53 protein-coding genes and 2 tRNA genes (2 of these 55 running past the window's edge) are annotated in these 57,671 nt (G+C 42.3%); 26 read left to right on the top strand and 29 right to left on the bottom strand.

The genetic code is table 11. From position 1 onward, the window contains the following. The 3 genes from L4C38_RS09885 to L4C38_RS09875 all read right to left on the bottom strand — a co-directional run. Positions 1–379, bottom strand: partial view of an OmpA family protein gene (locus L4C38_RS09885; RefSeq protein ID WP_428797537.1) — the 5' portion only. It extends 488 nt beyond the left edge of the window; only the first 379 of its 867 coding nucleotides appear in the window; the start codon lies at positions 377–379; its stop codon lies off the left edge, out of view. Between the two features lie 63 nt (positions 380–442). Then, on the bottom strand, positions 443–763 hold the full coding sequence (locus L4C38_RS09880; RefSeq protein WP_428797384.1) for an STAS domain-containing protein: 321 nt from the start codon (positions 761–763) through the stop codon (positions 443–445). Between the two features lie 387 nt (positions 764–1,150). Beyond that, a complete protein-coding gene (locus L4C38_RS09875; RefSeq protein ID WP_428797383.1) occupies positions 1,151–2,152 on the bottom strand; it encodes a substrate-binding domain-containing protein in 1,002 nt (333 codons plus the stop codon). A gap of 220 nt (positions 2,153–2,372) precedes the next feature. Between L4C38_RS09875 and L4C38_RS09870 the strand changes: the two genes are divergently transcribed. The 9 genes from L4C38_RS09870 to fucO all read left to right on the top strand — a co-directional run bounded on the left by L4C38_RS09870 (position 2,373) and on the right by fucO (position 13,452). Beyond that, positions 2,373–3,962 carry an FGGY-family carbohydrate kinase gene (locus L4C38_RS09870; protein ID WP_428797382.1) on the top strand — a complete coding sequence of 530 codons (1,590 nt, stop codon included), beginning with the start codon at positions 2,373–2,375 and terminating at the stop codon, positions 3,960–3,962. A 10-nt stretch (positions 3,963–3,972) separates the two neighbouring features. After that, a complete protein-coding gene (locus tag L4C38_RS09865) occupies positions 3,973–5,472 on the top strand; it encodes a sugar ABC transporter ATP-binding protein (protein WP_428797381.1) in 1,500 nt (499 codons plus the stop codon). A gap of 4 nt (positions 5,473–5,476) precedes the next feature. Then, positions 5,477–6,472, top strand: a complete 996-nt coding sequence (locus tag L4C38_RS09860; RefSeq protein WP_428797380.1) for an ABC transporter permease — start codon at positions 5,477–5,479, stop codon at positions 6,470–6,472. 87 nt (positions 6,473–6,559) lie between these two features. Beyond that, positions 6,560–7,510 carry an ABC transporter substrate-binding protein gene (locus tag L4C38_RS09855; protein WP_428797379.1) on the top strand — a complete coding sequence of 317 codons (951 nt, stop codon included), beginning with the start codon at positions 6,560–6,562 and terminating at the stop codon, positions 7,508–7,510. 462 nt (positions 7,511–7,972) lie between these two features. Beyond that, a complete protein-coding gene (fucI, locus tag L4C38_RS09850; RefSeq protein WP_428797378.1) occupies positions 7,973–9,721 on the top strand; it encodes an L-fucose isomerase in 1,749 nt (582 codons plus the stop codon). A gap of 40 nt (positions 9,722–9,761) precedes the next feature. Beyond that, the gene (fucK, locus tag L4C38_RS09845; RefSeq protein WP_428797377.1) at positions 9,762–11,207 is read left to right on the top strand and encodes an L-fuculokinase; all 1,446 of its coding nucleotides are present in this window, start codon (positions 9,762–9,764) and stop codon (positions 11,205–11,207) included. Beyond that, the gene (gene fucU / locus L4C38_RS09840; protein ID WP_428797376.1) at positions 11,200–11,631 is read left to right on the top strand and encodes an L-fucose mutarotase; all 432 of its coding nucleotides are present in this window, start codon (positions 11,200–11,202) and stop codon (positions 11,629–11,631) included. Before fucK ends, fucU begins: the two co-directional genes overlap by 8 nt. A gap of 11 nt (positions 11,632–11,642) precedes the next feature. Further along, positions 11,643–12,290, top strand: coding sequence for an L-fuculose-phosphate aldolase (gene fucA / locus L4C38_RS09835; RefSeq protein WP_428797375.1), 648 nt, complete (start codon positions 11,643–11,645; stop codon positions 12,288–12,290). Between the two features lie 13 nt (positions 12,291–12,303). Beyond that, positions 12,304–13,452, top strand: coding sequence for a lactaldehyde reductase (gene fucO, locus L4C38_RS09830; RefSeq protein ID WP_428797374.1), 1,149 nt, complete (start codon positions 12,304–12,306; stop codon positions 13,450–13,452). 131 nt (positions 13,453–13,583) lie between these two features. On the opposite strand, the gene L4C38_RS09825 is transcribed toward fucO, so the two are convergent. From L4C38_RS09825 to L4C38_RS09790, 8 genes are all read right to left on the bottom strand, one after another. After that, positions 13,584–13,709 carry a hypothetical protein gene (locus L4C38_RS09825; protein ID WP_428797373.1) on the bottom strand — a complete coding sequence of 42 codons (126 nt, stop codon included), beginning with the start codon at positions 13,707–13,709 and terminating at the stop codon, positions 13,584–13,586. A 115-nt stretch (positions 13,710–13,824) separates the two neighbouring features. Then, positions 13,825–14,481, bottom strand: a complete 657-nt coding sequence (locus L4C38_RS09820) for a response regulator transcription factor (RefSeq protein WP_428797372.1) — start codon at positions 14,479–14,481, stop codon at positions 13,825–13,827. A 133-nt stretch (positions 14,482–14,614) separates the two neighbouring features. Next, positions 14,615–15,319, bottom strand: coding sequence for a hypothetical protein (locus L4C38_RS09815; RefSeq protein ID WP_428797371.1), 705 nt, complete (start codon positions 15,317–15,319; stop codon positions 14,615–14,617). Between the two features lie 619 nt (positions 15,320–15,938). After that, positions 15,939–16,015 (bottom strand) — tRNA-Val (locus L4C38_RS09810). Between the two features lie 46 nt (positions 16,016–16,061). Next, positions 16,062–16,138 (bottom strand) — tRNA-Val (locus L4C38_RS09805). A 164-nt stretch (positions 16,139–16,302) separates the two neighbouring features. Next, a complete protein-coding gene (locus tag L4C38_RS09800) occupies positions 16,303–17,412 on the bottom strand; it encodes a glycosyltransferase family protein (protein ID WP_428797370.1) in 1,110 nt (369 codons plus the stop codon). Positions 17,413–17,807: 395 nt separating this feature from the next. Beyond that, complete coding sequence (locus L4C38_RS09795; protein WP_428797369.1) at positions 17,808–19,262, bottom strand: sigma-54-dependent transcriptional regulator; 1,455 nt, start codon at positions 19,260–19,262, stop codon at positions 17,808–17,810. 47 nt (positions 19,263–19,309) lie between these two features. Then, positions 19,310–19,660, bottom strand: coding sequence for an Hpt domain-containing protein (locus L4C38_RS09790; protein WP_428797368.1), 351 nt, complete (start codon positions 19,658–19,660; stop codon positions 19,310–19,312). A 305-nt stretch (positions 19,661–19,965) separates the two neighbouring features. Here L4C38_RS09790 and L4C38_RS09785 point away from each other — a divergent pair, with 305 nt between their 5' ends. Next, positions 19,966–20,631: a DNA-methyltransferase gene (locus L4C38_RS09785; RefSeq protein WP_428797367.1), complete on the top strand. Its 666-nt coding sequence runs from the start codon at positions 19,966–19,968 to the stop codon at positions 20,629–20,631. Positions 20,632–20,866: 235 nt separating this feature from the next. Continuing rightward, on the top strand, positions 20,867–21,718 hold the full coding sequence (locus L4C38_RS09780) for a DNA ligase (protein ID WP_428797366.1): 852 nt from the start codon (positions 20,867–20,869) through the stop codon (positions 21,716–21,718). A 99-nt stretch (positions 21,719–21,817) separates the two neighbouring features. Here the strand turns inward: L4C38_RS09780 and L4C38_RS09775 are convergent, their stop codons facing one another. The 4 genes from L4C38_RS09775 to L4C38_RS09760 form a co-directional block, all read right to left on the bottom strand. Next, positions 21,818–23,188, bottom strand: a complete 1,371-nt coding sequence (locus L4C38_RS09775) for an MATE family efflux transporter (protein WP_428797365.1) — start codon at positions 23,186–23,188, stop codon at positions 21,818–21,820. 306 nt (positions 23,189–23,494) lie between these two features. After that, positions 23,495–24,217, bottom strand: coding sequence for a riboflavin synthase subunit alpha (locus tag L4C38_RS09770; RefSeq protein ID WP_428797364.1), 723 nt, complete (start codon positions 24,215–24,217; stop codon positions 23,495–23,497). A gap of 249 nt (positions 24,218–24,466) precedes the next feature. Continuing rightward, entirely contained in the window at positions 24,467–24,670 is a 204-nt protein-coding gene (locus tag L4C38_RS09765; protein ID WP_428797363.1) for a CPXCG motif-containing cysteine-rich protein, read from the bottom strand. A 241-nt stretch (positions 24,671–24,911) separates the two neighbouring features. Next, on the bottom strand, positions 24,912–25,778 hold the full coding sequence (locus tag L4C38_RS09760; protein WP_428797362.1) for a fructosamine kinase family protein: 867 nt from the start codon (positions 25,776–25,778) through the stop codon (positions 24,912–24,914). A gap of 434 nt (positions 25,779–26,212) precedes the next feature. Between L4C38_RS09760 and L4C38_RS09755 the strand changes: the two genes are divergently transcribed. Next, a complete protein-coding gene (locus tag L4C38_RS09755) occupies positions 26,213–26,557 on the top strand; it encodes a DUF3802 family protein (protein ID WP_428797361.1) in 345 nt (114 codons plus the stop codon). A 28-nt stretch (positions 26,558–26,585) separates the two neighbouring features. Here L4C38_RS09755 and L4C38_RS09750 read toward each other — a convergent pair whose 3' ends face one another. Beyond that, on the bottom strand, positions 26,586–27,089 hold the full coding sequence (locus L4C38_RS09750) for a C40 family peptidase (RefSeq protein ID WP_428797360.1): 504 nt from the start codon (positions 27,087–27,089) through the stop codon (positions 26,586–26,588). A 92-nt stretch (positions 27,090–27,181) separates the two neighbouring features. On the opposite strand from L4C38_RS09750, the gene L4C38_RS09745 reads away from it, so the two are divergent. Continuing rightward, entirely contained in the window at positions 27,182–29,215 is a 2,034-nt protein-coding gene (locus L4C38_RS09745) for a methyl-accepting chemotaxis protein (protein WP_428797359.1), read from the top strand. 90 nt (positions 29,216–29,305) lie between these two features. Here L4C38_RS09745 and L4C38_RS09740 read toward each other — a convergent pair whose 3' ends face one another. The 3 genes from L4C38_RS09740 to L4C38_RS09730 are packed head-to-tail and all read right to left on the bottom strand — an operon-like array spanning position 29,306 to position 32,353. Then, on the bottom strand, positions 29,306–30,691 hold the full coding sequence (locus L4C38_RS09740; protein ID WP_428797358.1) for a TRAP transporter large permease: 1,386 nt from the start codon (positions 30,689–30,691) through the stop codon (positions 29,306–29,308). Next, a complete protein-coding gene (locus L4C38_RS09735; RefSeq protein ID WP_428797357.1) occupies positions 30,678–31,220 on the bottom strand; it encodes a TRAP transporter small permease subunit in 543 nt (180 codons plus the stop codon). The genes L4C38_RS09740 and L4C38_RS09735 overlap by 14 nt, the downstream gene beginning before the upstream one ends. 59 nt (positions 31,221–31,279) lie before the next feature. After that, complete coding sequence (locus L4C38_RS09730; RefSeq protein WP_428797356.1) at positions 31,280–32,353, bottom strand: TRAP transporter substrate-binding protein; 1,074 nt, start codon at positions 32,351–32,353, stop codon at positions 31,280–31,282. A gap of 213 nt (positions 32,354–32,566) precedes the next feature. Between L4C38_RS09730 and L4C38_RS09725 the strand changes: the two genes are divergently transcribed. From L4C38_RS09725 to L4C38_RS09700, 6 genes are all read left to right on the top strand, one after another. Further along, the gene (locus L4C38_RS09725; RefSeq protein WP_428797355.1) at positions 32,567–33,952 is read left to right on the top strand and encodes a cache domain-containing protein; all 1,386 of its coding nucleotides are present in this window, start codon (positions 32,567–32,569) and stop codon (positions 33,950–33,952) included. Continuing rightward, positions 33,949–34,578 carry a response regulator gene (locus L4C38_RS09720; RefSeq protein ID WP_428797354.1) on the top strand — a complete coding sequence of 210 codons (630 nt, stop codon included), beginning with the start codon at positions 33,949–33,951 and terminating at the stop codon, positions 34,576–34,578. The genes L4C38_RS09725 and L4C38_RS09720 overlap by 4 nt, the downstream gene beginning before the upstream one ends. Continuing rightward, positions 34,578–35,510, top strand: a complete 933-nt coding sequence (locus tag L4C38_RS09715) for a LysR family transcriptional regulator (protein WP_428797353.1) — start codon at positions 34,578–34,580, stop codon at positions 35,508–35,510. Before L4C38_RS09720 ends, L4C38_RS09715 begins: the two co-directional genes overlap by 1 nt. A 145-nt stretch (positions 35,511–35,655) precedes the next feature. Then, a complete protein-coding gene (locus L4C38_RS09710) occupies positions 35,656–37,224 on the top strand; it encodes an acyl CoA:acetate/3-ketoacid CoA transferase (protein ID WP_428797352.1) in 1,569 nt (522 codons plus the stop codon). Positions 37,225–37,282: 58 nt separating this feature from the next. Next, complete coding sequence (gene fabG / locus L4C38_RS09705; protein WP_428797351.1) at positions 37,283–38,017, top strand: 3-oxoacyl-ACP reductase FabG; 735 nt, start codon at positions 37,283–37,285, stop codon at positions 38,015–38,017. Between the two features lies 1 nt (position 38,018). Further along, complete coding sequence (locus tag L4C38_RS09700; protein ID WP_428797350.1) at positions 38,019–39,230, top strand: acetyl-CoA C-acetyltransferase; 1,212 nt, start codon at positions 38,019–38,021, stop codon at positions 39,228–39,230. A gap of 39 nt (positions 39,231–39,269) precedes the next feature. Here L4C38_RS09700 and L4C38_RS09695 read toward each other — a convergent pair whose 3' ends face one another. After that, positions 39,270–40,058 carry a sterol desaturase family protein gene (locus L4C38_RS09695; RefSeq protein WP_428797349.1) on the bottom strand — a complete coding sequence of 263 codons (789 nt, stop codon included), beginning with the start codon at positions 40,056–40,058 and terminating at the stop codon, positions 39,270–39,272. An 84-nt stretch (positions 40,059–40,142) separates the two neighbouring features. On the opposite strand from L4C38_RS09695, the gene L4C38_RS09690 reads away from it, so the two are divergent. After that, entirely contained in the window at positions 40,143–40,880 is a 738-nt protein-coding gene (locus tag L4C38_RS09690; RefSeq protein WP_428797348.1) for a tRNA-uridine aminocarboxypropyltransferase, read from the top strand. 128 nt (positions 40,881–41,008) lie between these two features. Then, the gene (nagK, locus tag L4C38_RS09685) at positions 41,009–41,917 is read left to right on the top strand and encodes an N-acetylglucosamine kinase (RefSeq protein WP_428797347.1); all 909 of its coding nucleotides are present in this window, start codon (positions 41,009–41,011) and stop codon (positions 41,915–41,917) included. 69 nt (positions 41,918–41,986) lie between these two features. On the opposite strand, the gene L4C38_RS09680 is transcribed toward nagK, so the two are convergent. The 6 genes from L4C38_RS09680 to L4C38_RS09655 all read right to left on the bottom strand — a co-directional run bounded on the left by L4C38_RS09680 (position 41,987) and on the right by L4C38_RS09655 (position 46,919). After that, complete coding sequence (locus L4C38_RS09680; RefSeq protein WP_428797346.1) at positions 41,987–42,247, bottom strand: DUF2960 family protein; 261 nt, start codon at positions 42,245–42,247, stop codon at positions 41,987–41,989. 64 nt (positions 42,248–42,311) lie between these two features. Beyond that, positions 42,312–44,090 carry a bifunctional molybdopterin-guanine dinucleotide biosynthesis adaptor protein MobB/molybdopterin molybdotransferase MoeA gene (locus tag L4C38_RS09675; protein ID WP_428797345.1) on the bottom strand — a complete coding sequence of 593 codons (1,779 nt, stop codon included), beginning with the start codon at positions 44,088–44,090 and terminating at the stop codon, positions 42,312–42,314. After that, the gene (mobA, locus tag L4C38_RS09670) at positions 44,087–44,674 is read right to left on the bottom strand and encodes a molybdenum cofactor guanylyltransferase MobA (RefSeq protein ID WP_428797344.1); all 588 of its coding nucleotides are present in this window, start codon (positions 44,672–44,674) and stop codon (positions 44,087–44,089) included. Before mobA ends, L4C38_RS09675 begins: the two co-directional genes overlap by 4 nt. Beyond that, positions 44,652–45,368, bottom strand: coding sequence for an energy-coupling factor ABC transporter ATP-binding protein (locus tag L4C38_RS09665; RefSeq protein ID WP_428797343.1), 717 nt, complete (start codon positions 45,366–45,368; stop codon positions 44,652–44,654). The genes mobA and L4C38_RS09665 overlap by 23 nt, the downstream gene beginning before the upstream one ends. A 9-nt stretch (positions 45,369–45,377) precedes the next feature. After that, complete coding sequence (locus tag L4C38_RS09660; RefSeq protein WP_428797342.1) at positions 45,378–46,076, bottom strand: ABC transporter permease; 699 nt, start codon at positions 46,074–46,076, stop codon at positions 45,378–45,380. Positions 46,077–46,082: 6 nt separating this feature from the next. Beyond that, entirely contained in the window at positions 46,083–46,919 is an 837-nt protein-coding gene (locus L4C38_RS09655; protein ID WP_428797341.1) for an ABC transporter substrate-binding protein, read from the bottom strand. 253 nt (positions 46,920–47,172) lie between these two features. Here L4C38_RS09655 and L4C38_RS09650 point away from each other — a divergent pair, with 253 nt between their 5' ends. Then, positions 47,173–48,624 (top strand): sigma-54-dependent transcriptional regulator, encoded by a 1,452-nt coding sequence (locus tag L4C38_RS09650; protein WP_428797340.1) that lies wholly within the window; start codon positions 47,173–47,175, stop codon positions 48,622–48,624. Next, positions 48,614–50,659 (top strand): sensor histidine kinase, encoded by a 2,046-nt coding sequence (locus L4C38_RS09645; protein ID WP_428797339.1) that lies wholly within the window; start codon positions 48,614–48,616, stop codon positions 50,657–50,659. The genes L4C38_RS09650 and L4C38_RS09645 overlap by 11 nt, the downstream gene beginning before the upstream one ends. Before the next feature lie 155 nt (positions 50,660–50,814). On the opposite strand, the gene L4C38_RS09640 is transcribed toward L4C38_RS09645, so the two are convergent. Beyond that, complete coding sequence (locus tag L4C38_RS09640) at positions 50,815–51,747, bottom strand: NADP-dependent oxidoreductase (RefSeq protein WP_428797338.1); 933 nt, start codon at positions 51,745–51,747, stop codon at positions 50,815–50,817. Between the two features lie 110 nt (positions 51,748–51,857). Here L4C38_RS09640 and L4C38_RS09635 point away from each other — a divergent pair, with 110 nt between their 5' ends. Both L4C38_RS09635 and L4C38_RS09630 read left to right on the top strand, forming a co-directional pair. Beyond that, positions 51,858–52,745: a LysR family transcriptional regulator gene (locus L4C38_RS09635; RefSeq protein ID WP_428797337.1), complete on the top strand. Its 888-nt coding sequence runs from the start codon at positions 51,858–51,860 to the stop codon at positions 52,743–52,745. A gap of 95 nt (positions 52,746–52,840) precedes the next feature. Continuing rightward, on the top strand, positions 52,841–54,433 hold the full coding sequence (locus L4C38_RS09630) for an ABC-F family ATPase (protein ID WP_428797336.1): 1,593 nt from the start codon (positions 52,841–52,843) through the stop codon (positions 54,431–54,433). A gap of 77 nt (positions 54,434–54,510) precedes the next feature. On the opposite strand, the gene L4C38_RS09625 is transcribed toward L4C38_RS09630, so the two are convergent. Further along, positions 54,511–56,400: a methyl-accepting chemotaxis protein gene (locus L4C38_RS09625; protein ID WP_428797335.1), complete on the bottom strand. Its 1,890-nt coding sequence runs from the start codon at positions 56,398–56,400 to the stop codon at positions 54,511–54,513. Between the two features lie 179 nt (positions 56,401–56,579). Beyond that, a complete protein-coding gene (gene fdhD, locus L4C38_RS09620; protein ID WP_428797334.1) occupies positions 56,580–57,410 on the bottom strand; it encodes a formate dehydrogenase accessory sulfurtransferase FdhD in 831 nt (276 codons plus the stop codon). A gap of 172 nt (positions 57,411–57,582) precedes the next feature. Between fdhD and L4C38_RS09615 the strand changes: the two genes are divergently transcribed. Beyond that, positions 57,583–57,671: the 5' end (the start) of a DUF3305 domain-containing protein gene (locus tag L4C38_RS09615; protein ID WP_428797333.1), read on the top strand. Its footprint extends 361 nt past the window's final position; only the first 89 of its 450 coding nucleotides appear in the window; it begins with the start codon at positions 57,583–57,585; its stop codon lies off the right edge, out of view.

Here is a 57,671-nt window from a genome sequence, read left to right as displayed (position 1 = left end):
ATTCGCCTAACCGTTTACGTTGAATCACTAAATCATTAGCGGCATCAAGTAGCAATCCGCCTTCAAGCTCTCGAGCAATCCGATTCTGTTTCTCAAGTGCTTGAACAACGGCGGCGGGAAAACACCACCGCGCGCCTTCACGGATCAGCGAGTCGAGGTGCAGTTTGGTTAATTGCCAATCGAAACGTAGTCCATGCTCTGGTCCAAGTGGTTCTTCTGGCATAACTGGTGTAAAACTATTTTCTATATGTTGTTCAGCAAGCCCGCCACTACTTTCGGGTGGGTAACTGGTACAGCCGAACAGAGTTGATGCAAACACAAACAGATATGTTAAATGTACAATGGTAAATCGAACTGCGATGCCTCGATTTTTCCGCATTTTTTGTATGCTTATCAAAGCCTGTTCTGTGCGTTCTCCAACCATGCCAACTGCCCTTTATAATTAGTATTCATTTGAGTTCACTGGAATCGCTTTGTCGATGCGCAGAAGGCTGATGATTTCAAGAGGTTGCCCTGTGACACGTTCGATTCTCATTGTGCGTTGCTTTTCAACTAGTCTCTTATATAAATACACTAGTGCACCAACACCAGAAGGATCAAGAAATTGTACGTTTCTAAAGTCGACTTCGACCTCGCTATGGCTTTGATTTGCAATTATATCGTCGATCTGAGGTTGAGCACTTCGACTACCATCAGCATCTAAATTGCCGTTAATAACCAGCTTTAACGTCGTACCAGTGATTTCAATTCTATGTAGTTCCATGTTCGTTCTCCTCAGTGTTTAGGATAACTAGGGCATAGACCGTGCCAAAAAATTAAATTTAGTAATTACAATAAGATAAAACTTGTCCATTTACTTTTGTCACTTTTGAAGAAGTAAATTCTCAATTTGAGAATCAAAAAAAAAAGGCAAATGGAGTTTGGCTGTCAAACAACGCAATAGCTATTGAGGGAGGATGGGATCGGGAAGGACAGAAACAACAAAGCCCAATTTTGTTCATGGTCATAAAGGGCGTATTTGGCGGGTCTAGGCGAACACGCACCCGACCCAGCCATATCAAGGATATTACTAAATTACATCAATCTATCGATTAATATAAAAGTTGTATCTCTTCCAATTTTTACGCCCCCTAGCACTGTTAATAGCTGGCTAGTTCCTAATAATCAGCGTTGTTGGGATGACCAATTTTGTATTGATATTCTCTTTGTTGTCGATTTGTTCTCCAATCAAAGAGCAAGCATTTTTGGCTATGCTAACAGCATCCTGTTTCGCAGAAATGACAGAGTTAGGTAAGAACTCTAACATTGTGTGGTCATCAAACGTACCGATGATCACTGATGTAGGAATGGTGCCTTTATGTGATTTAATGAAATGTAACGCCCCTTCTAATATGGGTAAGGAAGAAAAAACGATGGACTCCGGGAAGCGATTGAGTTCTTCAAATAGAGATTGCATACCGTTATAACCGTCTTCAAAGGTACTGTTGGTGACAGCGTGTAACCAGTTTGATACCGGAGAAAGGTTGTGGTTTTTATAACTATCGATGAAACCTTGTAAACGGGAACGAATACTAGGGAGGTTGCAATCACCACTAATGACATAGATTTCAGATACTTGTTTTGCCAAGATTTGATCGGTGATTTCAAGGAATCCTTGGTAGTTGTCACTAACAATAGTCGATTGGTTTTCTATCTGATAATCCCGATCTAAAAATATAATTGGCTTATTATTGTATTTTTTAATGGTATCTTTCTGTTGTTGCTTTGAGTTTGGTACAATAAATAAACCGTCGACACCACGTTCGATTAAATTTCGTGTTACCTCAGTTTCTTTATCATCTCGATCATAAGAAGATGCAGTAATTAGTTGAAATCCTGATTTATTGCACTCTTTTTCTAAACACTCGATTAACGATGAGAAAAATATATTTGTTATCCTTGGGACCACTAAGCCTAGCGTGTTTGTTTTTTTTAGTTTTAGGTTTCTTGCTGTTTGATTTACCGTAATTCCATGCTCTTCTATAAAATTCAACACTCTAGATTGAGTTTTCGTTGAAATACGATATTTATCTGCTTTGCCATTATAAACTAGCTTAACTGTCGTAATAGAAACGCCTAAGTTATTGGCGATTTGTTCAATTGTCATAGCCATTTTTTATATTCGCTTCTTATATTCTACCTAATGTTCTCACTTTCAAATGAAAAACATATTGTGCATTAACGCATGTTTTATCAGACGTGCATTGCGCTTATCAAGCGTTATATCACATTTCACCGATCTGTACATTGTGTGTTCAACTTTCCGTTGCTATAAATTTGCTAACACGAGTTAGCAGGCTATATTTTGAGCGTATTCCAAAGGGAGTTGATAAATGAGTAACTATCTGGTCGGTGTGGATGTTGGTTCTGGAAGCGCGAGAGCGGGCGTATTTGACCAAACGGGACGCAAATTAGGCATGGCTGTTTGCCCAATAATACAATTCAGACCTAAGAAAGATCATGTGGAACAATCCTCTTCTGATATATGGAATCAAGTTTGTAAAGTAGTTAAAGATGCCATAAATGAGAGTGGTGTTGACCCTGAAGATATATCTGGCATTGGTTTTGATGCAACATGCTCACTTGTCGCTTTAGATGCTGAAAATAAACAAACTACTATTTCTATAACGAACGATAACAACCAGAATGTAATAATGTGGATGGATCATCGTGCTATTAATGAAGCGAATGAAATAAATTCTACTGCTGATGATGCATTGAAGTTTGTCGGCGGTGAAGTTAGCCCTGAAATGGAGCTTCCTAAGATTTTATGGTTAAAAAAACACGCGTATGATCAATATCAAAATATTGATAAGTTGTTTGATTTAGCAGACTTTCTTGTATTTAAAGCGACAGGGAATCCTGTTCGAAGCGTCTGTACAAAAAGCTGTAAATGGAATTACCTAGCACATCAAAGTGATTGGGCTCACTCTCTTTTAGAAAAAATCAATTTAACCGATATTATTACTGACAACAAAGTTGTTGGTCCTATTGCGGACCTTGGCGTTAGTGCTGGTCATCTTAGCAAATTTGCTGCGTTTGAATTAGGTCTCACGACAAAAACAGTCGTATCGACAGGTATTATCGATGCACATGCTGGCGGTTTAGCCATTATTGGTGATGAACCAGAATCCACATTGGCCATTATCGGGGGGACTTCTTCTTGCCACATGGCTGTTACTAAAACAGAAACTTACGTTCCAGGTGTTTGGGGTCCTTACTGGGGAGCGATGCTTCCAGAGTATTGGTTACTAGAGGGAGGTCAAAGTGCTGCTGGTGCTTTGGTTGATCACGTGATTCGAAGCTCTTCCGAATACGAACCGCTGAGACAACGAGCGGAAGTTGAAAAGCGTACTGTCTATGAAGTTTTAAATCAAAAAGTTCTTGAGCTAGAGAATGAAACCCCAAGCCTCATGGCTGAATTTCATATGCTGGGTTATCACCATGGAAATCGTTCACCGCGCGCAAACCCAACACTAAAAGGCATGGTGACGGGTCTTAGTCTCGAAGAAAGCTTGGATGCTCTGGCGATTGAATATTTAGCTGCGATCCAATCAGTCTCTTATGGTACTCGCCATATTATCGATGTCATGCGTAAAAATGGACATGAAATAACAAAGATAACCATGTGTGGCGGCGGTACCAAAAATCCTATATGGCTTAGAGAACACGCCAATATTACGGGGTGCCATGTAGTTCTTTCTGAAGAGCCTGAAGCGGTTATATTAGGTGCGGCAATGCTGGGTGCCACCGCTAGTGGGGTATATCCAAGCTTGATGGAAGCAGTAAAAAATATGGGGCGAGAGGGCAAACGTATAAACCCCGATGTGACTCATAAGGATTTTCATGATGCCAAATATAAAGTGTTCTTAGAAATGCACGAAGACCAAATGAAATACAAAAACATGATGGCTGAAATCTAGGAGGCGGTATATGGATTCAATAATTATACAAATGACAGGGATTACCAAGCGCTTCCCAGGTGTATTAGCTCTTGATAATGTAAGTTTCAATCTTAAAAAAGGTGAGGTTCATGCGTTACTTGGAGAAAATGGTGCGGGCAAATCTACCTTAATGAAAATACTTTCAGGGGTTCATATCCCCGATGACGGTCATATTGTTTACGAAGGTAAAAATGTGACTTTTAACAGCCCTATTTCGGCGTTAGAGAAAGGTATTGCAATCATTCACCAAGAATTCAACTTGTTTCCAGAACTGACTGTAGCTGAAAACATATTCATTGGTAGAGAATTCACAGGAAGCAATAAGTGGGTTCTTGATGACCAATCTCAGAATAAGGCAACCAAAGTACTGTTGGATAAACTGAATCTCGATATTCAACCCGACACATTAGTAGAACAACTAACGGTTGCCCAACAGCAAATGGTAGAAATTGCTAAAGCGTTATCCGTAAATGCGAAAGTGTTGATCATGGATGAACCAACAGCGGCGTTGACTGAGTCTGAAATTGAAAGCTTATTTCAAGTCACCAATATGCTGAAATCTCAGGGAGTCGGCATCGTTTACATTTCACACCGCCTTGAGGAACTCGCCTTGATTGCTGACCGAGCGACGGTTATGCGTGATGGGACTTTCATTAGTACAGTGGATTATCACACCGTCAAAGTCGATGACCTCATTGCAATGATGGTCGGTCGTGACCTTGGAGATATTTATCCTAAACGAGCAAATGAACCCACAGAGGAAATTGTTCTCGAAGTTAATAAACTAACGAGAAAAGGCGTCATCAATGACATCAGTTTCAAACTAAAACGGGGTGAAATTTTAGGTTTCTCTGGTCTTATGGGCGCAGGAAGATCGGAAGTGGCACGTGCAATTTTTGGTGCTGATCCCATTGATAGCGGTGAGATAAAATTATTTGGTAAGCCGGTTAAGATTAAAAATGTTCATGAAGCCATTTCGCTTGGAATTGCCTATCTAACAGAAGATAGGAAGAAAGATGGTTTGGCTTTAGGGATGTCAGTGAAAGACAACATAATGTTGAGTAGTTTTAATGATTATTCCAATATTGCTGGAATTATCGATGAGTTATCGTCTACGAATATTTCGCAAGAACTTAAAGACAAATTAAGGATAAAAACACCAGATTTGGAACAGTTGGCAGGTAATCTTAGTGGCGGTAACCAACAGAAAATCATTATTGCGAAGTGGATATGTAAAAATACTGAAATATTAATATTTGATGAACCAACTCGAGGAATTGATGTTGGCGCTAAGTTGGAAATTTACGAATTAATTAACCAACTAACTAAGCAAGGCAAATCAGTAATAGTGATTTCGTCTGAACTTCCTGAAGTGCTAGGGATGTGCGACCGAATTCTGGTTATGCGTAATGGTAATATCACAGGAGAGCTCCAAGCGGAAGAAGCAAGTCAACAAAATATCATGAAATATGCAACTTTAGAGGGATAATAAAATGAGTAGTGATACTAGTGCTGTTAAGAAAGATATTGCTCCAGCGCAAAAGAAGAATCTTATTGATAAAGAGTTAATAATGAAGCTCGCGCCATTAATTAGTCTTGTCATATTAATGATATTTTTTAGTCTTGGTACACCCTATTTTTTAAACTTTGACAACCTATTAACGGTAGCGTTGCAAACCGCGGTGATCGGTATTATCGCAATCGGTGCAACTTATGTCATCATTACATCTGGTATCGACCTTTCGGTTGGTTCTGTGATGGCATTTTCAGGTGTCGCAGTGGGATTAGCCGCTTCAGTAGGTTTACCATTACCAGTGTGTGTGTTAATCGGCGCGTTAGCCGGTGCTGCATGTGGTGCTGTTAATGGAGCATTGATCACTCGATTGGCTATTCCACCCTTTATCGCGACATTAGGTCTGATGATGTCTATTCGTGGCATTAACTTAGTTCTAACTGATGGGCGAGCTCTCTATTTTACTGAATACCCAACTTTTAAATTAATTGCGCAAGGTAAACTATTTGATGTAATCCCTTACCCAGTTATCTATTTCGGTATATTAGCTTTAATTGCTGCATATATTCTAAAAAAAACCATCATTGGTCGTTATATTTACGCTGTTGGTAGCAGTGAAGATGCAGCGCACTTATCAGGAATAAAAGTTGACCGCGTTAAAATGTTTGTTTATGCATTCTGTGGATTAATGACAGGTATCGCCGGCGTAATTATTACATCTCGATTGAATTCTGGTCAACCAACAGCAGGTGTTGGGTACGAACTTGAAGCGATTGCTGCAGTAATCATTGGTGGCACGAGCCTAATGGGTGGTATCGGTACGATTGGAGGTACAATTATTGGAGCGTTCATCATGAGCATTTTAAAAAATGGCTTAAACCTGATGGGTGTTTCACAATTTTGGCAAATGGTTGCAATGGGTGCAGTTGTTATTGCAGCGGTTTACTTAGATACACTAAGAAAGAAAATAAAGTAGTTAGATATACCTAAATAATGTTCTATTTAATAACTGATTCTATTAATTAAGAGATAAGCCCTACAATATAATATTGGAGAATTTAGAATGAAATCAATAAAACTCACTTTACTCGCCACAATAGCAATGGTTGGAATGGGTACAGCACAAGCAAAAGATGACATTTATATTCCGGTCGTTAGTAAAGGTTATCAACACGAGTTTTGGCAAACGGTTAAATTAGGTTCAGATACAGCAGCGAAAGAACTGGGTGTTAAAACGAGTTTTGTCGGCCCCGCTGCAGAAACTCAAGTTTCAGAGCAAATTCAGTTGATGGAAGATATGATGGCTCGTCGACCTGATGCTATTTTGCTTGCTGCTCTTGACTCTAACGCGCTTGTTATTCCGGTTGAAGAGGCGAAATCAAGAGGCATTGAGATCGCAACGTTTGACTCTGGTATTAACTCCGACATTCCAAAAAGCTTTATTGCCACAAATAACATTAAAGCAGGTGCAGATGCTGCGACAACCCTAGCGAATATGATTGATGGAAAGGGCAAAGTAGGCATTATTGCCCACGTTGCTGGTACTCAAAGTGCCGTCGAACGTTCGCAGGGTTTTATTGATGCAATAGCAGAAAAATATCCAAATATTGAGGTGTTAGAAGTTCAATACAGTGACGGTGACCCTCAAAAAGCCATGGATAAAACCATTGACATGGTTCGAGCTAATCCAGACCTAGCGGCTGTTTATGCGACGAATGAAGGGGCGACTTTAGGTGTTGCGAATGCAATAGACAGCCTTGGCTTAGCAGGCGAACTTAAAGTAATGGGTTTTGATAATACCGAAGGTATTATTGCGTTTCTTAAAGCTGGAACAATTCAAGGTTTCGTTGTCCAAGATGCTTATCAAATCGGTTATCAAGGTTTAACGACGCTTTACAATGTATTGGAAGGTAAAAAAGTATCTAATATCATCGATATTCCTGTAAAAGTGGTAACGATGGATAATATCGATAACCCAGATATGCACACTTTACTTTATCCATTTGGTAAGTAACCGTCTGATAGACTGCATTAGCTAAATAGGAAAGGGAGCGATATCAAATATACTCTCTTTCCTAATCAAGGTTTCTTGTATTAAATTTGTATCCTAGTTAAGGCGTTGATAACGTGCGATTGTTATATTGTCTGACTTATTTTCTATGGAATAAGTAAGTGTTAATTAATTATCAAAAATGTGGCAATTGCTATAAGTGATAGAATTTTGATGTGTATTTTAAGTGGTGAGTATTGCGCAGGATATACTTTAATTAAATGACGATTCTTAAAAACTTTAGTTAGGAAGCCAACAACAAAGTCATGATTATTACGTATTTGAATGCGTGTTTTTAAATTCTTGTTGAAAGTGATAATTAATTGTAAATCTTAGTAATAAATGTACTGGTTTTTTTCTTCGAATTAATACGTAGGAAATTTAATTAGTGTCGTTAAAATTAACGTGAAATAAGAGAATATTAAAATGAGCAACTTAGTTAAAATCGGTATTCGCCCAACTATTGATGGTCGTCGTCTTGGTGTTCGTGAGTCTCTTGAAGAGCAAACAATGAACATGGCTAAGAACCTGGCCAAATTTATTAATGACAATGTTAAGCACGCTAACGGCGTAAATGTAGAATGTGTCATTGCAGATTCGACAATTGGCGGCGTTGCCGAGTCCGCAGCCTGTGCTGACCAATTTAAACGTGAAAATGTTGGGTTATCCATCACTGTAACACCTTGCTGGTGTTATGGAACCTCAACCATTGATATGGACCCACATATGCCAAAGGCAATTTGGGGTTTTAATGGTACCGAGCGTCCAGGGGCGGTGTATTTGGCCGCTGCAATGGCAGGGCACTCACAAGTTGGCTTGCCTGCTTTTTCTATTTACGGGGAAGAAGTGCAAGACAAGGACGACACGTCAATTCCTCATGACGTGCAACTGAAAATTTTGCGTTTCTGTCGAGCTGGTCTTACGGTTGCGAGTATTCGCGGTAAGTCGTACTTATCAATGGGTTCTGTTTCAATGGGTATTGCAGGTTCGATTGTTGACCAAGCATTCTTCCAGCATTACCTAGGCATGCGAAATGAGTACGTCGATATGACGGAAATTAAACGCCGCCTTGACCGTGAGATCTTTGATAAAGAAGAGTTTGAATTAGCGCTTGGATGGACGAAAGAACATTGCCAGGAAGGTAAGGATTACAACAAGATCTCAATGACGGCGGAACGCAAAGAACAAGATTGGGAAACTGTAGTGAAGATGACCATGATTATGCGTGACATGATGCAAGGTAATCCGAAACTAGCGGAAATAGGATTTGGTGAGGAGGCGATGGGCTATAACGCCGTCGCTGGTGGTTTCCAAGGTCAACGTCATTGGACAGATCATCTACCTAATGGTGATTTCAGCGAAGCTATCCTCAATTCATCATTTGATTGGAATGGCGTTCGTGAACCGTTTGTTATTGCAACTGAAAATGACTGTTTGAACGGCGTGAATATGTTGTTTGGTAAAATGCTGACTGGTCAAGCACAAATATTCTGTGATGTACGTACCTACTGGTCTCAAGACTCTGTTGAACGCGTAAGCGGTTACCGTCCTGAAGCAGGTTTCATCCATTTAGTTAACTCAGGTTCTGCAGCATTAGATGGATGCGGTGAATCACGCGACGAGAAGGGTGATTCGGTAATAAAACCACATTGGGATATGACTGCACAAGACGCAGAAGCGTGCTTGAGCGCGACGAAATGGCCACCTGCAGATGTTGAATATTTCCGCGGCGGCGGCTTCTCGTCAAATTTCCTAACTCATGGCGGTATGCCATTTACGATGCACCGAATCAATATCATTAAAGGTGTTGGACCTGTGCTTCAAATTGCCGAGGGGCATTCAGTAGCGCTGCCACAAGAAGTCTATGAAACTTTAAATGAACGAACCAACCCTACGTGGCCAACAACTTGGTTTGTGCCACGTCTAAATGGTGAGGGTGCATTTAAAGACGTGTATTCCGTGATGGCAAATTGGGGCGCGAATCATTGCGTCATCTCATCAGGCCACGTAGGCGCAGATCTGATTACACTGGCATCTATGCTGCGTATTCCAGTTGCGATGCATAACGTGGATGGGGGAGATGTATTCCGTCCTCATACATGGAGTGCATTTGGACAGGATAAAGAAGGGCAAGACTACCGTGCTTGCGCAAACTTCGGTCCTCTGTACAAGTAACCGTAATGGGCGGGATATTCCCGCCCAACTAGGAGTTCCTATGTCAGTAGTGATTGTTTTAGATTGTGGTGCGACCAACCTCCGTGCCATCGCAATTGACCCTAAGGGAAACATTGTTGCTTCTCACTTCATTAAAAATGCGACTAAGCATGATAAGAAAAACCACGATTTGCATGTGTGGGATTTTGAAGAGATTTGGCAAAAGCTGGTCAAATGTGCGCAACACGTAATTAGTGAAGTTGGAGGCGAGAATGTTGTGGCTTTTACTGTGACAACATTTGGGGTTGATGGTGCGCCGTTCGATAGTTGTGGTCAGCAGATTTATCCCATCATCTCTTGGAAGTGTCCTCGAACCATTCCTATGATGAAGCTGGTCGAAAAAGAACTGGATCGCCTTGATCTCTATCGTAATAACGGAATTGGTGATTATAGCTTTAATACCTTATACAAATTACGTTGGCTTAAAGAGTATGAACCAGAAACGTACTCGAATATGGATAAGTTTGTCTTCATTTCCTCAATGATCACACACAAGCTGACCGAGGTCTTGAGTACAGACTTTACCATGGCAGGAACGTCCATGATGACCAGCCTCGACAATGGAGGTTGGAATCATCAAGTACTGAATTATTTGGATCTGACAGACAGCAGTTTCCCTCAATTTGTGATGGCGGGTGAATCAGTTGGTGTCGTTAGCCCAAGTATTGGTGAGTTGTTCGGCGTGCGTTCTGATACGCCAGTCATTTCAGCAGGACACGATACTCAGTTTGCGTTGGTTGGCTCTGGTGCCGAAGAAAATCAAGCATTCTTAAGTTCAGGTACATGGGAAATATTAATGGCGCGTAGCCAGCGCCCAGCGTTAAACCAACAAGCTCTTGAAAATGGCGTTACTGTAGAACTGGACTCAGTCAGGGGGTTATATAACCCAGCAACGCAGTGGTTATCAAGTGCTGTTGTTGAGTGGGTAGCAAGCCAATTTTTTGCCATCGAACAAAGCAATGGCAACTTGTACGCAACCATGATTAAAGAAGCACAAGAAGCGGGTGCTGGTGGAGTAGTCTTTACGCCTAGTTTTAACACCGATTCAGATGGGGTCGGGCAAGGCGCTATTGAAGGGTTGTCGATTCATACCACTAGAGGGCAAATTATCCGAGCGGTCTTTGAGGGATTGAGTGGACAGCTTAAGCAACGTTTTGATTATTTGAATCAGCTCTGCCATCTCAATGACGGTCCGGTGGTGGCGGTGGGTGGTGGTACCAAAAATACGTTATGGAATCAACTACGAGCCGATGCTCTGCAGCGACCTTTGCACATTGTTGAGCAGACTGAAGCGACGGTTATTGGTGCAGCGATGTTCGCATTTTACGGCGCAGGGCATTATCCGAGCATACAAATAGCGCAACAGAATATGAAGCCGTCGTTACGAGTAGTTAACCCACAGTTGATCGCGCAAACCAACACAGTAAAGGAGAGTAGTTATGCTTAAAGGTATTCATCCGGCTATTTCGCCATCCTTGTTAGCGACCTTATCTGAAATGGGGCACGGTGATGAGATTTTGTTTGCCGATGCACATTTTCCCGCACATACCTTTAGCCAAAATGTCATTCGTTGTGACGGAGTAGGAGTGGATACCTTGTTGGCAGGTGTAACGCCACTGTTCGAATTAGATCAATACGTACCGCAACCTCTTATCATGATGCAAGCAGTAGCGGGCGATGAGCTTGATGCATCAGTAGAAGAGAAGTATCTCCACTCTATGTCAGAAGCTAACGTGACAGTAGAGCACATAGAAAGAGTTGAACGTTTTGCTTTCTACGAGCGAGTGAAACAGTGCTACGCCGTCGTGCTGACGGGTGAAACGGCAAAATATGGAAACATTATCCTCAAAAAAGGCGTGACTAGTATTTAAGGAATATGAAAATGAATCGAGTAGAACTTTCACAACAAATTATCGACACTTGCCTAGAAATGACACGTTTAGGCTTGAACCAAGGAACAGCCGGTAACATTAGCGTACGTTTTGACAACGGAATGTTGATTACTCCAACAGGAATTCCATACGAAAAACTCACGCCAGATCATATCGTTTATGTTGCTCAAGACGGTAGCTTTGAAGAGGGTAAATTGCCATCGTCTGAGTGGTTGTTCCATCTGATCTGCTACAAGCAACGTGGTGATATTAATGCAGTTGTACATAACCATGCAATTAACTGCGCAGCAGTGTCAATTTTGAATAAATCCATTCCAGCTATTCACTATATGGTTGCCGTTTCTGGAACAACTGAAATTCCTTGTGTTCCTTACGCAACATTTGGTAGTACGAAACTCGCGGAATATGTCGAAGCGGGCATCACGAAAAGTAAAGCGATATTGCTGCAACATCACGGTTTGATTGCAGGTGAAGTGAACTTAGAGAAAGCACTTTGGTTGGCACATGAAGTAGAGGTCTTAGCCGACCTATATTTAAAAGTACTCGCGATTACACCTGAAGCACCGGTATTAGATGATGAATCAATGCAAGTGGTACTTGAAAAATTCAAGTCTTACGGCTTGCGCGTAGAAAAGTAAGGGAGTTATTAAAATGGCATTTGCACTAAATTTACCTAAGTTAAGTTATTCAGGTGTTGGCGCAGTTGATGACGCAATTACTTCATTAACTCAGCAACCAGTAACGCGTGTCTTGGTTGTTACCGACAAGAACCTTGTTGAGTTGGGGATTTTAGACCATTTATTTGAGTTACTTGACCAAACAGCAATTGATTATGTGTTATTTGATAGAGTGACGCCAAATCCAACGGCAACACTCGTTCGAGAAGGGTTGGCGATTTATACAGAGTCCGGATGTGACTGTCTTATCGCAGTGGGTGGTGGTAGCCCTGTGGATTGTGCAAAAGCAATTCGTATTGTTGCTTCAAACCCGGGTGATATCGTCGATTATGATGGTGTCGGTAAAGTGAAGAACGCTGGTAATTTTTTTATTGCTATCAACACTACCGCTGGTACAGCTGCAGAAATGACCTCCAATTCTGTAATTACGGATGAGCTACGCCAAGTGAAAATGGTGATCATTGATGCAAAGCAAATACCTGATATTGCGGTTAATGATCCAACACTAATGGTTAACTTACCACCACACGTCACGGCTGCAACAGGGATGGATGCACTTACACATGCGGTTGAAGCCTATGTGACACCTGGTGCGCACGCACTGACTAAGCCGACTGCGTTGGAAGCAATCAAACTGATCGCACAATGGTTACCTGTCGCTGTGGAAGATGGCAAAAACATTGAAGCGCGCGAACAATTGGCAAATGCCCAGTTTTTAGCAGGAATGGCCTTCAACAGTGCTGGCTTAGGCTTAGTTCACGCTATGGCACATCAACCTGGCGCGACGCATAACCTACCTCATGGCGTATGTAATGCGATTCTTTTACCACAAGTGTGTGCATTCAATGCAGAAAAATTTCCAGAGCGTTTCCGTGACATTGCCCAAGTTATGGGCGGGGATACACTTGGTCTAGACAATAAACAAGCGGCAGATCTTGCTGTGGATCTGATTCGTAATTTATCAAGTCGTGTTGGCATTCCAACAGGCTTGGCGACGTTAGGTATTAACAAAGAAGATTGCCATAATTGGATTGAGAAAGTACTTGCCGATCCATGCTTGGGTGGCAACCCGCGTCAGCCTACGCCGGAAGAAATAGAAGAGCTGTATTGCGCTTGCCTCTAATGGGTGAGTAAACGTCATTATATCAAATAGGCCTCTACTTCCATTACGCTAGTGGGTAACGGAAGTAGAGGCTCAATTGTATATACAAAGTGATGTTTGCTGTGGTCAACAATTTCCGGACAGTAAATGATTTACTTAACCTGTTGGCACACCATCATTGTATGCATGAGGTCGTTGCCAGTTGTAGTAATTCGTTCAATAGCGGTATAAGTATTGGCGGAACAAACGACTTGCGTCTTGGCTTCTGTAGTCAGCATGGTAGCTTCCATTGAAGAAGTAGCGACGGAGGGATTTTTGAGTTAATAAATGGATGTTAATCTTAATTATTTGTTCGTAAAACAAAATATTTTCAATAATGATGTTCACAATGATTTAAGAGAGTTTCAGTCTATAGCCAACTTTATAAAGTGTTTCGATTTTAATACCGGGAAGTTTATCCCTTAGATGTCGTATATGTGTATCCATGGTACGAGTTGTTGGATAATTATTATAGCCCCAAACATGTTCAAGGAGTTCGTTCCTTGTAAAAACACACCCAATATTACTTGCAAGAAATAAAAGCAACTCAAACTCCATTCGGGTTAAATCAATACGTTGATTAAAATGGAAAACTTGCTGCTTGATTTTATCAATAGTCAAATCGTTGAGCACTATTATATTCTCGTTAGTGCTATCATAACATCTGAGCTTTGCCTTAATTCTGGACAATAATTCATATTCTGAAAATGGCTTAGATAAATAGTCATCAGCCCCAAAATCTAAACCAGAAACCTTATCCTTCACAGAACATAATGATGAAACTACGATGATCGGAATATTTTTTCGATTCTTCCAATCGAGTAATCGTGATATTGAATCACCATCAGGGAGTTGGCGGTCTACAATAGCAATATCGGCATCCTGCCAATATAGACTAACATCTGAAAGACAATTTGATACTAAGCATTCATAGCCAGATTTAGTTAGTATCTTTATCAGACCTTCTGCTAGATTCCGATCATCTTCAACCAAAAGGATCTTTTTCTTCATGAAACGCCTCACTTGTAAACATTTCTAAAGTTATGCTTTGAACTATCAATTAAGCCTAAAGGTAAGGTTAGTGCTTTATTAAAATCCAAAGCATAACAAGCTTTAACGTCCATCCTTAAATAGCATTCTACTTTTAGCTGAGAGCACTGAAATCATCCACAACATCACTTAAACATTCAGGTGACGTTGAACCATCAGGGCACTCACTCGGCAGTTGTTCCTCATCTGTCGACGTTAGTACAAATTGCTCATCGCTATTGCCTATACATTCAGGTGATGTTGAACCATCAGGGCACTCAGTCGGCAGTTCTTCCTCATCTGTGTACGTTAGTACAAATTGCTCATCGCTATTGCCTGTACATTCAGGTGACGTTGAACCATCAGGGCACTCAGTCGGCAGTTCTTCCTCATCTGTGTACGTTAGTACAAATTGCTCATCGCTATTGCCTGTACATTCAGGTGACGTTGAACCATCAGGGCACTCAGTCGGCAGCTCTTCCTCATCTGTGTACGTTAGTACAAATTGCTCATCACTATTGCCTATACATTCAGGTGATGTTGAACCATCAGGGCATTCTTTCGGCTGTTCTTCAGAGACTGGTGCTGACTCAAACGAAAAACTGTCTTTCGGGTTTTTAGTACATTCATCACTTGATGATAACGATCCATCAGGACAAATTATTGATAGATCTTTTGTATCATTGCGATTAAGCGCTGAAGCATCACTAGTTTTTATTACATTTTCAATATTGCCGGTAATTAAATTATCTGCGGATACCTCATAAGGGAGAACGAGTGATAGTGCTAACGCACTTATTGAATATTTTAGATCAATCATGACAAATACCTCTTTCTTAATGGGTACACACATTATCAATCAAATCGAAACTACCAATGTCTTTGTTGAAACATAATATTGTCATGAAGTTGTGTATTCTTATTTTCCAACTTAATAACTGATTTTAACTAGTTACGTATTCCAATATTATTATGGGTGCGTTTCGAATTCGTATTCAAAGAGAGTACTACTAATATGGTTAACGATTGGATGGTCACTATCGTGCTAGGCATCCCTAACTCTGTCAGAATATTTAATGCTTTTGTCATACGTAGGTTTCTCCGGTCTAAACGTTTTTCCAGTGTTATGCTTTTTATTTTCTACTCACCCTCACCACAGACCCGCTGCATCAACGAGTAAGTGTTGTATCGTATGTCTTGAATGAAATATAGACCGAGCATGACAACGGCAGTTCAATGAGCTTGAAAGTAGAAGTGATATACCCGTGTGAAATTTTCAACGGTATTAAAGTTATTAGCTTGTTAATGAAAGCTATTCAGTATCTAAGGGGTAGTGTAATGAGAGTATATTACTTAATAACAGGATAGATTATTCCTGATCGCAAGATACAACAAAGCCCGCAAAAAGCGGGCTTTGTGCTTGTTCATAAGAACGAATATGGTGGATCCGGGCGAATTCGAATCGCCGACCCCCGCCATGTCAAGGCGATACTCTAACCAACTGAGCTACGGATCCAAAATGTTCTCTGCATTGCTAGCTAAATAACGATGCTTTTCAAGGATGGTGGGTCCGACCAGATTCGAACTGGTGACCCCCGCCATGTCAAGGCGGTACTCTAACCAACTGAGCTACGGACCCATCCCCTAAGAACGAAATGGATATTACCCACAGTTGTTTGAGGGTGCAAGAGTATTTTCTTTGTTTTTTAGCTGTTTGGCGTAGTTATGTTCGGTTTGTTTGAATTTCATTCTATTCAAGCGCTAAAACGTGGAGAGACTCACATATGAAAGCGATGATTTTTTCTATAGGCTATCTAAGATACGGCTAACGAATTGGCTTCGCACTTGCCAAGTATCACTGATTACAATATCACTGGGTGTTTTTTGCTCATAAGTGGCAAGTTTTAAGGCTTCACTCATTTCATGAGCACTCTCAACCACGTTGATGTATTTCGCATAAGATTCAATACTATGTGCGGGCGTAGTGATAACTGGCGCGCCTACCGCTAAGTATTCAAGTAGCGTGGTTTGAATCACACTCAGAGGTTCAATTGCAGATTTATACGGGAGTAAACTGGCTTGCCAATGTTGGCTGTAGCTTGGCAAGTCACAATGATGTTTTGGACCAAGGTAATGGATATTGTTGAGTCTTGGTAATGGGTAATACGGCAGCAAATTTGCGCCGATAAAGACGAAGTTCCAATTTGGCAGATTAAGCGCCGTATAGTGGAGTAGTTGATAATCTATTTTCTGATCCAATACACCATAAAACCCAGCAATAGGTTTGGCTTGTTTTGGCATGTCACTAGCAACCATGGTTGGTTGGCAGAATAATTCTGCGTCAACCCCGTGGGGTAATAGTAGTGTTTTATTGCGAGGAAAGCGTGAACAGATAATGTCGCTTGAGCCAAATATGATGTTGGCATTACGTACCATGGTTTGCTCTTGTTCAAATATTAATTGCGGATCAGTTCCTAAGTGGGCTTCAGCTTCTTCATTGCAATAGTAAACTAATGAAGCACCGCTTAAATGGTTTAAGAGATCAGCTATATAGGGCTCTGAAGTCCAAACGATGGGTGATGAGATACGATATTTGTTTAACAGCGGCTTTAAGCTCTGCAGTATACGGTGTATGGCATTTTCGCGATCTTTTGCTGATTGGATACGTGGTACGTTTTTAACTTGCACAAAGTGGTGCTTGTTGTAGGCAAAACGTTGATGTTGTTCATCTTGGTTTAGTTTGCCCAAAATATGTTCTGCAGTGTTGGATTGCCACGGTGAATTAAGGGGCGATCCAGTGTGTTGTATATCAACCCATACCACTTTACCCACATTGCGTAAGCATTTGATTAAATGTAGAGAGCTAGACGGCACAGCGCTTGTGTGATTACTGAAAACGATCATATCACGCATGACGACCTCCTTTATTGTAGGACGACAGTGCATTAATAGTGTGGGGTAGAGTTGACCAGTTGTAACCTAGATGAATAGAGTTTGTTTCCATCCTCTCATTGATGAGAGGATGGGGTATTGGCGCCGAAGGACGCATAGCTCTGACTGCTGGCAAATTACAAGGATTGGAATGATGTAAACATCTTTTCTCTATTGTTGTTTTTGACATGTTAAACCTTATCTAGCAACTGATAAGGTTCATATTGCACAATGCGCGCCATAAAAATAAACTATATAAAACAGTGGGTTATTGCTCTTCTTTATGGCGAATATAAACCGCTTCTCATTTTGAGAATGATTTTGCTTATAACATTGGTAATTCTCAAAAAAGTAAGTATGAGTCGAGCTTCATTTTACTAGAGTACAGATTCATCGTTCGGATTACCGTTCGTTTCCCAAGCTTGTTTTTTTCGATAGATGGTTGAGGGACTTAACTCCAATAACACAGCGGCATTCAAGACATTTCCGTCACACAATTCAATTGCTTGTTGAATCACGTCCCTTTCAATCTGCCACATTGGTTTTACTTCGTTATGGCTGACAACGGTTTGCGATTGTGGCTCATTTATTACCGGCTCTAATGAATCTTGCAGGGAAGGTAAAGAATCGCCAAGTATCTGTTTAGGTTGTGCGGTGCTTTTCCCTGATGTGAATTGACTGGGTAAAAGAGAAAGCGACAGTTTTGGTTGATCATTAAGAACAACAATATTACGTATAATATTTTGAAGTTGACGGACGTTTCCTGGCCATGCATACCGTTTTAATGCAGGAACAGCATCACCGCTTATGGTCGCAAACTGCTTTCCATCTTCTTTGGCGTAAAGTCTCAAAAAATGTTTGGCGAGCGTGACTATGTCGTGATTGCGCTCTCTCAATGGCGGCATTTCAATCGGTACTACATGCACACGGTAGTACAAATCCTCCCTAAAGCGCCCTTGTTCTACTTCTATTAGTGGATCACGGTTTGTTGCGCAGATAATGCGTACATCGACCTTGTGCTCAGAGCTGGCTCCTAATGGTGAGAAAGTACCAGTTTGCAAAAAGCGCAGTAGTTTTTTTTGCATCTCTAGTTCCATTTCGCACAATTCATCCAAAAATAGGGTCCCGCCATGGGCGAGGGTTGCTGCGCCCTTTCTATCTGTTGTTGCGCCTGTAAACGCCCCTTTAACATGACCAAATATTTCACTTTCCATTAGATCTTTAGGAATAGCTCCGCAGTTAATGGCTATAAATGGTTTGTTATTGCGTTTACTTTCTTTGTGAATCGCTTCGGCACACACTTCTTTGCCTGTACCACTTTCGCCAATAATAAATACGCTTGCAGAAGTTGGTGCTACAGAGTCAATAATTTTATATAACCCTTGCATAGGCAAGCTACTACCGATGAAGCCATGATATCGACGACGATCAAATTTGCTTTCGATATCTTCAACAAGGCTCTCTAGTTTCGTTTGTTGTAAATGGAGATTAATTGAGGTTTTTAAGCGGTCAGCGTTAATTGGCTTCTCGAGAAAGTCTTTAGCGCCTTTCTGTAACAGATTAACGGCAACATCGATTGAACCATGGGCCGTCGCTACAATGACGGAAGAGGGAATGTTATGTTCAACAAGCCAGTCTAGGATGGATTCGCCGGGTATATCAGGGAGTTTAAGATCAAGAATAACTAATTGCGGTGCTTCTCTCTCGATAAAACGCATAGCTTCATGACCTGTTTCAACATGAAAAAAATCATAGGCTTCATCTTTGACATATTGCTTATAAAGCATAGCCAGTGATTTTGAGTCTTCGATCAAGAGTACTTTTGCCTTCATGGTGCTCCCCCTAAATGACGTTGAAATAGCGCGCTGTGATCTAATTTTTAGAAGCCTTGTCGTTTTCTATTGTTAAGCGCAATGAGTGAAGCACTAGAGATAGTTGCGAAGTCTTTTTGGTAGCTGAGCGCATTTTCATGTTCGTTATCGATACAAAGATGTTCTATTGTTCGAGCTAAATGAGAAAGTGCCTGGTTCCCGAGCGCCTGAGCCGAACTCCCAAGTGCATGTGTTTCAAATTCGAGTTGAGCATAATCTTGGCTGGAGAAAGCACGTTCAATGTTCTCAATGCGGTGCTGCATTTCTTCAATGTATTGATCTATAAGCATTGGCATCACTTCAGAAGAGGTATCCGCGATCAATTGTTGGATAGTTTTTTCATCTACCAGTTCAATCACTAGCGTTTATCCTTAAAGTTATTCAGCGTGAAATTTGTTGTCCACGCGTAATGAGTATCGCTTGAACTTAATGTCAGCAAGACAACATCGATTTTTTGTATATATTAAGAATAGATCAATTTTTTCAATTAGTTGAGATACCAATTAAATTATGTGCGAAAGTAGCAGTAGGATACCAATCGTAATGATAAGAATGGATTGAACTCTACTGATTCTCAGAGGGGCTGCATTGATTGCTACCATCTGGGGAAAGGTGTAGCCTCTAACGTTTAGCAAAATGCACTAGTTTGCTGTGTAGAGGTTTGATGCAAATATATAAAGATGATGCAGTGAATTGGCTTTCAACACTCGCAGATGCGAGCGTTGATCTTTTGATTACCGACCCTCCTTATGAATCACTAGAGAAACATAGAAAAATTGGCACGACAACGCGACTTAAAGTGAGTAAATCATCAAGTAATCAGTGGTTTGAAATCTTTCCCAATGAGCGATTTGAACGGTTATTAAAAGAGATATACCGAGTACTAAATAAAAACGCACATTTTTATTTGTTCTGCGATCAAGAAACCATGTTTTTGATTAAACCAATAGCAGAAAGCGTTGGGTTTAAATTCTGGAAACCCATTATTTGGGACAAAGTTTCCATAGGCATGGGCTATCACTATCGATCTCGCCATGAATACATTCTCTTCTTTGAAAAAGGCAAACGAAAACTAAATGATTTGGCAATAGCCGATATTCTTGAGTTTAAACGAGTTTACCGCGGATACCCGACAGAAAAGCCCGTGCAACTGATAGAAACACTTATATCTCAAAGCAGCACAAAAGGTGAATTGGTTGTAGACCCGTTTTTTGGCTCGGGATCAACGTTAGTCGCGGCACAAAACTTGGGACGAAACTATCTAGGGTGTGATATTTCAGAGTCGGCGCATGAACATTTCCAGAACCGAACCAACCTAACCGAAAAATAAAAACATGTTGTTCTGGCTGTGACCTCGCTAATTTCAAGCTTATGTTGACTACTACAAGATGAAGCGTGCCTTCAACACTGGACAATTCTCTATATAGGAAAATAAACAAATCTAAATCGGACCAAACAACAGATCTGTTTTGAGAGCCATACGAGGCTAGATTAATACTCTGTCTCAATTGAGTTGCGATATTTTATGTGTTCAATATTGGTGGACATAAAATTCGGAGCAAATTTTGCAGATAAAACTGACCATAATAGCCAGTAGTTTGTTGATTGCCTTGCACACCAACGCCGATGAACAAGAGAAGAAACAGAATGTTATACCCGTTGTTTTAGCTCATCACTATCAACAGGGTATTGATGTCGCCGAGTATTGGCAAAGTGAGAAACTAGATGGTATCCGTGCCATATGGGATGGAAAATCACTAACCACTCGTAATGGTAGGCACATCCACGTGCCAAAATGGTTTAGTGACCCACTGCCTGACTACCCAGTAGAAGGAGAGCTTTGGGCTGGGCGAGGTAATTTCCACATTGTGCAGCAAACGGTTTTGGATCATAAACCAAAAGATAAGGCTTGGAGGCAGATCCATTTCATGTTGTTCGATTTACCCCATGCCGCAGGTGATTACGCTAAGCGCTACTACAACTTGGTCTATCTCGTAGAGCAGTTAAATTTGCCATATATTGAGTATATTGATCATCAACCCATTCAATCCGAACAGGAATTATTTAGCTATTTGGATAGTGTCGATCATTCCAATGGCGAAGGGATCATGCTGCGTAAGATTACCAGCCGATATCAAGCTGGACGTAGCTCCGATCTACTCAAGCTTAAACGTCATCATGATGATGAGGCGGTAGTTTTAGGCTACAAAGTGGGCACCGGTAAATACAAAGGTATGTTAGGAGCTGTGCTAGTTGAATGGCGCGACGGAAAACAATTCTACATTGGCAGTGGCTTTACTGATCAACAAAGGAGACAACCTCCTGCGATTGGAGCAACGATTACATTTCGCCACAATGGATTCACCAGTGGCGATTTACCTAGATTTGCTCGTTATCTACGTACTCGGGTGGAGTAGTACGGTTGAAGAGATATCGCTGAAAAGTGTTGTCCGTTATTAATGGGAATAGGATTAAAAAAGGTCAGCAATGCTGACCCTTAATAAGTGTAGAGTAGCTTACTGTTCTAGTGAACCAAGTTGAAATTCTTCAGGTTGCTTGTGCATCCAACGTAGTCGCATTCCTAGCATTATTGCTGCTGAAGATAAACCCGCTAGAAAGCCGTACCAGAATCCATGGACGCCAAGAGGTTCAACGAGCCAGTCTGTCATCGCAAGAATGTAGCCAATTGGCAAACCAATTACCCAGTACGCGATAAAGGTACATTTGAAAATTGCCGCCATATCTTTGTAACCACGTAGCGCAGCCGCCGCAACCACCTGAATGGCATCAGTACATTGATAAATTGCTGCAAGTAATAACAGCTGTAGAGCAATTTCAATAACTTCAGGGTTATTTGTATAAAGTAAGGCAATTTGTTCGCGCATGATAATAGTAAACGACGCAGTAAATAACGCCATCGCGAGTGCGACCATCAAACCAATACGTGACGCCACTCTAGCCTTGTCTACGTCGTTTTCCCCTAGTCGATAACCAACACGAATGCTGGTGGCAACCCCAATACTCATAGGCAACATAAAAATTAGAGACGAAAAGTTAATCGCAACTTGGTGTGCAGCGACAATCATTGGTCCTAAAGGCGCAATTAAGAGAGCGACGACGGCAAACAGAGTTACTTCGAAGAACAGTGCTGCTGCAACAGGAAAACCTAATTTAAACAGGCGAAGTTGCGCTTTGAAGTTAGGTTTATGAATCGTAGCAAACAGCTTAATGTACGATACACGCTTTGCTGTCAAAACATAAAGCAGTATCAGTCCAAACATCAACCAATACACAATTGCAGTGGCAACACCACAACCGACACCGCCTAGAGCTGGGGCGCCAAACTTACCGTAAACAAAGATCCAGTTGAGTGGGATGTTGCACAACAAGCCAATAAAACCGATAAACATTGCGGGTTTGGTGAGAGATAAACCATCAGTAAAACAACGTAACGCTTGAAATAACAGATACGCTGGTACGGCGAACATAACTGCATTCATATAACCAATGGTTTTGTTGCCCATTGAGGCTTCAACATCCATTAGCTGCAATATATATTGGGTTTGAAATAAGACGCCGATAATGGGAACCGAAATGAACAACGCCATGAAGATGCCTTGCTGTACTTCGTAAGGAATCTTTTGATATTTGGCTGAGCCATTTAGCTGAGCCACGACAGGTACTAATGCCATTAGGAGACCAACACCGAACAGGATTGAAGGTAGCCAAATGCTTGACGCAATTGATACTGCAGCCATATCGGTAGCACTAACGCCGCCAGCCATAACAGTATCGACAAAACCCATACCAGTTTGTGCAACAGAGGCAATAAGGACGGGGGTTGCCAACTTAATTAATGTAGTGGCTTCTTGTTTATAACGATGCACGTGAAGGACTCCAGAAAGGGAAAAGAACGACTTAATCTTTACTCAGGTGCTTGAGATCCAGCGCATTATACAGAATCTATTCGAATCGTCTTTTGTTTTAAGTTTATTTAAGCAATAAGGATTCAAACAGTCAGATAATCGATGTTTACGGTATCGTTGCAAGTATGGCTAAAGCCGTTGCTCTAACAAAAACTCTACTTTCAAACCGACAAAATTTGACTCGAAGATTTACTTGGTGAAGGTCTTACAATTGGTGCGTCGGCGCGCGCTGAAGCTAGGGTGACTTACCCTAGCTTATTAAAGTTGTTATTGCTTATCAGAGTCGGAGAGTGCTCTCTGGGCTGCTTGACCTATAGAATCAATATCTGCGTTATTTGAAGCTAAGAATTTCTCAAATAATGGCATCAAAGCGCCCATCTTTTCGTTAATAGCATCACGCACAGTATCAACAACTACTTGAGTACCACGCTCAATTTCAACATTGATATTTGAGCCACTTTGCTTATCTTCGAATGTAGTCATTCTACGAGTTTCCGGGATGAGCCAAACATCAAACCAGCCTTCATTTTTATTTACATCCGATACAGTCAAGCTTGCACCGTTGAGAGCTATGTAGCCTTTCGGAAAAATGTATTTAATCCATTCACGTGGCGTAGAAATACGTACACGGTAGTTATCATCTATTTGCTGTACATCTAGTACTGATGTTTTGAAATCAACGTGCCCAGATAGTGGATGTCCACCGATTTCAGCGCCATCTTTTGCAGCTCGTTCTACATTGATTTTTTGATTCTGCTTGTATTCACTAAGAGTCGTTATCTCAAGGCTTTTTAACATTACATCAAACTTAACTTGTATAGGAGTTACTATTTCAGTGGCAGTTAAGCAGACACCGTCAACGGCAACACTAGCCCCAACTTCTAAGTCTTTGCAGAAACCTTGTTCAAACGAAATGTTAAAAGTTCTGATACCTTGATAGTCACTTATTGATGAGATAAGAGCAACAGACTGAATTATACCCGTGAACATTAATGGCTCTCCTGTTATACCAATTTTATCGTAATCGCATTTTGAAACACTTATAACGCAATTAATAGTGCCTATCGTAAAGATTACTGCTTGATCAATTAAAAAATGAATTGGCATCGACCTTTAGAACGATAGTTAAGTCTTTGCTCATCTTATCTGTCATTCGATTTCGGACAGGTCAGTGAATATTAAAAAAGAGCGCCTAAGCGCTCTTTTTGTCCTCTTTGCCACTTTTCGAAGCGATTTTGTCTAGAAAATCTGCTCGTCATCAGCATCGATAGTTAATTCGATGGAATCCATCTGTTCATTAACTACCATGTTAAAGTGAATGGCGTTACAGCAAGCTGGACAATCATCATAAAAATTTTGATTACCGTTTGATGCGTCGAGGGTAATGCCGATGGAATGACCGCAATGCGGGCAGGAAACCATTTTATCTTTGAAATTGCGCATAGACTTTACCTCGTAGTTTACTTCTTGTGACAACCTAAATTTACGTCACTTCAATCTTGCTCACTACAAATGTTAAGCATCTAAGTTAGTAATGGTTGTGAATTAAGTACAAAGTTTGACTGCGACCATAAATTTTGGCTGAAGATCTCAGTTATTAACCAAATACAATGAGTTAACCCACAAAACCACTTGTTTGAAACTGATCTAACTGATTGTAAATTATGACTAAATGTAAAAATATCTAGTACGCTTGTATTCGTTCTATCAATTGTTGTGCTTCATCTAAGTAGTGCCCACCAAATAAATTATAGTGGTTTAAAATATGGTAGAGATTGTAGATGTTTTTGCGCTCGCTATAACCTAAGTTTAATGGAGCAATACTTTCATAGCCTTGATAGAACTCAGGTTGAAAACCGCCAAAAAGTTCTGTCATTGCAATATCACACTCACGATCGCCCCAATAGCTCGATGGGTCAAAGCAGATGGGACCGAATGCGGAGTTAGCGACGTTGCCATGCCATAAATCACCATGTAATAGAGAGGGGCGAGGTTGGTGGTTAGAAAGCAGATCTTGAATTAGATGAGTAAAGTCAGTGATATTAACCAGCGTGACACCTTTCTCTTTAATTAATTGTAACTGCCAACCAATTCTCTGTTCTGCAAAAAAACGAGCCCACTTTCTATCCCACTGGTTGGGCTGAATGGTGTTGCCAATATAGTTGTCTTGATCGAAGCCAAACTCTTTTTGCTCACCCCAAAGGTGGAGCTCAGCCAATTGGCGTCCAAATGTGTAACTTGAGTCGCCACTCTCTAACGGTTTGGTCGAAAGGTAATTAAGAATGAGGAAGGAATTGTGCTTTGAATGACCAATATCGACCCGCTCCGGTACAAATACTGTCCTAGTCTCTCGTAAGCTGCGAATATTCTCCGACTCTATCTCGAAGTTAGGTAGAAAAGCCCTGTTATTGATTTTGACGAAATAGCGTTGTTCCCCATCGCTAATCATATAGCTTTCACTTATATCCCCGCCAGTCAGCTTGGTTTTTTCTCGAATGACGAAAGAGAACATGAGTGTCTCTGACAATTGCTCCGAAATAGCTTGCCACATAATCAACCCCTAACTTTGCCCATTCATTTACATATTGTAGGAGATAGAAAAGCGCAATTCCGATTCATACAGCAAAGATTTCAATCATTTGCCCTAATCCCCTAATTAAAAAGGTTAATTTGTGAACAATGCCCACAATGACTGGCACTTGAGTTTGAAAAGAATAACTGTCGTGTCTAAAGGGGAATGTGGCTTTTTTGGTGCCAAACCGCTAGCATCATTAATAGCTTGATGGCGACGAATATCCCAGAGTTCATTCGGGCAGACGCCCAAGTTGAATAATATCAAGAGTATATTGTGATTTATTAGAGGAAATTCCCTTAAACTGTCGGACACACAGCAATAATTACTACTCATTTGACCAACGGTTGCTTATTCTTGCTCAATTACCTTAGTATAGAAAAAGTTAATAACCCTTATGATTTGGAGAGAAAATGGTTGTGGAGACAGAGGGATACTTGGCTTTAATTGAGTATCTTGCATCCAATCTCGATATATTTTCTACTGAAGATGGCGATACAGGTGAAGAGAGTATCGAAGATGTAGTGACTGATATGGTTGCGTCAAACATCATGGCAATCTTTGAACAGAACCCTGAGTTGCATTCTAGCGTTAGATTTAAACTGCTTAAAGAAGCAGATTCGGTCGTGGCGGATCTAGGCGAAGTGCTTGCTGGCACTTGGACTCGACCTGCGACCAACGAGCAGATCGCTTTTCTAGATGAATATATAGCATTGGTAAAAAATCTATTTGATACAGCAGTAGCGAAGTACGACTAGGCTAAATAGATCGCCCGCGTTTTTAAGTTTACAGGCGAGTGTTAACTCGCCTGACTTGCCAAAATACATCTGCCCAATATGGGTTATCAATTCTTGATAGCATTACGCCTTTCGATGTAGATGCATGCATAAACTGCTTGTTGCCTAGATAGATCCCCACATGGCGACTTGTTAAAGATGTCTTGAAAAAAAACAGATCACCAACTTTGGCGTTATTGTAATCAACTTCAATCCCGATATTCGATTGTAATGCAGTTGTTCTTGGCAATGTAACTGACGCTGTGTCTTGGTAGGCTAGTTTTACTAATGCTGAACAGTCGATACCATTAAATGACATCCCGCCTAGTCGATAGGGAACACCTTGCCACTCTTGATAGAAATCAAGAAAGGAATGACGTTGAACTTGTTCGTAAGCCGTTAGTGGGGTGGAACGATTCATTGTCGGTTGATTGCTGCATGCCCCTAGAGCTAGCACGATAGCTAAGAGAGAGACTCGATGTCGATGTTGGGCAAATAAATTGCTGTTAACCATGAAATTTCTAGCCTGTTAATGACATTATAATGTAATAAAGAGTTCCTAGACTGAGTTCGATAAACTTTCGTATGAATCAGTGCTAGGGTGCCATGACAAACTCAAATAATACCAATCTATCCATATCACTAATCCAATCAATCAGCGCAGTGTTTCTCTGCTTCCTTTGTTTATTGGTTGGCTTATCCGTGATCAGTAATCGTGGCTTAGAAGAAGTAGGTAGACATTTTACTACGTTGTCAGATAAAGCCTTACCGCTTTCAGCCACTAATGCCAAGTTGACCCAGTCTTTGTTAGAACAAACGAAACTATTGAGTTATGCAACACAAGTGACGACGCCTGAAGCACTAAAGAACAATAGGACTAGGGTAGAACAACTGATTAAAAGCACGCATGATCATAGTAAACAGGTGTTCAGTATTGCGCAGAACTTCAACCAAGCCATATCTAACTCACAACAATCACAACTCAATGTTAATCTTGAACGGTTAAATCATTTAACCAATCAAATAATCAGTATTCAACAACGCCTACTTCAAATGCAAGATGAAATAGACTCCGAGGTGATAAGTTTCCGATATGGTCTCAGTTCCATAGGCCCTGAGATGAATCGAATCAGTTCGTTTCTTTCTGTTGATAACCCTGAATCCTTTGACGCTGCAAACCGGTTTATTTCGAGTGCGAGTTCAATGGAAAGTACCTTTCTCGTCATGATGATGCAGACGAACTTAGTCAAAGCAGAGCAAGAATACAAAGAAATGAGGAATAGAATAGCGGGCATCAACTTAGCGTATGACGACTTTTCTGAGTTGCATCCTGATATTTCACAGTTTTCTAGCCTCAATACACCTTACGAAATGGTTAAATCTGGTTTTGAACAACAAGGTGTCCTTCAACAAATTTTGGCTAAGTTAGCGTTATTTGAACAGCAGCAAGTTCAAATTGCTGAAGTTCAGTTTATTGCTACACAGACCATTCAGACTCTCAATGAAATCACATTAACCGCGGAAGGCTTGATTGAAAATAACGAGTCAGTGGTGAAGAAAACCATCTCCTCAGTTAATACTACATTGAGCATGGTTAGTATCATCTTTACGGCATTGATCTTCGCTCTTTGGTTCATGTTGAAAAAGTGGCTTCAATTGAGCTTGAAACAAATCTTGGTTAACTTGAATAAAGTGATGCAGCATGACCTATGCGCGACAGTCTCGCTCAAAGGTCCAGATGAAATGAAGCAAATTGGCAACAAGTTGAATCGACTAATTGAATCAACCAGTGATTCACTAGTCAGTGTGACAAGAAATTGTGAGACTCTCTATCAAACCGCAGAGATTAGCTACAATGCAGCGGGTTGTTCTAATGAAAGTATCGCTCGGCAACACCAAGCATTAACTAGTATGGCAGCGACGATCAATCAACTGGAAGTGTCTATTCGTGAGATCGCTTCGGTCGCCAGTCAATCTTATGATGAATCAAAGCTAGCGACTGAACATACTAGTAATGGTGTTTTGGCTGTGGAACAAAGCTATACCCGATTACAGTCACTTGAAGCGACATTGAATATCAATGAAGAAGCTATGGTTGAGCTCGATGGACGAGTTAAGCAAATTCGTGAAATGGTGGACCTCATTTCAGGGATTGCAGATAACACTAATTTGTTGGCTCTAAATGCAGCAATTGAAGCCGCGAGGGCTGGGGAGCAAGGGCGTGGGTTTGCTGTCGTTGCGGATGAGGTTCGAAAATTAGCCAGTGATACCTCGCAGCAGACGACGAATATTCGTGCACGCATGAATGAACTTGTTGAATCAGCGGAGCAATCACGAAGAGCGGTTGAAAGTACGCGGCATGAAATGCACTTTGCTCTGGCATCGAATGAGAACGTGAAACATACTTTTAAAGACATTGAGCATTCGGTCTGCATGATTAGAAGTCGCTTTGAGCAAATTGCTGTAGCTACAGAACAACAGCAAAGGGCGACAGGGGAAGTAAGCCAGGCTATTGTTCATGTAACTGAACAGGGTGATGAGACAAAAACACAGCTCGAATCTATGTTAGAAAGTTCACAACAAGTATCTCTGATTGCCCGCGAACAACAGACCATGTTGCACAAGTACCGTTTTGCTTAACACCGATGCTTGGTGATAGCGGCAAATAGAAAAGGAGCCATGAGGCTCCTTTTTGACGACTAATCAATGGTCTATTTCTATATTGACTAGCTAGCCATAGGCAACACTTGGCAGCCAAAGTACCAGTTGTGGCCACATAATCAAACACGCCAAAGCGACTAATTGAATGAGGATAAACGGAATAACGCCGCGATAGATATCTTTTAGCGCAACACCTTCCGGGCATACCCCTTTAAGATAGAACAAGGCAAAACCAACGGGTGGGGTCAAGAAACTGGTTTGCAATGCCATTGCTACCAGCATAACGAACCAAACCAGACTCGGGTTATCGACAACTCCATGGCCATCAAGCTCAATTCCTAAGCTTGAGATCACCGGTGCCAATAGCGGCAAGGCGATGAGCGTAATTTCGATCCAGTCAAGGAAGAAGCCAAGCATAAATACTATCAACAAAATGAATGCGATGATCCCATATGGTCCAAATGGCAACCCACTTAGGAACGATTCAATCAGTTCGTCACCGCCCAACTCTCGTAGAACTAACGCAAAACAAGATGCACCTAAGAAAATCATAAAGATGTAAGCTGTGGTTCCGTACGATGCGAGTAATACTTCTTTGAGAACTTTAAAGTTGAGTTTGCGATTGTAGGCGGCAAGTAGAGTTGCACCTAGAGCCCCAATCCCTGAAGCCTCGGTAGGTGTCGCGACGCCTGCAAAAATGGACCCAAGCACACATAGAATGAGCATTAGAGTTGGTGTTATATCTTTGAAAACTTGTAGGATTAATCTCCAATCAACGGATTCAACGTTTTCTGGAATAGGCGCTTTGTGGGGATGAATCTTACCGACAATCAATATATAAGTTATATATAGACTACCCAACAACAAACCAGGAAAGATGGCACCCATGAACAAATCACCAACGGACAACCCCAGTTGATCAGCCATGATCACCAGCATGATGGACGGTGGGAGTAAGATGCCGAGCGTCCCCGCTGAAGCGACGGTACCAAGTGCTAAGGGTAGGTGGTAGCCCTGTCTCATCATACTTGGTAGCGACATGACAGTAAGTAGTACAACCGACGCACCAATAATACCAGTAGAAGCGGCGAGTATAATGCCGATCGCCATCACCGTAACGGCTAAACCACCATGTACTTTGCCGAACAACGCCTGCATTGATGACATTAATTTTTCAGCAATGCCTGACTTATCAAGCATATTGCCCATAAAGATAAACATGGGTAGCGCAACCAATATCCAGTTATCCATGATTTTATAGATTCGGTTAACCACCAATCCGAGGCTGGTGTAATCTAGCCCAGTAAAAGTATCAAGGTAGATATCGGCAAAATAGCCCACTGCGGCAAACGCTATACCAATACCACCAAGCACGTAAGCGACAGGTATACCAGTGAACAACAGCAGTATAAAAGAGCCAAACATGGCAATCACGATCCACTCATTTGCTTCCATGGTTTGCTCCTTTAAATAGGGTATCTAAATTACGTAGCACGGTAGCTAGCATGGAGAGTAGTAGCATCGTAAAGCTCAGTGGGATCACACTCTTTATCAACCAACGGTAAGGGAGACCAGACGGCGATGCAGAGCTTTCATTTACCCGCCATGATTCATAAGCGAAGTCATAGGAATGAAGAATGACAACAACAACAAACGGCATCGCAAGAAAGAGTAATCCTACGATATCGACCAAGGCTTTTTTCCGTTTGGAAAAGTTGTGATAAAACAGATCAACGCGCACATGTAGATTAGTGACTTGTGCGTACGCGGTTCCAAACATTACAGCCGTTGCATATAAGTGCCACTGAAGTTCTTCTAATGAAATTTGACCATTGGAGAACACTTTGCGTAAAACAACTTGAATAACAATTACGGCAACAAGTGCAAGGTTCGTCCATGCAAACACTTTGCTTACTGCGATAATCGCTTTATCTATTTGGGAATAGAAAGGGGGATTTGGGGGGGAATATAACACCTTACTCATTGGGCACTCCTTACAACAAATGACCGATAGCACTTATCGGTCATTCCAATTAAGAGGGATTATTGGTTATGAGTCGCGCGAGGTAAGAACGCGTTCGCTTCCCATAATGAGTAACCTTTGCGGAATTCACTCAGGTCTTTCCATACTTTGTCAAAGAACGGATCTGCGTTTTTCTTTTCATCAACGACTTCCATCCAAGTTGATTCAAATAGGGTTAGCATCTCGTCGTTCCAGTAGCGAATTTCAACACCGTTTGCTTTGGCTTTTTCCATTGCAGAGTATTGCAGAGCTTCGCCTTCGGCGATTGAGTAAGTCATCGTTGCCATACAAGTGGTTTCGACAGCGGATTGCTGTGCAGAGCTCATTTGACCCCAAGTATCTTTGTTTATTAGCAGTTCAAATACGGTCGATTGCTGATGCCAACCTGGGAAGTAGTTATATTTGGCCACTTTATGGAAACCTAAGCGCTCATCGATAGCTGGCTGTGAGAATTCAGATGCATCGATCGCACCTTTTTCAAGTGCGCCAAAGATTTCGCCACCGGGTAGTTGCACTGTACCCACACCAAGTTTTTCCATTACCGATGCACCTAAACCAAAGAAGCGCATGTTTAGCCCTTTAAGGTCTTCTGGCTTTTCAATCGGTTTTTTGAACCAACCTGAAGTCTCAGGTGAGATGATAGCGCAAGGAATGACTTTTACGTTATAGCCGCCCTGGTCATACATTTCTTGATATAGCTTTAAGCCATTACCAAAGAATAACCACGCCATATATTCACCAGCTTCAGGTCCAAATGGAACTGCGGAAAAAAGTGCAGAAGCGGGTAACTTCCCTTGCCAATAACCGGCGGTTGCGTAACCAGAATTTACTTTACCTGTCGAAACAGCGTCTAATATTTCAGCAGGGCTAACCAATTTTCCTGGTTCGTAGATCTTCATTTTGACCGTACCGCCGGAAGTTTGCGTAATGCGATCGGCATACCATTGGATTGGTGTGCCTAACGCCGGCAGGTGACTACCGAAAGCAATCGGTGTTTTCAGTAGGATCTTTTTATCTGCTGCTTGTGCGGTAACAGAAAGACCAGTAGCGGCAAGTGCAAGAGCCGAAGCGATGGCAACTTTCGTCAGTTTCATTGGTTATCTCCTTTAAGAGGCTAATTCCTTTTTATTGTCGAGAAATGTGAACGTTGCGTAGTAATTGATGTTAATGCAATGTTACATTTGCACTTGAGTTTAGATGTGTGTTCTTTGGTTCTCTATTAGGGAAATTGCGCAAATTTTATCGGTAGTAAGTGCAAAACGTTCGTTAATTATTCAGTAATACTACGTATAGATAGTGGAGGGGACATGGGATTTGTTAGCAATAGAAGGCTTACAATTAACATTATTTTGCTCTCTATCGTGCCGCTTATTGTCGTGGTCGTTATTGTGGCAAGTATTTTGTTTGGTCAAGCAAAACAATTACTTAGTGATCAAGTAGCGCTTACGCGCAGCAACATATTAGCGGTAAAGAAACAAGAGCTTAAACAATACGTAGAAATGGCAGTAAAAAGTATCGAGCCTTACTATCTTGATGACACTTTAACGCCCAAATTTGCCAAGCAAATTGTTGCTCAAAAATTGAGCCAGCTCACGTATGGACAAGATGGATACTTCTTTGCATATACTTGGGAAGGTGATGCTCTAGTTCTTCCGTATCAAAAAGAAAGAATCGGCATGAACTGGTGGGAAGTAGAAGATGTACAGGGAAAAAAGCTACTGCAAGAATTGATTAAAATGAGCCGAAAAGGCGGGGGCTTCGTTGACTATCTTTGGCAAAAACCGTCAACAAAAGAGCCGCTGCAGAAGCTAAGTTATGCGGTCTCGTTAGATAAGTGGCAATGGATGATAGGAACGGGCGTGTACTTAGATGACATCGAACGCCAAGTGTCGCACATGCAAACGGGGTTTGATCAGAATATTGGCAAAACCAGTACCGCTCTGTTTGGATTGATGCTTATCGCCGTTTCGGTGATTGCAGGGCTTGGTGCATCGTTAAACCTAAGTGTTCGTCGTATGGCTAATGAGCAGTTGAGTATTTTGAATCAGCAGATTATCGATTCTCAGGAAAACGAACGTCAACGGGTATCTCGAGAGTTGCACGATGGAGTCAATCAACTTTTGGTTGCGGCAAAATATCGGTTGGACAACGTTTCTAAACAACAAAATGACACGAAGAAAACATTAGAGCTAGACGCGAGTAAAGCCGCTATGGAGCAGGCTATTGTCGAATTGCGCCGAATATCTCAAGATCTAAGACCCCCACAACTTGATGATTTGGGTTTAGTTGCGGCGATTGAGTCTTACATCAATGGGTTGCGAGAACGAACTCAGCTTGAGTTGGTGTTTGAACATGATATTGAAGACGAAGAATTTGTTCCTGAAATTGAAACCACATTGTATCGGGTGGTGCAGGAGTCGTTGCACAACGTGGAAAAACACGCGAATGCGCAAGGTGTTGATGTCATATTGCAACGGGAAGGGCGCACTTTACTGTTAACCATCAGTGATGATGGAGAAGGTATCCCAACTAAAACAAAGAAATCGTCTAAAAATGAGCAGGTTATCCAAGAGCAAATGGGGCTGCAAAATATGAGAGAGCGCATTCAAGCCATCGGAGGCACTTTTACAGTGACCAGCGAACAAAATGAAGGAACGGAAGTGCGCGTGAGCTTAAACATGGAGTTTATATGATTAGATTGGTACTCGCCGATGATCACCGATTAATGCAAGATGGACTTAAATCCCGTTTAGAGATGGAAGATAATCTCGATATTCTTGCTTGTGTCGGAACCGGAACGCAAGCATTGGAAACGACGCTCGCATTAAAGCCAGACGTCTTGCTGCTCGACATTAATATGCCAAATCTTAATGGTATTGAAGTGGTCGAAAAGCTAGAGAAAAGTCGTTCGAATACTGCTGTAATTATGCTCTCAATGCATGATAGCCGTGACTATGTTGTACGTTCTGTTAAGGCTGGAGCTAAAGGGTATGTACTCAAAGATGTTGGTTCAGAAGAGTTGGTGATGGCGATCAATCAAGTCGCGGAAGGGCGTTCTTACCTTTGCCCACAAGCTTCAGATCGATTGCTCGAACAAATTACAGAACAGCCTAAACCTGAAGATGACTCTTTATCAAAACGAGAATCGGATGTGTTGAAAGCAATAGTGAATGGTGCGGGAAATAAAGACATTGCCGACACCCTACATATTAGTGTCCGAACGGTAGAAACTCATCGCTTACGCATTAAGAAAAAACTTGGAGCTACCTCCACAGCGGCGTTGGTTAAGTTGGCGTTACAAAAGGGGTTGGTGAACTAATGTCGAATAATTTACTCTCGAGCCGTCAACCAATTTTAGACAAGATCGTCTTTTTATGTGCGGTAATTCAAACTGGTTCTTTCCGTGAAGCATCCGCTCAGCAGGGCATCTCTGCAGCTGCTGGGAGCCGCTGGGTACGAGAATTAGAAGAAGTCATGTCGGTAGAGCTAATTAAACGAAGCACCAGACAGCTGGTGGCAACCCAGGCGGGACAATTACTCTTTGATCGTTTCTCACCTATGATTCCAGATATAAACAGTCTGTGTGAAGAAGTGCAGAACTTAGCTGAAAAACAACAGGGAGAAATTCGTCTTTCTTCGACGCCTTTGTTTGCTCGTCAATATTTAACTAAAATTGTCGCTGAATATATGGAGATGTACCCGAAAGTAAACTTTCGGATTTTCATTGAAGCGGGTGATTTTGACCCTCTTTTGATCGACTTTGCTTTTCGTGCTAGTGGCAGCTTTGAAGATAAACCAACACCGGACTCGTTACTTGTGCGACGCCAATTACTGCAAGAGCCTCTATATTTGTGTGCATCGCCAAAATATCTTGCTGAGCACGGAACGCCAGAAAGTCCAGATGACCTCAATAAACATCGTTGCCTCTATGCCCAAACACTTTTAGGTGGTAACTGTTGGAGCTTTGAAATACAGGGCAAACAAGAGATTGTCACCATTCGCGATACTCTAGAGTGTGATAACAGTGAAATGCTGTTAGATCTAGCGTTGGGGCATGCAGGTGTTGCCTACCTTCCGCACTCGTTAGTTCATCAAAAACTAAAGTGTGGCGATCTTCTGCATATACTCCCCACTTATCAGTGTGCCAGTTTCGATATTGATCTTTATTACCGACCAAGAGCACCGATGCCTGAACGGTGCAGTCGCTTCAAAGAGTATCTATTTGAGCGAGTAAAAAACCTCACAGCATAATTTCATATCTGCAATTCACAATCTCTATTTGTGCAATTAACAAGCACGCCATCTCAGTCTAAGATAATTGTATACCCAAGTGACAGACTCTCTCTGAGCTAATACTTGGGTATATATGATCGACTATCACAAAGGAAGGTGAAGCGTGGTAACCAAACTGACCCCAGAAGAAGCGGCGAACTGGATTAACGACGGCGATGCCGTTTTGTTAGGTGGTTTTATTGGAAGCGTTGTGCCTGAAGCCATAGAACGGGCAATAGGTGAACGCTTTGCGCAAACTCAAACGCCAAGAGATCTCACATTACTGTTTGCTGCGGGTCAAGGGGATGGACAAGCCCGCGCTATCAATCATCTTTCCCAGTTAGGTTTAGTAAAATGCGCGATTGGTGGTCATTGGGGGTTAGTGCCTCAGTTACAGCAATTGGCAGTCGACAATTTGATCGAAGGTTATAATTTACCTCAAGGTATTATTTCACATTTACTGCGTGATACTGCAGCCGGTAAACCAGGAACCTTAAGCAAAGTCGGCATTGGAACCTTTGTTGACCCTAGAATCGATGGAGGAAAGATTAACTCTGCAACGAAAGAGAATTGGGTAGAAGTAATTGAGTTGGCTGGCGAAGAGTATCTATTTTACCGCAAGCTTCCAGTCACCGTTTCTATATTGCGCGGCACCACGGCTGATGAAAATGGCAATATCACGATGGAAGACGAATGCTTAATTGTCGAAAGCTTAGCGGCGGCGCAAGCGGCGAAAAACAATGGTGGCAAAGTCATTGTTCAGGTGAAAAGAGTCGTTAAATCGGGTGAGTTGGACCCTCATGCGGTCAAAATCCCCGGTATTTTCGTTGATGCCATCGTAGTTTGCTCCGATCCACAAGAACATATGCAAACCTTCGCCACCATGATGAACCCAGAATTTGTAGGCCGAGCGGCTAATGATGGTGACAGTGTCACTAACTCTGCGGGTGGCGTAAAACAAGTGTTAGATGCCAAAACTATTATTGCGCGCCGGGCTGCAATGGAGTTGATGCCGGGTTCGATATTGAATTTGGGCATTGGTGCACCAGAATACATAGCGCAAGTCGCGCAACAAGCTGATGTTTTGCATCAATTTACACTAACTGTCGAACCCGGAGGCATAGGTGGTGAACCCCAAAGTGGGCTGGATTTCGGTGCATGTCGCTTACCGCAAGCTATTATTAGTCAGGATCAGATGTTTGATTTCTATGATGGCGGCGGTGTTGACCAAGCATTTCTTGGGCTCGCTCAATGCGACCAATACGGCGATATTAATGTGTCACGGTTCGGCAGCAAAATTGCAGGTTGCGGCGGTTTTATCAACATTACCCAAAATGCGAAACGCGTTTATTTTTGCGGAACCTTTACTGCGAAGGGATTGAAAGTTGAAGTCGATAACCAACAATTACAGATTGTCCAAGAAGGTCGCCAAGTCAAATTTATTGAGACCGTTGAACAAATTACTTTTAGTGCTACTCAGGCTTTACGTGCAGATAAACCCGTTATGTATATTACTGAGCGAGCGGTGTTTAGGTTATCGGCAATAGGATTCGAGTTAACTGAAATTGCACCAGGGGTCGATTTGGAGCGAGATGTCCTTAATCAAATGGCGTTTATTCCCATTATCAGCCCATCATTGAAAATTATGGACAGCGCTATATTCCAACCACAGTTTGAATTGAATTTAATCTAAGACGCAGACATAGCGTCGAACTAGTTTACATTTTGCAAAGCCCAACAAGGATACAGATATGTTTAACAACAAAATCTGCGTAGTGACAGGCGCAGCTCAAGGAATTGGTCGTACGATTGTAGAGAGATTTGCACTAAATGGCGCAAGCATGGTTTACGCCTTGGATATGAATGGTGAGGTTTTATCAAAAGCATTTATGGATAATGACAACGTTAAACCTATCGTAGTCGATATTTGCGATCGTTTGGCGATCGAATCACTAGTTCAACAGATCCTGCGTGATTGTGGAAAAATTGACGTATTAGTGAACAATGCGGGTATTACGCGCGATGCTTTGATTGAGAAAATGACTGAGCAGGATTGGGATATGGTGGTAAACGTAAACCTCAAAGGAGTGTTTAACCTTACCCAAGTCATTGCCCCTATCATGATGGAAAATAATTCGGGCTCGATTGTTACCATGTCTTCTGTGGTGGGAACCGATGGCAATATTGGCCAAACAAATTACGCGGCAACAAAAGGTGGCGTCATTGCCATGACCAAAGGTTGGGCGAAAGAATTTGCCCGTAAAGGCGCGCAAGTAAGGGCTAATTGTGTTGCCCCCGGCTTTGTTGAAACACCCATGACAGCCGATCTCCCTGAAAAAGTACTTGATATGATGAAAGCAAAAACACCACTTGGTCGTATGGGTACAGCAGACGATATCGCAAATGGCGTGGAGTTCCTTGCTAGTAACAAATCCAGCTTCATCACGGGGCAAGTACTCAAGATTGATGGCGGGTTGGTGTTGTAATATGGCGAACAAAGTATACATAGTTGCTGCTAAGCGCACGCCGGTAGGCACGTTTTTGGGTGGGTTAAGTTCGTGCTCTGCGGTTGAACTTGGCGCTATTGCGATTCGTGCTGTGATTGAGCAGGCAGGCGTTAAGGCAGAATTGATTGATGAAGTTATTGCCGGTAATGTTCTTAGCGCTGGTTTGGGGCAAGGCGTAGGGCGACAAGCTGCAATTCAGGGCGGCATACCTAAGACAACGCCTAGCTACACGTTAAATATGATTTGCGGCAGTGGAATGAAGACGCTCCTTAATGGCTATAACGCCATCAAATCTGGTGATAGCCAACTGGTCATCGCTGCTGGGATGGAAAGTATGAGTAATGCCCCTTTCGTTTTGGATGGTCATACTCGGCAGGGGAATAAGATGGGCGATATGTCGCTCGTTGATACCATGCTTAAAGACGGGTTAACCGATGCGTTTGAAGATTACCATATGGGGATAACGGCGGAGAATATTGCAAATAAGTATGGCATTACTCGCCGCGAGCAAGATGAGTTCGCCAGCCTGAGTCAACAGCGTGCCCAAAAGGCGATTCAAACTGGCGTATTCAAGCAAGAGATCACCGCGGTCACGGTTAAATCTCGGAAAAAAACAACTCAATTCGATACCGATGAACAGCCTAGGTTTGGTACTACCGTTGAGAGCTTATCGTCACTTCGCCCTGCGTTTGATCAACAAGGAACGGTGACGGCCGGCAACGCATCGGGTATTAATGATGGCGCAGCCGCTCTAATGTTAGCCAGTGAGCAAGCCATAGAACAACATGCCTTAATACCCCTTGTTGAAGTAGTTTCTGTCGGACAAGCAGGCGTTGATCCTACTGTAATGGGACTTGGTCCTGTCCCTGCCGTCAAACAAGCGCTACAGCGTGCCGATTTAAACTTGAGTGACATAGATCGATTGGAACTCAATGAAGCCTTTGCAGCGCAAGCAATCGGAGTAATGAAAGGTTTGGCTGATGCTCATGATGTTGACTACCCATGGTTTAGAGATCGAACTAACGTCAATGGTGGTGCGATTGCGCTGGGTCATCCAATAGGGGCGTCGGGCGGGCGCGTTCTGACGTCGTTGGTTTATGAGCTGATTCGTTCCAGTAAAACTCTAGGGCTTGCTTCCTTATGTATTGGCGGAGGCATGGGCATCGCGGTCATCTTGAAACGCGTAGGATAGGTTTGTTATACATTTCGCTACAGGAGCCAATAGGCTCCTTTATTTTCGTCTGAACGGTTGGCTGAGCATTTTATCGAGCCATTGTTCTCGTGGTGTTCTAAATTGAGCAATACCAATTTGAACTTTATCGTGTCCGAGTTTAGGCTGAGCGTGATAAGTGCCAAATCCACGATCCCAAATGGACAGAAAAAAACCAAAATTAGAGTGCGTTTCTTCAGTGACCACCGAATGATGCACACGGTGCATATCTGGCGTGACAATGGTTCTACGTAGAACAGCATCTAACTTTAATGGCAATTTTGCATTGCTATGATTAAACATCGCGCTGGCATTTAAAATAATTTCGAATATCAATACAGCGAAAGGCGAGATGCCTAGACTGATCACAACCGCCATTTTTATCCACATAGATAGAATGATTTCAATTGGATGAAAACGAGCACCTGTGGTGACATCAATATCTTGATCGGCATGGTGCATACGGTGTAGACGCCACAACCACGGCACTCGGTGGAAAACGACGTGTTGCACGTAGATAGCGAAATCCAGCAGCAAGACCGCAATGACGATTTCCAACATTGAGGGAAGAGCAAGTATATTAAGTAAGCCGTAGCCTTGTTGATTCGCCCAGATCGCCGTTTCGATCGCCATTAAAGGCATAAGCAAGCTCAAACACAAAGAGTTAAAGCCAACCAAGCCGAGGTTGTTCAACCAGCGTTGCCATTTGTTTTGAGTTAAGGGTTTACGTGGAGCCAACCATTCCCAAATACCACAGAGAAAAAGCACCGATAGAAAAAAACTTAGCCGGATCATATCTGGGTTTTGCATTGAACATCCTTAGCGTTTCACCTTGCATAAGCGCTGAAGGTGAGTAGAATTTGTCGCCTTCAACATTATTATCATTGAATCAGCATGAGAATCCACGCCTTTCATCATTTATATCAACAGCGCCGCGCACTTTCGACCCGAGTTTTTAATGCACGAGGTAGTAAAGTAGAGCGTTGCCAATACTGTCAAGTCGCCGTGAAATACTGTGTGTGCGCCCATCAGCCGGAGATTGACTGTGATGTAGCAGTGATGCTGATCCTGTCTGAAAACGAAGTATTTAAGCCAAGTAATACCGGGCGATTAATCCTTGATACCATCAAAGAGGGTTACGCATTTCAATGGAGCAGAACTGAGCCCGACCCAAAAATGTTAGCCTTGCTTAACAATCCAAACTATCAACCATTGTTGGTTTTTCCTGCCGATTATGTTGATGATCAAACTCGGATTGTCATACAACCACTTGCCAACCTTGGTGAGCAGAAAAAGCCGCTGATCATTTTGCTCGATGGCAGTTGGCGTGAAGCTAGGCGTATCTTCCGAAAATCGCCGTATCTTGATGGTTTACCAGTTGTTTCAATTCAACCACAAGCGATTTCACAGTACATCATGAGAAAATCCGAAAACGAGCAACATCTCTCAACTGCGGAAGTTGCCATTTTAGTATTAGAGCAACTTGGTGAGACGCAAGCAGGGAATATGCTTGATGGTTGGTTCCGAGTGTTTCGAGAAACTTACCTACTGAGTAAGACTCGTATAAAGCCAGATTTAACCAGACCAGAATTAAAACGCTTCTTGATCGAAAATACGAATGCAGATCATTGATATTAGTCGACGATCAGTTGTTAATAGTCATTATTAGCAGTTGTTGCTCAGGAAACATAACCTCTGTGTTATGAGAATGATGCGATTCTTGTGTAGATTTTTCGAATTACATTCTGGGAGAGAATAAGATGTACTACGGCTTTGACGTTGGCGGCACTAAAATTGAATTTGGCGCATTCAACGAGAAACTAGAGCGAGTTGCGACGGAACGCGTACCAACCCCAACAAGTGATTATCAAGAATTACTAGAAGTTATTGCGGGTTTGGTCAGTAAATATGACCAAGAGTTCAAGTGTGAAGGCAAGATTGGCTTAGGTCTACCAGGTATGGAAGATGCCGATGATGGCACCATCTTAACGGTTAATATTCCGGCGGCGAAAGGCTTACCTCTACGCAAAGATTTGGAAGCCAAAATTGGTCGAACCGTAAGAATCGATAATGACGCCAACTGTTTTGCATTGTCAGAAGCATGGGATGAAGAATTAAAAGATGCCCCTTCAGTGATGGGGGTGATCCTAGGTACTGGTTTTGGTGGCGGCTTAATATACGACGGTAAAGTCTTCCCGGGTCGTAACAATGTTGCTGGCGAAATGGGGCACATGCGTCTGCCAATTGATGCTTGGTTCCATCTCGGTGAGAATGCACCGCTATTTAATTGCGGCTGCGATAAGAAAGGTTGTATTGATAATTACCTTTCTGGTCGAGGCTTTGAACTGCTTTATAGCCATTATTATGGTGAGAAGAAAAAGGCAATTGATATCATCCATGCGCAAGCAGAGGGCGAGGCAAAAGCAGTCGAACATATAGAACGTTTTATGGAGCTACTCGCCATTTGTTTTGCCAACTTGTTTACCGCGAACGATCCTCACGTAGTGGTGCTCGGTGGTGGCCTATCAAATTTTGATATGATTTATGAAGAAATGCCAAAACGTATTCCTAAGCATCTTCTTTCTGTCGCGAAATGCCCTAAAATTGTTAAAGCAAAACATGGTGATTCAGGTGGCGTGCGTGGTGCTGCATTCTTAAATATCAAATAATTGATTTTGATATAAAAAGGGCTTCCATTCGGAAGCCCTTTTTACGTAATACTGAAAACTAACGGCGTACTATTTCTTGCCTACACCACGGTTTTCTTTTTGCTGTAGCGTCAGCTTGGTAAAACCCAGTTTCTTAAAATGGTTGTCACGATAATTGCGCACAGCTTTAGTGTCTGAAATCAGCTCAATTTGCTGTTCCATCTTCAAAAATGCAGAGATATCGATGCCTTCAGCTTCTGCAACGGCTTCATGGATGTTGCGGTGCTGTTGGTAAGAAAATGTCAGTGTTTTATCAACGTCTTTGTAGGTATAAAGAATAATACGAACCATAGTGCTCTATTTGCTTACTTAATATTAATTGTAAAGACCAGCGGTTTCACTGGTCTCGAATGGGTTAGATTCTGCCTTGAAGCGGAATGATTGTCACGCTTTCTCCAACTTTAACTGTGTCTACAGCCGGGGAGATTTCGATTAAACAGTTGGCTTCACTCATTGAACGCAAAATGCCAGAGCCTTGTTTACCAGTAGTTTGTACTGTTAACCGACCTGCGCTATCAATGTTATAAACACCGCGACTGAATTCAGTTCGACCTTGGCGTGAACGCAAGTCTTCGGTGGCGATAGCCATTACTTTGAGCGGTTGCCAGTTCACTTCACCCTGCATTTTGCGCAGAGCGGGCTCAACAAAATTAATGAAGGACACCATGACGGCAACCGGATTTCCAGGCAAACCAAAGAATGGTTTATCATTAATTTGACCAAAGGCCAGTGGGCGACCTGGGCGCATATTGATACGCCAAAAATCAATTTGGCCGAGTTTATCCAGTGCCAATTTTACATAGTCGGCATCACCAACGGAAACACCACCCGATGTAATCACTACATCAGCTTGCTGGCTAGCTTGCTCAATGGCATCAATCATCACTTGTTCGTTATCTTCTAAGATACCGAAGTCGATGATTTCACAACCCAGCTTTTCAAGCAGCCCCATAATCGCGAAGCGGTTTGAATCGTAAATTGTATTGGGCTTTTGCTCACTACCGGGGGCTTGTACTTCATCACCAGTTGAGAATATTGCGACTTTCAATTGACGATAGACAGGAGCTGCAGCAAAACCAAGTGATGTCAGCATGCCCATTTCAGCTGATTCAATACGAGTACCTTGGGTAAATACATCATGACTAATCGCAAGGTCTTCACCCGCTTGGCGAACATTCTGACCAGCTTTGATATTTGCCTCACCAAATGTGACGCGGTCACTATTTGTAACGGCTTGTTCGCGCATCACTACTGTGTCAGCACCTAAAGGAGTTGGTGCCCCAGTCATTATTTTAACCGCTTGTCCTTTTTTAACTTCATGCTCATATGCATGACCTGCAAGCACTTCAGCAACCACTTGGTAGTCTTGACATTGCAAGTCGTCACTTCGAATCGCAAAACCGTCCATCGCTGAATTAGTATACTGTGGCACATTCACTGGTGACACTATGTCTTGTGCTAAAACGCGGTAGTAGCTTTGTTGCATTGGGCAAGCTTCAGTTTCAGCCACAGTATTAACCAGTGACAAGATCTTCTCTTGACCTTGGACGACAGACAAAAAAGCAGGAGAGAGCGTATCGCAACAAGATGATCCCGTAGTTTCTTTGTCTGTTTCGCCTTTGCGTGCAACAAAATCCAAAATAAACTGGGTGATTGACTCTAAATCATTGATATCAAGTTGTGGTAATTGAGTCGTTTCAACGTGGCTGTCAGCGGCGATTGCAACGATGTTGTCATCACTTGGGTGAAGCCAAGGTTTGCCGACTTCATCACGGTGCAATTCGATTTTAGGAAAGGCGATGTTTTTACAGCCTTCAACCAAGATAACGTCAAGTTGCTGTTGATCAAATCGCGAGAGTAGGTAGTGAAACTCAGACTCTTCTTGCGGCGTTTCTGTCATTAATGCATAGCGGTTACGTGATGAAATGAGCATTTGGCTCGCGCCCGCTTTACGAAGGCGGTAGCTGTCTTTCCCTGGTTTATCGACATCAAAGTTGTGATGGGCGTGCTTGAGCATACCGATGCGTAGACCAGCTTCAGTGAGTTTTGGTAATAGCGCTTCGATCAGGGTTGTTTTACCAGTGCCTGAGTAAGCAGCAAATCCAAGAATAGGGACTAGGTGGCGTGATGTCATGATTCTAAAGTTCCAAATTGTTCCAACTCTTGTGGAGTATTCAAGTTTACAAAGCAGTTTGGTTCATCGCTGAAGTCAACGTAAGACGTGTTGCACTCATCATAAAGAAGAATAATTTTCCGGTCACCGCGCTCCAAGAATGCGGTTAATTTTGGCAGTACACGTTTGTGGTAGAGCGTAAAAACAGGTTGTTGATGTGAACCATCGTGGGCTACCAGAATATCGCTGTCTTGCTGAACATGGGAGCAGAAACGCTCTACCAGATCCGAACTGATCATTGGGCTATCACAAGGCACAAATCCAACCCATTCGGTTTTAGCATGTACTAATCCTGCGTGAATACCTCCCATCGGGCCGGGATAATCAGCAAAATGGTCGCTAAATACGCTACCAAACTCAGCATATTTAGTTTGATTGCGGTTGGCATTGATTAATATTTGTGGGGTTTGTGGCGACAAGCGTTCAATAACGTGCAGAATTAGCGGCTTATTATTTAGTTCGATAAGACCTTTGTCTTTGCCGCCCATGCGGCTGGCTTGACCGCCAGCCAAAATGACCCAACTAGTTTGCGTTGGTCTTAGCATAGGTGCTCTCTTGCTCTTTATCATTAATGATTTGTAACAATGGTGACTCTATCAGAGTTGATTCTTTTATCCACCACTGTTTGCGACATAATTCTGTTAAGGCGTTTTTCTGATGGCTAGTAACAACAATGCTTGAGCCTTTTTTTAGCAAGTCTTTTGCAAGGCTGACTAGTCTATCTATTGACTCTTGATCAAGAGAGGCACTGGGCTCATCCATCAGTAAAATAGAAGGGGTCAGTATCCATGCTCTCGCCATTGCTACTCGCTGCTTTTCGCCACCAGACAGGACTGAGATGTGTTCATCAGCTAATGTTTCTAAACCCACGCGGCGCAACGCGTTGATAACTTTTGCGCGCTTATCTTGTTTTGACATTTTTTGATAGCGAATACCATAAGCCACGTTTTGATAAACAGTGCCATCGAATAGATAAGGTGATTGGTGGAGGTAAACCACATTGCGGCGTCCGCTACGAGGGAGTAGCCGTTGTATTACGTTGTCATTTGGCGCAATGACCCGACCAGTAGATGGCTTAAGTAAACCGGAAATGATTTTGAGCAGTGTCGTTTTTCCGACCCCGTTATCGCCTCTAAGGTAGATAGCATCATTCGGACCGATTGAGAGTTCTGGGATGTGAAATAGCACTCGATCTTTAAATCTCATCGATAATTGCTGTGCCGTTAGTTTGATCGTCATAAGTTGCCCCTAAGTCCTCAAATAACCACGGCCGCGCATGCTGCTAAGAAAAAAATTGAGAAGCAATGCTAACGAGAGTAATACAATTCCAAGTGCAACACCTTGCGCAAAAGCGCCTTTATGGCTTTCCATTGAAATAGCGGTTGGGATATTACGGGTAACACCCATGATGTTGCCACCGACCATCATAGAACAACCAACTTCGGTTACGATCCTTGAGAAGGCTGCAATAGTGGCCGCGAGAAGGGGAAAGCGAGTCTCCCAAATCATGGTTGCGGCTAAACGTGGCATTGAGGCACCCAATGTAATCGCCGTTTCAACCGCACGACGATCGCTGGATTGAAGGGCACCATGCATCATTGCTACCAATACAGGAAAACAAATCAGCATTTGACCAAGTACCATCGCTTTTTGAGTAAACAGCATTTGCCAATCACCCAAAGGACCTGCGCGTGATAGCAGCATATATAGTAACAAGCCGATAACCACGGTCGGCACGGCTTGTAAGGTGTTCACTAAAGATAGGAACAGCCACTTGCCCCGAAAATCAGTGTAGGCAAGTGTGAACGAAAACAAAATCGCTGGCAGCAACACCAAGGATATAGCGGTTATAGAAACGCTGAAGGAAACTCCAACTATAGCCATTAAATCAGGGTCAAAGGCGACCAGTAAGGCTAACGCGTCTAAGGTTGTCTGCCAGAGGCTCATGGGCGATTATTTCTCGTTTGCATTGGCAACAAACAGTTGCTTGCCATTAAGTTTAAAGCTGTTAATCAGTTCTTGACCGCGTGCGTTCACAAGCCAGTCGCTGAATACTTTTGCACCTTGGAAGTTGATGGTTGGGTAACGCTCAGGGTTAACCAAGATAACTTGATAAGGGTTAAATAGGTTTTTGTCGCCTTGTACTAGGATCTTTAGATCGAGCTTGTTGTTATAAGCTAACCAAGTACCGCGGTCTGTCATAGTATAGCCCTGCATTTCAGACGCCATATTTAGCGTTGGTCCCATGCCTTGTCCAACCGAGCGGTAACCAGTGAAGTTTGGTACCATTTTGGTTTGTGCCCAAATGCCAAGCTCTTTCTTATGCGTGCCTGAATCGTCACCACGAGAAACGAAAGTCGCGTTATTTGAAGCGATTTGTTTAAATGCTTCAGCGACATCTTTCTGATCTGAAATTTTTGCGGGATCGCTTTGAGGACCCACTACAACGAAGTCGTTATACATTAATTTGCGAGGAAGAACACCGTAACCGTTATCGACGAAATTTGCTTCCGCTTTTGGTGCGTGAGTCATGACCAAATCAACATCGCCATTTTCACCCATTTTAAGGGATTTACCAGTGCCCGCAGCAATGACGTCCACTTTGTAGCCTGTGTCTTGTTCAAATTCAGGCAGAAGGTAATCAAGTAGACCAGAATGATAAGTACTGGTGGTGGTAGCGAGTCTTACATGCGCTTGTTCTTCTGCATGTGCAGAATAGCTAAATAGTGCGATTGAGACTGTCGCGAGAGTGTAACTAACCGTTGCTTTAATTGAAATCGTTGCTTTCATTGTTATATTTTCCATAGTGTGGGCCAAAATAGGCTTTCTAGTTCATTACCGAGTAGGGCGATAGTAAGAACCAAAGATGGTATGTTGCCATTAGCAATCTAAATGCCAACTTTTTAGTATATATATCAAGCGATTCTGTTTGAAATTGTGGACAAAAAGGGTCTCTGAGACAAATTGTCTCACTATTGCTCGATCCCAGTAAGCAAACCTTGGTACACTCTGACCCAATAATGAAAACTATAGAGATCTAGATATGTCCCCATCTCTCGACACAAGTAAGTCACTCCAATACCAAGCATTCTCTGTCCTAGTGGTTGACGATGAGGTAGGCATGCAAGCCATTTTGCAAAAAGCGCTCAGCAAATGGTTCTCGAAAGTTGATACAGCAGGCTGTATTGAACAAGCTGAAACATTGCGCCTCGCCAATCATTATGACCTTATAATTTTAGACATTAACTTGCCTGGACGCTCTGGTATTGAGTGGGAAGAAGCGTTTAATGATGATGAGCGTCGGGCGGATGTAATTTTTATGACAGGTTATGCCGATCTAGAAACGGCTATCTCTGCATTAAAACTGGGTGCGACGGACTTTATTCTTAAGCCATTTAACCTCAGTCAAATGCTTCAATCCGTTCAACGTTGTATGGATAAACGTCTCAATGATCGTTTGCAATATGCGCTTCGTCGAGATGTAAATCGTCATATTGTTAGTGAAATTGCCGGTAGTTCAGAGAAAACCAAGCAACTTCGCCAGTTAATATCTCAGTTTGCGCCTTCTCGTGCTTCGGTTCTCATCGAAGGTGAGTCAGGAACGGGGAAGGAGTTAGTCGCGCGAGGTGTCCATGAAGCCAGTGGACGTAAAGGACCTTTTGTTCCGGTTAACTGCGCTGCGATTGCGCCGGATCTGCTAGAGAGTGAACTTTTTGGCCATACATCTGGTGCTTTTACAGGCGCTAAAAAAGGACGTGAAGGGTTATTTCGCGTCGCCAATAGTGGCACACTATTTTTAGACGAAATCGGCGAAATGCCTTTGTCGATGCAATCCTCACTACTACGTGTTTTAGAACAACGCGCGATTCGACCTGTCGGTAGTGAAAAAGAAATCAATGTTGATGTTCGTGTGGTCGCGGCGACTAATCGAAACTTGCAAGAGGAAGTCAGCAAGGGAAACTTTCGAGAAGATCTCTTTTACCGTTTGAATGTTCTCAAAATTGATGTGGAGCCTCTGCGTGATCGAAAGAAAGATCTCAATGAACTGGTTCCTTTCTTTACCAAAATGCTTTCTTCAGAACTTGGCGTTAACTGCCCAAACTGGGCTCATGAAGATATTGCAGCGATCAATAATTATGATTGGCCAGGCAATATCCGTGAACTCAAAAACCTGCTTGAACGCTGCATACTATTGGCGAAACCACCAGCAGATTACTGGCGAGAAATTAACCAAAATCAAGTGCAAACACATGTCTCTATGACGGTATCCTCTAGTGCCCAACTGATTGATGTTGCGGATTTAACTCGTGAATCAGCGAAAGGCTACCCGAATTCTTGGACGTTGAAAAAAGTCGAGAAATCACATATTCAGCAGCTTGTTGATTTTTATGATGGGAATAAGTCGGCAGCCTCTCGCGAGTTAGGCGTAGCGCGAAAAACACTAGAGCGAAAATACAAAGAGTGGGACGCTGAGGGCTCCGATTATGCCGAATAATGGTCATATAGACCGCAGTGGATTTATTGGTAAATGGCGCTACCGTTTTAAAACGATGGTGCGCTACCGTTTGATGATACTGACATCGGCACCAATCATATTGACTTTAGTGGCTTTGATAGGGATCACCATATATTGGTCAATCCACTATACGTGGCAAAGTACTTTAATTGATGTTTCTGAACGTTTGGAGGTTGCTAGTAATAGCATTGAACTTATCCAGCAGAAACAGGCGAACCATGTTGAAGCATTTGCAGAATCGTATGATTTCCGAATTCGGTTGGAGAGTGGGATCAATGATGAAGTACTGAGGCAATGGGTTCGAAAGCAGAAGAAACGATACAATCTGGATTTTTTGTGCTTACACCGTATTGATGACGTTGACGGTAAATTTAATTATCCAGAATTAACTCAGCGAGAGTCTTTTTTCGATCTGCTTACTCGTGAGGAACTGGATGACCTTGACGAAAATCTTGCTCGTCGAGCAGAAGTTGCGATGCTGGATGATAACAGCGTAGAAAATCGTGGTCTTGTTAGTCGTACTGTTATTCCAGTCCATAACAATGAAGGTGTGTTGGTCGGTTATATGGATGGGGGATTACTGCTTAACAACAGCACGATCTTAGTCGATCAAATTCGTGATCTTATTTATCCCAGCGAGAAAGACTATTTACGCCCTCTAGGCACATTAACCTTATTTCTTGGTGATTTGCGCGTTAGTACTAATGTCCCATTAGACAGTACTGATCACCTTGGTCGCGCGATTGGAACGCGGGTATCGGATGAAGTGCGATCTTCCGTTTTAGATAAAGGTGAGCAATGGGTTAATCGTGCGTTTGTCTACGATGCTTGGTACATCAGCGCTTATCAGCCTATTCACGATAAGAACGATCAAGTTATTGGCATGATTTACACTGGGTATTTAATGTGGCCGTTTCTTAAAGCCTATGTCACCAATATTGCTGAGATTAGTTTCACCACCATTTTACTGCTCATCATTTCAGGTGTGATGGTGTACCGAGGTTCTCGTGATTTATTTAACCCGATAGAGCATATACATCGAGTGGTGAAAATGATCCAACTTGGTAAAGAAACTCGGATTGGGCATTTAGGCTTGGATGATGAGCATGAGTTGGCACAGCTTGCTAAGCAATTTGACAATATGCTTGATCTACTAAGACAACGGAAAAACGAGCTTAAACATGCCGCAGTAGAGTTGGAAGGTAAGGTCCAGCAGCGTACAGCCAGTTTGGAAGAGAAGACAGCCGAATTAGAGCTGCATATTCAATTGCTCAATCAAACTCGTGATAAGTTAGTTGTGCATGAAAAACTGGCAGCGCTTGGTGAGCTAACCGCTGGTATTGCCCATGAAATCAACAACCCTAGCGCCGTAATTTTAGGTAACGTCGAATTGATACAATTCGAATTGGGTAATGATGCAACACGCGTTCAAGAAGAATTGGATGCTATCCATACTCAAATTGATCGCATTCGCAATATCACTCGAAGTCTACTTCAATACAGTCGTCACGGTGGAGTACAAGATGAAATTACTTGGCAGCACGTCAATCCCATTGTGGAAGAAAGTATCACTTTGGTGAAAACAGGCAGTAAAAAACGAGACATAGAGTTTGTCACGGATCTTAGGGCGCACACTTCTGTCGAGATCAACCGCCATCAGCTGTTACAGATACTGGTCAATCTACAGATGAATGGTATTCATGCGATGCAAGGAAAAGGCAAGTTAACGATCTGCAGTGAAGATTGGTTAGAAAATGGCGTTGATAAAGGAGCTTTGATTCATATTGAAGATCAAGGTACCGGGATTAAACCTGAGAACATTAAACGAATCTTCTCACCATTTTATACCACCAAACGTGAAGGTACTGGGTTGGGACTTTCTGTCTCACAAAGTATTTTGAGCCAAACGGGTGGGGAGTTAACTGTCCTATCTGAATGGGGTAAAGGCAGTCGATTTACAATTAGGTTGCCAAAAAAAGCTGAGATTCATTTATTGGTATCCACGAAAGGCTAAGTTGTATTACTCAAGTAATACGCTATTACGTTAATTGCTCCTGTAGCTGAAGTTATATAAAAAACCGCTACCAAATTGCGTTAGGTAGCGGTGAATAGCTATCTTTGTTAATAGCCCAAGCTTACTTACCAACACCGTTGAAGTTGCAAATACAACTAAGCAAAATCGACCAAAATTTTGCCTCGAACACGACCTTCTTCGCTTAGCGCATAACCGTGTTCGAGTTGACTAAATGAAACAGTATGAGAGATGTGAGGCATGATTTGCCCTGTTTCAAGCATTTCTACAGCTTGTTCTAGTTGAGTGCCATTAGGGCTCACAAAAACAAATTCAGCATGAACTCCAGCTTCTTTAGCTGCCTCAATCGTTTCTTCCTGAAGTCCGCTGATACTAATCAAGCGACCTTTGGGTTTTAGTATTGATACACATTGAATTTGCTGTTCGCCGTGCAAGCTTTCTAACACCAAGTCAACAGGGTTTTGCTCTAACCATTGATAGACATCTTGCTTTTCATAATCAAGTATTTCATCGGCACCTAACCCCATAACGAACTCTCTATTTCGGTTTGACGTTGCTACAACTACATATGCTTGCATTACTTTGGCCAATTGAATTGCAATATGTCCGACACCGCCAGCGCCCGCTTGAATAAATACCCTGCGATTGCGATGAATATTTCCCGCAGTGATCAATGCTTGCCACGCCGTAAGAAGTGCCATGGGTAGTACTGCTGCATGTTCAGTTGCAATACTTGCTGGAATTCTGGCAATGTGATTGCGCTTAACTACGCAGTATTCTGTGAGAGTGCCACTTTTTCCAATCTCTTTCATGGCAAAGACTCGATCTCCAGGTAAGAACTCTTGAGAACCATTCCCTGCTTCAACAACTTCGCCGGCTAGATCCCAGCCAAGCGTCATTGGCAGTGATTCTTGAACAAGTTGTCCAAGCATTCCAGATCTAATCTTCCAATCCACTGGGTTAATAGAAGAGGCGAGGACCTTTACCAACACCTCGTCTTTATTAGGTGTTGGTCGATCGACATTAGTCATGCTCGATTCGCCAAATTGTTGTAGTTGATACGCTTTCATCATCATTCCCTTAATTAACTGACACAAAAAGGTTACATGTTTCCAAAAGCGCAATAAATGTGCATTATGAAGATAGTTTTTTTCTAAAATGGAAATTATCGAGAGAGTAAATGGATAAACTAACTGCTATGAAGCTATTTGTACGTATTGCCCAAGTGCGTAGTTTTAGCAAGGTAGCGAATGAAATGGATGTTTCACCTTCATATGTCAGTAAGCATGTTGCGTATCTAGAAAGTCAGGTCGATACGCGATTGTTGCAAAGAACCACACGATCGATCTCCTTAACATTGGCTGGCGAGCGGTATCTGGCACGCTGTTTAACCATATTGAGCCAAGTTGAATTGGCGGAAGGCGAGCTAATGGAGCAAACGGGTATCCCATCGGGTAAGTTACGACTGAGTGTACCGAGTGTTCTTGGAGAATCGGCAACTGCGGATATGTGCGCTCAATTTTTATCACAATACCCCAATATTGATTTAGATGTGATGGTTGAAGACCGTTTTATTGACCTTATTGAGGAGGGCTTTGATCTTTGCATACGAGCCAGTTCATCTCAGCCTGATTCAAATCTTATCTACCGTTATATAGGCAAGATGCCTTTTGATTTAGTTGGATCCAAAACCTATCTTGAACGTCATGGCTACCCCAAAAGCGTACAGGACCTTAAGAACCTGAAAATCATCGTACATAGATACGCGAATAACACGACTTTTTCATTTAGTAAGCAAGGTCAAATAGAAAAGGTCAATATCCACCAACGTGTTCGAGTGAATTCAGCTCAACTGGTGCACTGTTTGGTTGCAAGGCATCAAGGTCTTGCATTTTTGCCTCGCTATATCTTTAAGCACAACCCAGAAATTGAGGTGTTATTGTCAGATTACGATAATGGTGCATTAACCATCAGCCTTGTTTATCCTGAGCGAGAACACGCTCCACAAAAAGTACGGCAATTTATAACGTTTTTTAAAGCTTGGTTTGAAGAACAACTCGCCAGCTAAATAGTCTAAACTAAAAACAAAACTTGCAGTTAAGGCGCTTTATCAGTAACGTTGCGCGGTTTTTACCCCATTAATCACTAGCTAAGGTACAGGTTTTGATCTCCACTGCTAATATCACGCAACAATTTGGCGCCAAGCCACTATTTGAAAATATCTCAGTTAAATTCGGCGAAGGTAACCGTTACGGTCTTATCGGTGCGAATGGCTGTGGTAAGTCAACGTTTATGAAAATCCTTAGTGGTGAACTAGAACCAAGTGGCGGTAACGTTAGCTACGACCCAAATGAACGTGTTGCGAAGCTGAATCAGGATCAGTTTGCCTATGAGGAATATACAGTAATTGACACTGTAATCATGGGCTATAAAGAGCTATGGGAAGTAAAGCTAGAACGTGAGCGTATCTACTCTTTGCCTGATATGAGTGAAGATGACGGCATGAAAGTTGCCGATCTAGAAGTCCAGTTCGCAGAAATGGACGGCTACATGGCCGAAGCTAAAGCCGGCGAACTGCTGTTAGCGGTAGGTATTCCTGAAGAGCAACATTTTGGTTTGATGAGCGAAGTAGCTCCTGGTTGGAAACTACGTGTTCTTTTGGCTCAGGTTCTGTTTGCAGACCCACACATCATGTTACTAGATGAACCAACCAACAACTTGGATATGGATACCATTCGCTGGTTGGAAGAAGTACTAAACCAACGTAACTGTACCATGATCATCATCTCGCATGACCGTCACTTCCTGAACTCAGTGTGTACACACATGGCTGACCTTGATTACGGTGCTCTACGCTTGTTCCCGGGTAACTACGATGAGTACATGACGGCTGCAAGCCAATCACGTGAACGTCTGTTGTCTGATAATGCAAAGAAAAAAGCGCAAATTGCTGAATTGCAAACCTTCGTTGCACGTTTTTCTGCAAACGCATCAAAAGCGAAACAAGCAACTTCTCGCGCGAAACAAATCGATAAAATTAAGATTGATGAAGTAAAAGCATCAAGTCGTCAAAACCCATTTATTCGTTTTGAGCAATCTAAAGAGCTATTCCGTAACGCATTGGAAGTTGAAAACCTAAGCCAAGGTTTTGAAAACGATTTGTTCTCAAACTTCGATGCCATTTTTGAAGTAGGCGAACGTGTTGCTATTATTGGTGAGAACGGAGTTGGTAAAACCACGTTCCTTAATACGTTAGCTGGCGTACTAGAAGCCCGCACTGGTCACTACAAGTGGTCTGAAAACTCAAATATTGGCTACTATGCTCAAGATCATGCGCATGATTTTGAAGAAGATATGACGTTGATGGATTGGATGGGACAATGGCGCCAAGAAGGCGATGACGAGCAAGTTCTTCGTAGCTTCCTTGGTCGTATGCTTTTCTCCCAAGACGACATCAAAAAGTCAGTAAAAGTTCTGTCTGGTGGTGAGCAAGGTCGTATGCTACTAGGTAAAATCATGATGCATAAGCCAAACATGCTATTGATGGATGAACCGACTAACCATATGGACATGGAATCAATTGAATCACTGAACACGGCACTAGAGCAGTACAAAGGCACTTTGTTCTTCGTATCACATGACCGTATATTCGTAGATTCTTTGGCTACTCGTGTCTTAGAAATTCGTGATGGAAAGATTAATGACTTCCGCGGTACCTACGCAGAGTTCCTACGCGCTCGCGGCGTTGAAGGTTAATCCTCAATCTTGAAAGAAGAAACGGGCTTATTCTAAGCCCGTTTTTTTTCATCTGTATCTACGTTTAATCGCCAAGTTTAATAACGGAACTGCGCAACAAGTGAATCGAGTTTATTGTTTACTTCTCTGACTTGCCCACTATATTTCACAGATTCTTGGACTTCTTGATAAGTATCGCTCGCCAATGAGGCGATATGAGTGATGTTTTTGTCGATTTCATGCGACACCATGGACTGCTCCTCAGACGCTGTCGCGATCTGCGCATTCATATTGAACAACTCTTCAATTTGCTGATTAACACTATCGATGGCATCAACGACTTGTAGGGTATTGTGCTTAGTCGCCTCGGCTTGTTGTTGGCTAGCAGCCATGATGTTCACCGTACTATGAATCTGGCTAGATAAATTGCTTATAGTTGATTCAATTTGGCGAGTTGAGTTATCGGTCTTCATTGAAAGATCGCGAACTTCATCTGCGACTACTGCAAAGCCCCGCCCATGTTCACCAGCTCTCGCAGCTTCAATTGCGGCATTCAGTGCAAGTAGGTTGGTTTGCTCTGCAATCCCTTGGATCGTCGAAACAACAGAATTAATTTGGCGACTCTGCTCTTCTAGTTGTTCAATCAAACCTTGTGAATTTGCAATATCCGAAGCCAATGTTTCCATGCTCGCGCTGGCTTGATGAGTGATGTCTCTTGCCAGTTGAGATGCATCTTTCATGTTAGACGCGCTCATAGCGGCGTGCTCAATATTGGCGGTAATTTCATTGCTTGTGTGTACAAGTTGATTGACCGCGGTCGCAACCGATTCAGATTCAATTTTCTGCTGCTGCGCATTATCCATACTTTTGCTGGCAGATTGTGTACTTAATGATGAACTTTGATCGAGGACGTCTTTCGCTGAGGCAACATCGATAATTAAACTGTGTAGCTTAGAGGTAAAAGTATCAAATGAATTAGCCAGTTGTGCGAGCTCATCATTTCCGGTTGCATTCATGCGCGCCGTTAGATCTCCTTTACCACTTGCAATGTCGCGCATACTCGCATTAATAGTTTGAATGCGCCCTATGATACTGCGCCCAATCAACATCAGTAGCCCTGAGAGAATTACAGCTAGTAGACCACCAAAGATGTGTAATTGGATAGTGACCTTGTCAGAGGCAATATCAACTGCAGATTTAATCTCTCCTTGAAGCGTCATGATTTCCTTTTCGGTTAGATGAACGGTACTACGTAGTTCGCCACGTAACCCTTCATTTGGCGTTAGTCCCAATGTCTTGTTGGCTTCAAAAAGGTTAACTAGTGCATCTTGATACTGGTTAAAAGATGCCTGTAAGGAATAGGAATACGCGAACTCCTGATAAAAGGATTGTAGAGATTCAGAGAGGGTAAGTTCCGTTTGTTCTGAGGTATCGGCTAGGTAGTGAAAATCATGTTCCATCAGTTCAGACAGTGCCACTTTTGCTTCGAGGTTATTCAGACTCATTACTTGTTGGCGTAGCAAGGTACGGTTTAAGGCGAGTTGTTGAACCAATGACTGCTCGTTGCTCTTAGAATCTATCAGTTCAACTTGCGCGACCAATTGGTCAAATGTCTTTTTATACTGCTCTAAGGTGCTGATAATGACATCGGTACGATTGTCGATTTGTAAGTCGTGGTTTTTGATTTTCTGCTCTAGATTGATCAATCTGTTAGAAAGACTTTGGTAAGTTTGAGTAAAACGGGCTTGATACTTAGTATCTTGCCTAGCTAGGAAGTCCTTCTCATGACGTCTAAGTGTCAGAAGTTCGGTCTCAGCTTCGGCATTATCGACTGATGCTAACTCTAATTCATGCAGGTTATTTAGGCTGTGTTGCTCAAAAAAACCGTAACAGATTATACCAATAATCAATATTGCATTAATCAAAAGCAGCTTGGCACGTATGCTTACGCCATCGAACAATTTGGTGCCGTATAGTTTTTGAGACATATTTATTCCCCTAGAGACTGACGTTTAGATACCACGTGATTGAATTTGTATCTGCAGGTATTAATGCAGTTATATTTTGAGCGTGGATATTAAACTAATAGCACTAGAAGAGTGATTTGCAACAAAAGTGTCACACAATTGTCACATGGGTAGCCCCCAACGAAATGGGGGCTTGAGGTCTATTCTGTTGGTTCGCCTTTGACATCAAAGGTAATTTTTTCTACGCCAGTAAAGACTTGGAAGCGTAAACCTTTTGCACGAGCAATGGTTGTAATACCAAACTTCTGCGCTAGGTCCAATCCCATTTGAGTGACCCCTGAGCGGGATAACAATACAGGTATACCCATCTGTGCAACCTTTATCACCATCTCAGACGTAAGACGCCCAGTAGTATAGAAAATTTTGTTTGCTCCCGATGCTTCATTGATCCACATCTCACCGGCAAGCGTGTCTACGGCGTTATGACGACCGACATCTTCGACGAATGAAAGCACTTGATCACCCTTACAGACCGCACAACCATGTACAGCACCTGCTTTTTTATAAGTATCGTTGTAATGGGTTAAAGCCTCTAAAGCGGTGTAGATTTCTGATTGTTTAATCGGAGTTTGAGGAACTTGATAGTTTTCAAGTTGCTTCATGACATTACCGAACATGGTGCCTTGACCACAGCCGGATGTAACCGTTTTTTTCTTTAATGCACCTTCAATGTGCTCGGTATTCTCGCTAGTAATGACGGCTGCACTATTGGTTTCCCAATCGATGATGACAGAGTCAATAGCACTAGGGTCGGATAGGAAGCTTTGATTCTTTAAATAGCCTAAAACCAATGATTCAGGGCGAGATCCAAGAGTCATTAGAGTGACCACTTCTTTCCAGTTAAGCATAACGGTAAGAGGGCGCTCACAAGCAACTTCTTTGATAAGCTTCTCTCCGTACTCATCAAACACCTCAACTTCGATAGTTTGTAGTGGGTTCTCACTGGTTTTAATTATATTTGGTTTAACCACATTAGTTCCTATTTGTTACTGCTCACCATAACGGATGAGTATGGTTGGTGAGTCAATGAAGGTTATATTATCATACATGATTTAAGCAATATCCGTTCCTATACCACCATCCTTGTTGGTTTAGGAACGGATATTGCTTAGGATCAGACAAAATAAAAATCCATGGTGAACTATGTCTATTTTAACACTTGAGAAAACAGAAGATCTTTGGCCAATTGAATGTAAGCTAACGGTAAATGAAGTTTCTGCTGGGAAGTGGAC

Origin of the sequence: Vibrio kasasachensis, assembly GCF_050337565.1 — a bacterium.
GTDB lineage: Bacteria > Pseudomonadota > Gammaproteobacteria > Enterobacterales > Vibrionaceae > Vibrio > Vibrio kasasachensis.
This window is presented reverse-complemented; position numbering and strand designations above follow the sequence as displayed.

Bases quoted from the DNA above. Each gene is read 5' to 3' on its own strand.
- fucI (WP_428797378.1), top strand. From the start codon at position 7,973: ATGAGCAACTTAGTTAAAATCGGTATTCGCCCAACTATTGATGGTCGT.
- L4C38_RS09825 (WP_428797373.1), bottom strand. From the start codon at position 13,709: ATGCTGACTACAGAAGCCAAGACGCAAGTCGTTTGTTCCGCCAATACT.
- L4C38_RS09660 (WP_428797342.1), bottom strand. From the start codon at position 46,076: ATGAGCCTCTGGCAGACAACCTTAGACGCGTTAGCCTTACTGGTCGCC.
- L4C38_RS09745 (WP_428797359.1), top strand. From the start codon at position 27,182: ATGACAAACTCAAATAATACCAATCTATCCATATCACTAATCCAATCA.
- L4C38_RS09795 (WP_428797369.1), bottom strand. From the start codon at position 19,262: ATGAAGGCAAAAGTACTCTTGATCGAAGACTCAAAATCACTGGCTATG.
- L4C38_RS09700 (WP_428797350.1), top strand. From the start codon at position 38,019: ATGGCGAACAAAGTATACATAGTTGCTGCTAAGCGCACGCCGGTAGGC.
- L4C38_RS09800 (WP_428797370.1), bottom strand. From the start codon at position 17,412: ATGCGTGATATGATCGTTTTCAGTAATCACACAAGCGCTGTGCCGTCT.
- L4C38_RS09645 (WP_428797339.1), top strand. From the start codon at position 48,614: ATGCCGAATAATGGTCATATAGACCGCAGTGGATTTATTGGTAAATGG.
- L4C38_RS09650 (WP_428797340.1), top strand. From the start codon at position 47,173: ATGTCCCCATCTCTCGACACAAGTAAGTCACTCCAATACCAAGCATTC.
- L4C38_RS09760 (WP_428797362.1), bottom strand. From the start codon at position 25,778: ATGTGGCAAGCTATTTCGGAGCAATTGTCAGAGACACTCATGTTCTCT.
- L4C38_RS09720 (WP_428797354.1), top strand. From the start codon at position 33,949: ATGATTAGATTGGTACTCGCCGATGATCACCGATTAATGCAAGATGGA.
- L4C38_RS09725 (WP_428797355.1), top strand. From the start codon at position 32,567: ATGGGATTTGTTAGCAATAGAAGGCTTACAATTAACATTATTTTGCTC.
- L4C38_RS09870 (WP_428797382.1), top strand. From the start codon at position 2,373: ATGAGTAACTATCTGGTCGGTGTGGATGTTGGTTCTGGAAGCGCGAGA.
- L4C38_RS09755 (WP_428797361.1), top strand. From the start codon at position 26,213: ATGGTTGTGGAGACAGAGGGATACTTGGCTTTAATTGAGTATCTTGCA.
- L4C38_RS09770 (WP_428797364.1), bottom strand. From the start codon at position 24,217: ATGTTCACGGGTATAATTCAGTCTGTTGCTCTTATCTCATCAATAAGT.
- L4C38_RS09765 (WP_428797363.1), bottom strand. From the start codon at position 24,670: ATGCGCAATTTCAAAGATAAAATGGTTTCCTGCCCGCATTGCGGTCAT.
- L4C38_RS09635 (WP_428797337.1), top strand. From the start codon at position 51,858: ATGGATAAACTAACTGCTATGAAGCTATTTGTACGTATTGCCCAAGTG.
- L4C38_RS09750 (WP_428797360.1), bottom strand. From the start codon at position 27,089: ATGGTTAACAGCAATTTATTTGCCCAACATCGACATCGAGTCTCTCTC.
- L4C38_RS09875 (WP_428797383.1), bottom strand. From the start codon at position 2,152: ATGGCTATGACAATTGAACAAATCGCCAATAACTTAGGCGTTTCTATT.
- nagK (WP_428797347.1), top strand. From the start codon at position 41,009: ATGTACTACGGCTTTGACGTTGGCGGCACTAAAATTGAATTTGGCGCA.
- L4C38_RS09665 (WP_428797343.1), bottom strand. From the start codon at position 45,368: ATGACGATCAAACTAACGGCACAGCAATTATCGATGAGATTTAAAGAT.
- L4C38_RS09855 (WP_428797379.1), top strand. From the start codon at position 6,560: ATGAAATCAATAAAACTCACTTTACTCGCCACAATAGCAATGGTTGGA.
- L4C38_RS09675 (WP_428797345.1), bottom strand. From the start codon at position 44,090: ATGACATCACGCCACCTAGTCCCTATTCTTGGATTTGCTGCTTACTCA.
- L4C38_RS09865 (WP_428797381.1), top strand. From the start codon at position 3,973: ATGGATTCAATAATTATACAAATGACAGGGATTACCAAGCGCTTCCCA.
- mobA (WP_428797344.1), bottom strand. From the start codon at position 44,674: ATGCTAAGACCAACGCAAACTAGTTGGGTCATTTTGGCTGGCGGTCAA.
- L4C38_RS09640 (WP_428797338.1), bottom strand. From the start codon at position 51,747: ATGAAAGCGTATCAACTACAACAATTTGGCGAATCGAGCATGACTAAT.
- L4C38_RS09785 (WP_428797367.1), top strand. From the start codon at position 19,966: ATGCAAATATATAAAGATGATGCAGTGAATTGGCTTTCAACACTCGCA.
- L4C38_RS09715 (WP_428797353.1), top strand. From the start codon at position 34,578: ATGTCGAATAATTTACTCTCGAGCCGTCAACCAATTTTAGACAAGATC.
- fucK (WP_428797377.1), top strand. From the start codon at position 9,762: ATGTCAGTAGTGATTGTTTTAGATTGTGGTGCGACCAACCTCCGTGCC.
- L4C38_RS09695 (WP_428797349.1), bottom strand. From the start codon at position 40,058: ATGCAAAACCCAGATATGATCCGGCTAAGTTTTTTTCTATCGGTGCTT.
- L4C38_RS09815 (WP_428797371.1), bottom strand. From the start codon at position 15,319: ATGATTGATCTAAAATATTCAATAAGTGCGTTAGCACTATCACTCGTT.
- fucU (WP_428797376.1), top strand. From the start codon at position 11,200: ATGCTTAAAGGTATTCATCCGGCTATTTCGCCATCCTTGTTAGCGACC.
- L4C38_RS09740 (WP_428797358.1), bottom strand. From the start codon at position 30,691: ATGGAAGCAAATGAGTGGATCGTGATTGCCATGTTTGGCTCTTTTATA.
- L4C38_RS09730 (WP_428797356.1), bottom strand. From the start codon at position 32,353: ATGAAACTGACGAAAGTTGCCATCGCTTCGGCTCTTGCACTTGCCGCT.
- L4C38_RS09680 (WP_428797346.1), bottom strand. From the start codon at position 42,247: ATGGTTCGTATTATTCTTTATACCTACAAAGACGTTGATAAAACACTG.
- L4C38_RS09735 (WP_428797357.1), bottom strand. From the start codon at position 31,220: ATGAGTAAGGTGTTATATTCCCCCCCAAATCCCCCTTTCTATTCCCAA.
- fabG (WP_428797351.1), top strand. From the start codon at position 37,283: ATGTTTAACAACAAAATCTGCGTAGTGACAGGCGCAGCTCAAGGAATT.
- L4C38_RS09625 (WP_428797335.1), bottom strand. From the start codon at position 56,400: ATGTCTCAAAAACTATACGGCACCAAATTGTTCGATGGCGTAAGCATA.
- fucA (WP_428797375.1), top strand. From the start codon at position 11,643: ATGAATCGAGTAGAACTTTCACAACAAATTATCGACACTTGCCTAGAA.
- fucO (WP_428797374.1), top strand. From the start codon at position 12,304: ATGGCATTTGCACTAAATTTACCTAAGTTAAGTTATTCAGGTGTTGGC.
- L4C38_RS09860 (WP_428797380.1), top strand. From the start codon at position 5,477: ATGAGTAGTGATACTAGTGCTGTTAAGAAAGATATTGCTCCAGCGCAA.
- L4C38_RS09820 (WP_428797372.1), bottom strand. From the start codon at position 14,481: ATGAAGAAAAAGATCCTTTTGGTTGAAGATGATCGGAATCTAGCAGAA.
- L4C38_RS09690 (WP_428797348.1), top strand. From the start codon at position 40,143: ATGAGAATCCACGCCTTTCATCATTTATATCAACAGCGCCGCGCACTT.
- L4C38_RS09655 (WP_428797341.1), bottom strand. From the start codon at position 46,919: ATGAAAGCAACGATTTCAATTAAAGCAACGGTTAGTTACACTCTCGCG.
- L4C38_RS09880 (WP_428797384.1), bottom strand. From the start codon at position 763: ATGGAACTACATAGAATTGAAATCACTGGTACGACGTTAAAGCTGGTT.